Here is a 57671-nt window from a genome sequence, read left to right as displayed (position 1 = left end):
CCTGGAAACAAACTTGATATCTCTGGAGGCAGTGGGACTGGAGCAAAAATAAGCATAGGGCAGACAACACAAAGCGAGGGTAGTACGATCCAGAACGCCGGAACATACAATATTGGTAGATCATATTTTTCCAGCAGTTGGGATGATAATTTTTCTATTAGTACGTTTGATGATAGTCCAAATCCAAATTGGACGATTGGTATTGGTAATGGTGACGGTGGATGGTCGGGCAATAAATATATCTTCATGAATGCTGTGGGCAATATAGGCATTGGGACAAATAATCCCATAGGTAAGCTTGATGTTAACGGCCAGATCGCAATCGAGCAGAAAAATTTTGGTGGTAATGCCGGCCTTCTTATCAAGGGGAACTCACCGACAAACAACTGGCCAAACATGGGTTTTTCTCTTGTGAACTCCGCATCAGCAGATATCATTGCCGCTATAATCGGGGGCCAAATAGTGAGCAACACGCAAGGTTCTGAAGCAATGGATTTGATCTTTTACACTGCTAATAATGGCTCGCCTTTAGAACGGATGAGAATACAAAGTGGCGGTGGAGTGAATGTGCTTGGTACAGTATACTCCAACGGGACTGCGCTTACTTCGGACAGTAAATTCAAAATGAATTTGCAACGAATAAACGATCCAATAGACAAAGTTATCAATTTAAGAGGGATCTCATATGAGTGGAAGAGGGCTGAGTTCAAAGAGAAAAACCTGCCCGAAGGCAGGCATTATGGCGTCATTGCCCAGGAGATAGAAAAGGTTCTCCCAGAAGTCGTAAGCACGGGTCCTGATGGCACTAAGGCTGTTGCTTATTCAGAGATCATTCCGGTGCTGATAGAAGCGATCAAGGAGCATCAGAAGGCAATTGAGAATCAGCAGAAAAGAATTGAGCAATTGGAAAAGAATAGATAGGATAGCACTAACGTCGCCGATAAATTGATGCTTTGCTTGTAAACACATACTACTATAACAAAATAATTATTTTTTTCTGAAAAAGGGGAGGCAAATAAAAAATTAGTCGAGTTTCAGCCAGAAACTTTAGTCAATGAACAAGGGCCGAAAGAAAAAAATTAAAATAAGCATAGGGATAACAAATGAAGAGGTCACTTATATTTTGTATTATTGGGATGCTGTTTATCGGCACGAACCTATGTGCGTTTGTGCCACCGCCAAAAATCCCGTTCGCGACACTGTCCGATCTGTGGAATGGCACCGCCCACTTCGTGTTGGAACAGGATCCGGCCCCGGTGCCAAGCTACAGTCACCGCGAAGCCTTCGCTGTGCCGCGGACCGATCTAACTCCCCAACGACTCTATCTGTATCACCGGTGCTACATTGACTTTCCTGAGATATGTCTTTCGATCGCCGACAACTTAGCTGGTTCGAGTTTCCCTACCCAATACGGAGTTGTGATCACACCCTCTCTGGGGCACTTCTCGGTTGCCCCATCAGTCGCACTGGTGAATGGTATTTGGACAATGGTATACGAAGAGGGCGGCTTTGGTATCTACTGGGCGACTTCGGCTGATGGCATCACGTGGCAGAAGCAAGGACCTCTGCCGGCGGAGACGAATGGCTTAGGCGCGACCCCAAGCCTACTGGTGTCCCCGGAGGGGACCGTTTACGTTTTCTATGCGCGACAGGTGTCGGACTCCCGCCTCGTGATCGCGTACCTGAGCGGCCCAAGCATGACGGAGCTCGTCGCGCAGGGCGACGTTCTCGTCGGTGCCCAAAGTTGGGACGCTGGCTCGGTGAGCATGCCGCGCGTTGTCGCCACGGGCGGCTACTATTGGATGATCTACGAAGGCGGGACGCGGAACTTTGGCTGCGGAGGGTCGGAGCAACAGAATGTGTACGGTTGGGGCGTTGCAAGGTCCGCGGATCTCATACACTGGGACGAGTATCCGCGTAACCCGATTATGCAGAGCACTGATTTGCAGTCGTGCGGCCCTGATATGCCGCAGCCATATCTAAATCCTGCCACTGGATTTTTCTACGTCTACCACACAAGCGAGGACACGGGGACGGTTCAACGTGAGTTATTGGACTATGGTAGCGCGTGCGCAGCGTGGCAGGTTGCCCCAGATTGGCAGGAGAAGAACCACGTGTGCATGCCCTCGTGTGGTGGGATGGGAGGGAGTTTCTGCACCCAAACAAAGGATTGCCCTTTGGACATCAGGGGCATAACGAAACTCGGTCAGAGTAACGACTGCTCAGCATGCTGCTCAGCACCCACTTGTGCTACCCTCGGAGGTACCATCTGCGAGCTGAGCGGCAACGGCGTTTGTCACGGGCAAGGTCCTTCAACCATCGACTGTGACCACTGCTGTGGGGGTTCGTTACTGCCATCATGCGGTGCGGCTGGTGGAAATACTTGTGAACTGAGCGTCAAATTGTGCTCTGGGTGGTCACTCCTGGCGAACTACGACTGCCCGATCTGCTGCCGTCGGACCTCTACTGTGACCCCAATAGCTGGGGTGGGCGGTAGTATTAGTCCAGCAGATCCGCAGACGATAAATTATGGTTCAACCATATCATTTACTATAACACCGAATGCTTGCTATCATATTGTTGATGTGAAAGTTGACGGTGTTTCCAAAGGAGCTATAACCATCTACACCTTCTCCAATGTAACTGCCAACCATACTATTTCGGCAAGTTTTGATATCAATACATTTCTTGTAACCGCCTCTGCAGGCGACGGAGGAACAATAACACCACCATCTGCAACGGTGAATTGCGGCAACAGCCAGACCTTTACTGTGACACCAAATACGGGCTATCACATTACGTCAGTTACCGGATGCGGCGGAACGTGGAATGGTGGAAATACCTACACGACCGATCCCCTCTATGCAAATTGCACAGTCTCGGCAACGTTTTCAAATAAATATTCTGTCAGTGTCGTGAAAAGGTCGCATGCCGGGACAGGAACAGTTTTGAGCAATCCAACAGGCCTGTCATGCGGCGCCACGTGTTCTTATGATTTCATTCAAGACTCTACGACAACCCTGACTGCCACGCCTGATGCAGGATCACTCTTTGCCGGATGGACTGGTGACTGCAGCGGAACAGGAAGTTGTTCACTCGTGATGAATTCAGATAAAAAAGTGACGGCAACAATTACTTTTACCTCCTGTTCAACCCTCCCGGTGAGAATCAACAAGCCCGGTGGTACGTATTACTACTCATCCGTTCAGAAAGCTTACGATGACGCTGTGAGTGGCGATGTTATTCACTGTTTGGCAATGGATTTTGCTGAGGACCTCATAGCTAATCGCGACATTGCGATTACATTAGCAGGCGGCTACGACTGCGGTTTTAATTCGGTTGTAGACTATACTGGTCTGTTGGGCATCACAACGAATGCAGGGGTCTTGACTGTTTCAGACGTTGAGACCGTTTCGGCTATACCCGACGGTATCTCCACGCTCATGTCATCCGCCGGTCCCGGAGGAAGCATTTCACCTGCCGGAACCGTAAATGTTTATCGAGGCACAAGCCAAGTATATACGATAACAGCGAATACGGGATATCAGCTGGCAGATGTAATCGTAGACAATATCTCTAAAGGCATGATTACATCTTATACACTTACGGGCATAAACGCCAACCATACGATTCAGGCGATCTTTGCACAACCTTGCTGGGATGCAGCCACACGCTGCAATGACAACAATGCCTGCACCACCGATACGTGCGATGCGGCAACTGGCGCCTGCGGCCACACAGCCGTTGTCTGCAACGATAACAATAACTGCACAATCGACACATGCAATACGGCGACCGGGTGCGTCTTCACAACAAAGAACTGCGATGACGGGAATATCTGCACAACCGATTTGTGTGTTTCAATTATTCCAGGCGGCTGCGTAAACGCCCCCAACACCTTGTCCTGCGACGACAACAACGCATGCACCACAGGCGATAAGTGTTCGAACAAGGTCTGCGCGGGGACGCAAAAGAACTGCAACGACAACAACGCCTGCACGATCGATTCCTGCGATACGGTCTCGGGCAATTGTGTGCGAACGATATCGCCAACACCAAGCTGTATTTCGTGCGCAGGACAGCCGAATGGGTCCGTCTGTACCGATAACAATGCCTGTACCGCGGGCGACGCGTGTTTGGATGGAGCCTGCGTCGGCACGACCATGACCTGCAACGACAACAACGCCTGCACCGCCGACACCTGCGACCCGTTGAATGGATGCGTGATCACCATCAACAACACGCTGCCGTGCAGTGATAAAAACAGCTGCACCGACGGCGATTATTGTTTGAACGGCGCCTGCAAGTCCGGTGTTGTCAGAAACTGCGACGACGGAAATATCTGCACGGATGATAAGATGGTGCCTATTATTGCCGCTTGCTGCGTGCACGTTTCCAATACCAAGTCCTGCAACGACAACAACGCCTGCACCTCAAGCGATAAGTGTGCAAACTCCGTCTGCGCGGGCACTGCCAAGACCTGCGAAGACTATGACTCGTGCACCACCAATTCCTGTGATCCTGCCTCGGGCAGTTGTGTGTATACCCCGGTGCCGGATTGTATCTGCACAGGAAAGCCGGATGGCTCCCCCTGTACTGATGGCAATGCCTGTACCGTCGACTCATGTGTCAATCAGGTTTGCGTCAGTACGCCCAGGACCTGCAACGACAACAATGTCTGCACCACCGATACCTGCAACACGTCGACCGGGTGCGTCTTTACGAACAACACGCTGTCGTGCAGTGATAACAACACCTGCACCGTGGGCGATGTGTGTTTGAACGGCGTCTGCAAGCCCGGGGCGACCACGAACTGCGATGACGGGAATATCTGCACGACCGATACGAGTGTCCCGGTTCTTCCCGGTTGTTGCGTGCATGCGGCCAATACCTTGTCTTGTTCCGACAACAACGCCTGCACTACTGGCGATGTGTGTAATAACAAGGTTTGCACGGGAACGCCCGTCACCTGCACACCACCGTTAACCTGTGATCCGGCAACCGGCACCTGTCAGTAATACTTTTTTGGTGAGATAAATTGGCAATATGAATAAGTTAGAATACTACAAATAACAGGATTAACATAAGGAGGAGAGCAAAATGAAACGGATAATAATGGTATGTACTGTCGGGTTGTTGTTTATCGCTTCTAACCTCTATGCGGCAAGCGGGGATTTAATTGTAAACGGCAACGTGGGTATCGGGACGACGAGTCCTGTAGAGAAGCTTGATGTTGCATATGGCCACATCAAAATAACGGAAGGTTACCTAAAATTAAAAACGACTGGTGGTAGCAGAGAATGGTGGATCGCAGATGCAGTAAATGTAAATGATGGAAAGTTTGCAATTTACGATAATACGGCTACGCCCCCTACTCATCGTTTAGTGATTGATACGAACGGCAACGTCGGCATCGGTACGACTACGCCAAACGCAAAATTGCAAGTAAAGGGTAGTATTGGCATTGGAAGTCACCTGCCCCAGGCCAACAAAGTTTTGTGCTGGACGAGTACAGGTTTAATAGGTTTCTGCGCAAGTGCAATGGATGCCAGTGGAGCATGTAGCTGCTATCAAATAGAGTAAGTGAAGTCTAACGTTCTACGCTAATAGTGCCGCGCATGAGTGGAGGACGGTTGACTATTGAGAAAAAATAGTCCGGGGGTAGGCCGAGGGAAGGAACCTTCAACAGATAGAAGATCCGTTAAACAAGGTGCTAAGCTTGAATGGTCTTTCCTATGAATGGAAGACGGAAGAATATATGGACAGGGGCTTCCAAGAGGGGAGGCACTATGGTGTGATAGCACAGGAGATAGAAAAGGTTCTTCCTGAAATTGTGAACACCGCGCCTGATGGCACGAAGAGTGTCGCTTACACAGAGATCATCCCGGTGCTGATAGAGGCGATCAAGGAACAGCAGAAAGAAATTGAGCAATTAAAAAAGATCATATCGGCAAAATAATAAGTCATTGTTTGGCTTGAGCCCTCTCCCGTGCTGGCGAGGGCCTCTTTTTCTCTGGAAGTTTCCCCGTCAATCTGCTACTCTTTTCCCCATGACAAAACAATCCAGTACCCGCAACCCCTGGTCCTTCCTGCCCACACTCTACTTTGCCGAAGGCCTGCCCTACGTGCTGATCAATACGGTGTCGGTCATCCTGTACAAGCGCATGGGCATTGACAACGCCCACATTGCCTTCTGGACAAGCTGGCTCTATCTGCCCTGGGTCCTCAAAATGTTTTGGGGACCGGCGGTTGACGTGTATTCGACCAAGCGGAAGTGGATCCTCAGTACCCAGGCGGCAATGAGCCTCTGCATGTTCGTCATCGCCTTTTCGCTCAGGTCCGGGTCGTTCTTTTTCCTGTCCCTGGCGGCGTTCTGCGCGGGGGCGTTCATTTCCGCGACCTATGACATTGCCACGGACGGATTCTATATGCTCGCGCTCACGGAAAAAGAGCAGGCACTGTTCGTGGGACTGCGCGCGGGATTTTACCGGCTGGCAATGATCTTCGGCTCCGGATTCCTCGTGTACGTCGCGGGTATGCTCGAAACATCGAGCAATAATGATATCGCGTGGAGCTGGTCAACGGTCATGGCCGCATCCGGGTTGATCTTCGCGGGGGCGGCGATATATCACAAATTCATGCTCCCGTTTCCCGCGTCCGACAGCGGCGATCCGGGAAAAGGAAAGAAAGAGGACGCGTCATTTGTTGAGGTCTTCAGCGCTTACTTCCGGCAGGAAAATATCGGGGTGACGCTGGCGTTCATCCTGTTCTATCGCCTGGGTGAGGCCATGCTCCTGAAACTGGTCTCCCCCTTTCTTCTCGACGCGGCAGGTGTTGGCGGGCTGGGGCTCACTACCAAAGAGGTCGGCCTCGTTTACGGGACCGTGGGTGTTCTGTGCCTGGTTTCCGGAGGGATCCTTGGAGGATGGCTCATCGCGCGGTATGGGTTCAGGCGCTGCGTCTGGCCCATGGTGATCGCCATGCATCTGCCAGACCTCTTTTTTGTGTACATGGCCTATCATCAACCGTCGATCGGGATGGTCTACCCCCTGGTGGCGCTCGAGCAGTTCGGCTACGGCCTGGGTTTCACGATATTCACCGTCTATCTCATGTACTCGGCGCAGGGTAGATTCAAGACATCGCACTACGCCATCTCGACCGGCATCATGGCCCTCGGCATGATGCTGCCGGGATTCGTGAGCGGCTGGCTGCAGCAGGCGGTAGGGTACAAGATGTTCTTCGTTATCGTGTGTGTAATGACGATCCCCGGCATGCTGACGATATTCTTCCTTCCGAAGGAGAGGATGGAGAGGTCGGAGTAACAGTATCCAACGCTGACGCTCTGACGGGACGATGAGGAGGCGCGGGAAGAACAAGAGACGCGGCGACGGGGAGACCTGGAGAGAGGGAAACTCCGCGTCGCCGCTTTGTCTAGTCTTTCCACGACCCGCCCAGGGTAAAACCTATTATGACACCGATAAGCGGGCCGATGGTATCTCTGCTGATGATGTTCAGCACACCGAGTGCGAGCATCAGGGGCAGGACGAAGACAATCGAAATGAACTGAATGGTCTTGGACCCGATCACCGCGTTCTGTTTAATGATGAGATAGTAAATGCCTCCCAGTCCTCCTGCCATGATGAGCGATGCAATTACCGCGATCCATATCTGATACATTTTTTAACCTCCGTGCAATGAATTATATGCTCCGGGACCATGGGCCCCCTTCACAATTCTGGTATTATAGGCCAAGAGAAGAGTGTTTGTCAAAGACATCCGGACGGTTCAGGAAGGCCAAAGCAGAAACATTTGCTGGTATCTTTATTTAAAAGCAGGTAAAATATTCCTGTCGTTTCCGGCGATCTCCGCGGACACGGTAAAGACTTGCTATAATGAACACTAAGGAGCCGGTATCGACAAGGTCCTGTACTCATTCGGGCTGATCATCGCGGCGGGTTACGCATGGAGGTACTTCAACCCGAGCGGCCTTGACCGCAACCGGGTGCGTCACGCGCTGAGCGTTGCGGTGTTCAATTTTTTTATTCCCCCGCTGGCTTTCGGCTTGATGGTGAGCGCCCCTGTTGACCGGAGCCTCATTTCCATCCCGCTGACCGGGGCTGTCGTTGTCTTTGCATCCCTCGCGGCCGGTTTTGCGGCCTATCGGCTGGTGCCGTGGTTCAGGGACCTGCCGCGTCCCGCTGTCGGGGCCATGATCATATCCAGCGCTTTCGGCAACGTGATGTATCTGGGCCTCCCGGTCATCACCGAGATGCTCGGCGCCCGGTATGGATACGTGGCGGTCCTGTACGACCTGCTCGCGTCGACCCCGATCCTGCTGACGATCGGGGTGTTCATCGCCGCCCGGTATGGGAGCGGAAAGGCCGTGTCAGTCGGTGCATCGCTCAAGCGCGTGTTCCTGCTTCCGCCGCTCTGGGGAGTGGCTGCCGGCATTGTTGTTCGTCTCGCCGGGGTCACGGTACCATTGCCTGTGCTGGATGCCGTTGGGCTCATGGGCAAGGCGGTGGTCCCGATCATGATCTTCACCGTGGGTCTGGCGCTCGATTTTCGCGATGTCAAACGGCTCTCGATCGCGGCGCCGGCGCTCGCGATAAAGCTCATGCTTGCACCGGCCCTGGCCTGGTGGATCGGTTCGCGGCTCGGGATGAATGCCGAGGTACTCAAGGCAACCACCATTGAAGGCGCGATGCCGGTGATGGTGCTTTCGCTCGTGATCGCCGACGAGTTCGACCTGGATGTGCCGCTTGCGGCGGCGTGTATTGCCGTTTCCACGGTTGCATTGTTCTTCACGATGCCGGTGATGATGAAAATACTTTATTAAATTTCAGCGAGAGAGGTCACTATGCAGGCCAAACACGATCATGCTCACCAACACGATGAGCATTACAGTGCCGACCACGGGCACGGCGACCACGAGGAACACGAGCACGGCCTGGTCGACGTGACGATCCAGCTCGAGGATGAACATATTCCGGCGCTGGATGAGACGGCCGCAGAGCTTACGAAAGAGCTGAAACAGCCCTGGGACCGCGGGGCCGTGGTGCGGCTGGCGCTGAGCGAGTTTTTTTCGCGGCGGGGGAAGATCACGTAGAATCAATGCAAAATTATAAAAACAAGTTTTTAGCATTTTGCCTTTTCCATTTTTCATTTTGCATTCTCACTTGAGGTCCTTATGGCCTACGCAGTCGTGAACAAACAATACCTGATCGACATCCATGTGCACGGAGCGGGTGAATACGACACGCGCACGCGGCGGCAGGACGATATTATTCATATGGCCGGCATGCACGGTGACCGGGGAACGTCGGCGATCGTTCCCACCATCTATCCCGGTTCCCTCGAGATCATGCGCGAGAACATGGCCGCGGTGCAGCGCGCCAAGGACACGCAGCGCGAGGGCGCCAGGATCCTCGGCGTACACGTCGAAGGACCTTTCCTTAATGCCGAGCGCGCGGGTGCCCTTGACGGGAAGAGCTTTGTTGATCCCTCGGTGGAAATATTCTCACGGCTCATTGAGGATTTTGAGAACCTCATCAAGATCATTACGATCGCCCCGGAACTGCCGGGCGCCCTCCGGGTGATCGAGCTTTGCCGCGAAAAGGGTTTTCTCGTGCATATGGGCCACAGCGATGCGTCGTTCGAACAGGCCGAGGAGGGCAAGCGAGCCGGCGCCACCGGCATCACCCATGTGTTCAATGCCATGCGCGGCTTTCACCACCGGGAGCCCGGCCTTGCCGGGTTCGGACTCATGGACGAGGACATCTACGTGGAGGTCATCGCGGACATGGCGCACCTGCACCCGCAGAGCCTTAAAATGCTTTTCGATATGAAATCGCCAGACAAAATAATCCTTATCTCGGATTCGATCAAAGGGCCGAATTGGGGAAGCGGCCCTATCCGGGGCGTGGGCGGCGTTCTCATGGGAAGCGGCATTGCGCTGGCGGATGCGGTGAAGAACCTGGTCGCGCTCGGCGTGCCTCAGGAGCGGGCGCTTCAGTTTGCGGCGGACAACCCGAGAAAGTATCTGGGAATAACATCAATATGATGCAAGCACTCCCATCGAATATCGACAGCTTGCACGCGCAATGCCATCTTAGCGCTCAATTCAAATCATGATATGTTTTGACCATTGGCCCGCAGGATCTTAGATTTGCCGAAGTGTTGCCGTTTCGTATGTAGTGTAGTATGTTCAGCGCGGTGCATTTGAACGGATTATGAACCATTCTATACAGAACATAGAGCCCGAACGCCTTTCCATCCTGCTTAAAGTCGGGCTGCGGTTGGCCGCTGAGCGCAATCTTGACCGCTTGCTCGAGATGATCATCAACGAGACGACGGCGGTCATGGGCGCGGAGCGCAGTTCGCTTTTTTTGATCGACGCGGAAACGAACGAGATGTGGGCCAAGATCGCCCAGGGCGTTCATGTCATGGAGATCCGCTTTCCGGTCGGCGTGGGAGTCGCCGGGATGGTATGGAAGGAGGGCAAGATCATCAATATCCCCGATGCCTACCAGGATGCGCGTTTCAATCCCGAGTTCGACAAGAAGACAGGCTTTCGCACCCGGAGCATCCTATGCGCCCCGTTAAAGAACATCAGAGGAGAGACGATCGGTGCGATACAGGTGCTGAATAAAAAGGCGGGGATGTTCCAGCAGGATGATGAAACGCTGCTTACGGCGCTGTCCGCCCAGGCAGCGGTGGCGATCGACAACGCGGACCTGTATCAAAAACTGAACGAGTTGAACCGTTCCCTTGAACTCAAGGTGCATGAGCGGACCGAGGCGCTTCAGAACGCAAACGAACAGCTCACGGTGCTGAACAAGGAACTGGAGCAGATATCGATCACCGACGCGCTCACGAAGGTATACAATCGACGCTACTTCATGGAGCGGTTGAGGCAGGAGGTGAAGCGCGTATGCCGCTATGGCCCGCCGGTCTCACTCCTCATGATCGATATCGACTATTTCAAGAAGGTAAACGACACCTACGGCCACCAGGCGGGCGACACGGTCCTTGCCGGCGTGGCCGGGCTTATCAACGGCAAACTCAGGGAGACTGACCTGATAGCGCGGTACGGAGGGGAGGAGTTCTGCCTGCTCGCCACGGGCACGGAGCAGCCTGGAGCGCAGATCCTTGCCGATCGCGTGCGCAAGCTCATCGAGGATGCGGAATTCGAACACGGCGCCGTTCATATCAAGGTGACCATCAGCATCGGTATCGGCACGTGGGATGCGTCGCTCAAAGAGGACTTCGAGGAGCTCATTCACCGTGCCGATACGGCGCTTTACCGGGCGAAGGCAGAGGGAAGGAACCGGGTCTGTGCCTGAAACGGCACCTGCATCCGGGGAAGGCCGCCGCGCTTTTGGCGTAGTGGACATCGTATCCTGTGCGTCATGGCTAAGACTTGGAGATATTGTTTCTCCAACGCAATTGACTATTTTCTCCTGGTTGGTTAATATACGAACTACGTGATTGTAAAGTGAAGATTGGAATCCCCGATCAGGTCGAGGACAAGATTGGAAATTTTAAAGTGAAGGTGTTTTTGACTTTATTTTGATATTTGCAATCTACAACTTCCAATTTTCAATTAAGGAGTTTTTCCATGTCTCATCCCCAAACAGAGAAAGCGCCCCATGGCCACGGTCATCCCGGCGGAGAAAAAAAGTATCTTCCCCGGCTGATCGCCTGGGAGGTGACCCGCAGCTGCGTGCTGAACTGTGTCCACTGCCGCGCTGCGGCGCGGTACGGCCCGTACCCGGGCGAGCTGAACACGGAGGAGTGTTTCCGGTTCCTGGACGACGTCAAGTCCTTCAGCGACCCGATCATCATCCTGACCGGCGGCGAGCCGATGATGCGGGCCGACATCTATGACATCGCGAAACACGGAACGAAGCTCGGTCTGCGCATGGTCATGGCGCCTTGCGGCTTGCTTGTGACCGAGGAACTGGCGCAGAAGATGAAGGATTCGGGCATCATGCGCGTGTCGCTCTCGATCGACGGCCTAGACGCAAAGAGCCATAATGCCTTCCGGCGCGTTGAAGGCGCCTTCGAAGGCGTGATGAAGGCCATTGAGAACTTCAAAAAGGTCGGCATGGAGTTCCAGGTGAATACGACGATCACGAAGCATAATGTGAAGGACCTGCCGAAGCTCCTTGAGATGGTGATCGGATTGGGCGCGGTTGCCTATCACCCGTTCCTGCTCGTCCCGACGGGCCGCGGCAAGGATCTCATTGACCAGGAGATCCCTCCCGCGGAATACGAGAGCACGCTTAAATGGTTCTATGAGATGCGGGACAAGGTGCCGATCCAGTTCAAGCCGACCTGCGCACCTCACTATTACCGCATCTTCCGGCAGGGTGAGAAGGAAAAGGGCAAGATCGTGACGCCCGAGTCCCATGGTTTCGATGCCATGACCAAGGGCTGCATGGGCGGCCAGAGCTTTGCCTTCGTGTCGCACATGGGCAAGGTCCAGATCTGCGGGTTTCTCGAAGAGGAGGCCGGAGACATCAGAAAAGAGCCGTTCTCAAAAATATGGAACAACTCGCAGCTCTTTCAAGAGATGCGCGATCTCGACCACTACCACGGCAAGTGCGGCATCTGCGAGTACCGCAAGGTCTGCGGCGGCTGCCGGGCCCGCGCTTTTGCCATCTCCGGCGACTACCTCGCATCCGAGCCGTTCTGCACCTATGAGCCGGTGAAGATGAAGGCAAAGTAAGATCCAAGGCATCAACAGCGGGGATGAGGATCAATCATCCCCTTTTTGTTTTGCTCTTTCATCTTTCACATGAAAATCCCTTTTACCCCGAACATATCGCCGGAACTATCGCACGATGAGCTGCGCTCCCTTGCAGCGGATGTGGCAAGGCTTTCAACGCTGTTGACCAGTGAGCGTGAAGACCTTCCCGCGGCCTATCTCAAGGACGAGAGACTCCGGAACGCATACCGGGCCTATTTTCTTCCGTCAAACCTCTCCAAGATCCACAAGCCGCTTCAGGAATTGTCCCTGCATCCCCGGGGCCTGTTTTCAAAACCAAAGCTCCGGCTCCTTGATATCGGCGCCGGTCCCGGTACCGCCTCACTTGGCGCGCTCACGTTTTTTTCGCGGCAGGAATGGAAGTATCCGCATCTGGAGTTCACGGCCGTTGATCAGGTGGCGGGCAATCTGAAGATAGCCGAGGAACTTTTTTCATCCTTCGGAACAACGCCTGAACGCGAGGCATCATTGAAAACAGTCAGAACGGACATCGAGGGACTGGGAAATATTTTGCACGGACATTTTGACGTGATCATTTTGTCGAATGTCATGAACGAGCTGTTTGCCCGTGATGAAGGAAGGACCGGGAAGCGGATAGGTATCTTGAATGCCATCCTGAAAAGATTTCTTGCTGACGACGGCAGCTGTATCATCATCGAGCCGGCCCTGCGGGAGACCTCCCGCGAGATGCTCGAGGTCAGGGACGGCCTGCTGGAGCAGGGCCTTCACGTTTATTCCCCCTGTCTCTTCAACCAAAAGTGTCCCGCGCTGGTGAACCCCAAGGACTGGTGCCATGAGGACATCCCCTGGGACCCGCCCGCGCTCGTGAAAGAGATCGATAAACTCACGGGGCTCCGCAAGGACTCCCTCAAGTTCTCCTATCTGGTCCTTAGAAAGGACGGTCTCTCGCTGAAGGATGGTCCTCGTGAAAATTCGTTCCGCGTGGTGAGCGAGCCGCTGGCCTCGAAGGGGAAGCTTGAGTACTATCTATGCGGCGCCGGGGAACGAAAGCTCGTCATGCGGCAGGATAAGGACGAAACTCCGGGGAACGAACCCTTTGGGTCCCTGCAGCGGGGAAATCTCGTCGATTTTGAAGGGTGGATCGATGAAGGGACACGGTTCAAGGTTGTCAAAGCGACAGCAGTGACGTATGCAGGGTAGTTGGTTCTTGCTTCTCGTCTACTTTTAACGTATCATTCCGTTCCTATGAGCAGATACCGACCTCCACAGATACCGGGCTCCAAATATATTACGCCTGAAGGCAGGAAGCGCCTGAGCGACGAGTTCGAGTTCCTTTGGCGGGAAAAGCGTCCGGAAGTGACCGCGGCGCTTGCCGCGGCCGCGGCCGAGGGCGACCGGTCCGAGAACGCGGAGTATATCTATCGCAAGAAGCAGCTGCGCGAGATCGATGCCCGCATCCACCATCTCAAGGACCGGCTGGAGCATATTGTCGTGGTGGACAGCGCGCCGACCGATCCGTTACGGGTATTCTTCGGCGCCTGGGTGCGGCTCGAGGACGACGAGGGAAATATCGCCGAGTACCGCATCGTGGGTCCCGACGAGTTCGACCCCGCAAAGAACCTGATCAGCATGGATGCGCCCATGGCAAAGGCGCTGATGAAGAAGACCGAGGGCGATGAAGTGATGGTCAAGCGGCCCAAGGGCGATATGGTATTCACGATAATGAGGGTGCAGTATGAGCCGTTCACCTGATTTATAATTCTACGCGGTCCTCCCATGAACCTTATCCTTCTTTTTCCAGACGATTTCACGGACAATACCAATATCGTCCGGCTTCAGGACCGACGACTGAAGCATGTCCTCGAAGTGCACCGCGCTTCAGTCGGCGATGAGCTCTGTGTCGGCGTTCTCAACGGGCAGATCGGCTTCGGTAAAGTCACCCTCCTGACCCAATCGGTCCTGGAGATGGAAGTCTGGCTCGAACGCGCGCCGCCTGCCGCGCTTCCGTTGACGCTCATCCTCGCGCTGCCGCGGCCCAAGGTTCTCCGGCGGGTGCTGCGGTCCGTCAGTTCTCTCGGGGTGAAGCGGATCATTCTGCTTAACTGCTTCAGGGTGGAGAAGAGCTTCTGGCAGAGTCCCTTCCTGAACGAATCAAGTGTGAAAGAACAGCTGGTCCTCGGTCTCGAACAGGCGCGCGACACGGTCCTTCCCGAGGTCCTGCTGCGGCCGCTGTTCAAGCCCTTTGTGGAGGATGAGCTGCCGGAAAAGATCAAAGGGACGCTCCCTCTTGTCGCGCATCCGCATGCCACTGCACCCTGTCCGCGTGATGTCAAACGCGCCGTGACCCTCGCCATCGGACCGGAAGGCGGTTTTATCCCCTATGAAATAGAAAAGCTCGTTGCTTGCGGGTTCACGCCCGTTCAGATGGGAGAACGCATCCTGAGCGTCGAGACCGCGGTGCCGGCTCTGATAGCGCGATTGTTGTGATCTGGGTAGGGGAGGCTCTTGTGCAGCGGAAAAATAACAACCGTTGATGAACGAGAGAGAACTTATTGTTATAGGCACTTGTCGGCTAATACCGCAAATTGAGTAATTATCATCGTCTCGTCCCCTCACCCAACCCTCTCCCCGCAGGGGAGAGGACGAAGATCACTCCCACCGGAAGATAACGATCCTATCGAGAGAAAGACAGCAGTCATGTGCGCGAGGATAGCGAGGTGAGGTGCGATGTCCATGAGACCGGCGTCGCGCTGTCAAGCGAGACGGCATACGATTCCGGCTTGAGTCGGCAGGGCGAATAGTGTAAAGTACGATCATGATCATCGTAACCCGCACCATATCGCTTGACGAGAAAGAGATCCAGCTCCACTTTGTCCGTGCCTCAGGCCCGGGCGGCCAAAACGTGAACAAGGTGTCCACGGCCGTCCAGCTCCGGTTCGATGTGGGGAACTCACCGTCCCTTCCCGGCGATGTGCGCACGCGGCTTATCCGCCTGGCAGGCAGGCGCGTTACCCAGGACGGCATCCTGCTCATCGAAGCACGCCAGCACCGAACGCAGGAGCGGAACCGCGAGGACGCGATCGCGCGGCTGGTGGAGCTCATTCGAAAGGCGACTGAGAAGCCGAAGCCAAGGAAGAAGACAAGACCGACACTGGCGGCGAAAGAGCGGCGGATCGAGAGCAAAAAGCAGCGGGGTAAGACCAAGCAGATGAGGAAAGCGGCTTGTCCTTCGGAGTAGCGAAGAGAACGACTGAAAATAGAATCGCCCCTCACCCTGGCCCTCTCCCCGGAGGGGCGAGGGATTTTTTGTTATTTTTAAGCCTGCCCTGAGAAAAGCCGAAGGGGTGAAGGCGAACTGCTAAGAGGAATTTTCATGGCGCAGCCGTGGCAGACAATAGACAAGGTCGATACCGCGGACGGGTTACTCGAACTGCGCAAGCGGGGCGAACGGGATTTTTTGATCCTCATCAATAACCGCGTGCTCATGAACAGCAGCGCGAACCGGTCCGAGATCGTGCTCGGAGAGCTGGCGTGTACATTGGTTGCGGGACGCAGGGTCCCGCGGGTGCTGATCGGCGGTCTGGGCATGGGGCTCACCCTGCAAGCAGCTCTCGACGCGCTGCCTGTTGCAGCGCAGGTCATAGTCGCAGAACTGAATCCGGTCGTGGTCAACTGGTGCCGCGGTCCTCTCGCCATGCTTACGAACCGCGCCGTGGATGACCCTCGTGTCACCATGGTGATCGATGACGTGTCATCCGTGATTGCAAGGGCCGCACTACCAGGCGTTGAACAGTTCGATGCCGTTATCCTTGACCTCTACGAAGGCCCTGGGGCATCAAGCGATGCTTTGCTCGATCCTTTCTACGGGAACCGCGCTCTGAAGACGACAGCTGCTGCCCTGTCCACGGGCGGGATTTTCGCTGTCTGGGGAGAGAAGCCTGATGCGTTATTCGAGAAGCGCCTGGTTGCCGCGGGATTTAGTGTGGATCGAAAGCGGCCGGGAAGGGGAGGGTTGCGGCACGTGGTATATGTGGCCCGGAAGTCTGCAGCGAAGGTCCAGTAAATTTTTCAATAGAGCATTGCAGGCGGGATGACGGCTTTGCAGCAGCAGGAACCGCTTAATTTCCTGCCGCGGATTCCTTGGTGATGATCGGGGCGCAACGCGCGTGGATCTCACGAGCCTTGCCCTCGTCGATGAAGAGGGACACTAATTTCTGGACCTTCTCGCACGTTTGGGCAACGGTTAGTTTACCCGCAGAGCATTCGTCAAGGATCGTGTCGACCCGGCGGAGAAACAGCTCGCTCGCGCTCTGGCCGATAACCGCGCGGATCTCGCTCTTCAGGTGATCTGCTATTTCTTTTGACACGGGACTCATAGACCGATGTCCTCAATTATTTTAAAGAACAACTTGATCACGATAAGGACAAAGATCGCGCCAAAAAGAAAAATCACGCCCACGAGCACGTCTTTGAATTCCGGAGGGAGCAGGCGAAAGAAGGGTGTGGAAAGATACCCGGCCGTGAACATCACGATAAGACCCGACAAGATATTCCACGTCGACCTGACCTTGCCGCCCGGTACTCTATGTCTGAGGATGAACGCCTTATACAGGGCATAGAGCATAACCCCGATCGATGAAATGCTGAGAGCCAAAAAGAGTGTCTCCATAGTATGGCAACCTCCCTCAGGAAAGAATAAATATAACGATTTAACGCATTATAATCAATTCTATATGAAAATATTGTTTTGTCAATAAATATTTGGAATGTGCATGGTCAAGCGCGGAAAGACAGCGGCTGGACGCGAGATGATTCAAATTTCGCCATGATTTCGGTTGCAATTCAACAATTCACGGAGTACATTGTGCGGGCGCAACACGGTGATAAAGAACGGGGTATGGAATGGCATTGGTAAGTTTACAGGACGTCAAGGTCAGTTTCGGCGGTCCATTGCTGCTCGAAGGCGTCGATCTCTCGATCGACTGCGGGGAGCGGGTCTGTCTGGTCGGACGGAACGGTACGGGCAAGTCCACGGTCATGAAGCTTATTACGGGCGAGATCCAACCCGACGGCGGCAAGATCGTTTTTCAGCAAGGGGTGAAGATCACGCTCTTGACGCAGGAGGTTCCGCAGGCGCTCTTCGGCAGCGTGTTCGATGTTGTCTCGAGCGCGTTCGGCGAGCAGGGGAAGCTGCTTGCGGCATATCATCATGTGAGCGCCAGACTGGCCCACGACCACAGCGAGAAGCTGATGGCGGAGCTCGAGGATGTGCAGCACAAGTTCGAGTCAGCCGGCGGCTGGCAGATGCAGCAGCGCGTTGATGAGATCCTGACCCGGCTCAAGCTGCCCGAAGACGCTGAGTTCTCGGAACTCTCGGGCGGGCTCAAACGGCGTGTTCTGCTGGCCAGGGCGCTGGCAGGCGCGCCGGACCTGCTGCTGCTGGACGAGCCCACGAACCACCTGGACATCGATGCCATTGCCTGGCTCGAAGAATTTCTGCTGACCTTCGGCGGGACCCTGCTTTTCGTGACCCACGACCGCATGCTGCTCCAGAAGCTTGCAACGCGCATCGTTGATCTTGACCGCGGCAGGCTCACGAGCTGGCCAGGCAATTACCAGGCCTATCTTGAACTGAAACAGGCAGCGCTCGATTCCGAGGTTGTGGAGAACGCGAAGTTCGATAAAAAGCTTGCGGCTGAAGAGGTATGGATCCGCCAGGGCGTCAAGGCGCGCAGGACAAGGAACGAAGGCCGCGTGCGTGCGCTCAAGGAGCTGCGCAGGACCAGGAGCGAGCGGCGTGAGGTGATCGGCGCGGCGCGCATGCAGATGCAGGATGCGGAGCGCACGGGCAAGCTGGTGATCGAGGCGACAGGGGTCACCCACAGCTACAACGGCACTGTTGTCATCCGCGACCTGTCCACGACCATCATCCGTGGGGACAAGATCGGCATTATCGGGCCGAACGGCTCGGGCAAAACCACGCTGCTCAAGATCCTGCTGGGGGAACTGACCCCCCGCGCAGGCAGGGTGAAACACGGCACGAATATTGAAGTGGCATACCTCGACCAGCACCGCGAACAACTCGATGATGAGAAGACCGTTCAGGACAACGTCGCGAACGGCAGCGACCACGTGACCATCAACGGCAACCGGCGGCATGTCATCGGCTATTTGCAGGATTTTCTGTTCGCGCCCGCCCGCGCGCGCAGCCCGGTGAAGGTACTGTCCGGCGGCGAGCGCAACCGTCTCCTGCTCGCGAAGCTCTTTACCCGGCCCTCGAACGTCCTGGTGCTCGATGAGCCCACGAACGATCTCGACATTGAGACCCTCGACCTGCTTGAAGAGCTGCTCATGGACTATCCCGGCACGGTGCTGCTCGTGAGCCACGACCGCGCGTTCATCAACGATGTTGTCACCAGCACACTCGTGTTCGAGGGCGACGGCAGGGTGAATGAATACGTCGGCGGATATGACGACTGGCTCCGTCAGAGGCAGTGGAAACGTGAAGTGCCCGCGGCACCGGTCAGGACAGGGGAAAAAAATGTTGTGCCCGATATTAAAAAAGCGAAGCCGCGCAAGCTGAGCTTTAAAGAACAAAAAGAGCTTGAGACATTACCGCAGCGTATTGAAAAGCTCGATGCCGAACAGCAGCAGATCATCACGACCATGGCTGCCCCGGCCTTTTATCGCGGGAGCGGCAACAAGGTGGCTGACACAAAGGCACGGCTTGAAGCGGTTGAAAAAGAACTGGCTGAAGTATACAAGCGCTGGAATGAGCTGGAGGCGCTGAAGGGGTAGCGCACGAAAACATCCGCATCGCTTTCCCGGGACCCTGTTTTGCCGCACTTCCATTCTTGAGCCTATTCTTGTTGCGCGTTGTTACCCGGGGCGAGCTCGAATTGACGTAAGACCGCGTCATCAACGCCTGCGGATATTGAGTTTGTGTACTAAGGCCTTCCGCATTAAAATCATGATTTTAGAAGACATTATAATCGTAGTGTTAAACACTATTCGAACTGTTGATTGACCTTTCTTCTCGCATTTGATAAACTGTAAAACATACCGGACAGTAAGATCATATCCCAAACCGATATTCACCAGTTGGCAGTCACCATTGCATCTGACACGATATTCAATTGTCCTCATCATCATCGCGACTCTGAAGAACTAGGAGGAATGACCCATGAAAAAAGCGGTTCTGATAATCCTGTGTATCATAGTGTGTTCCGGAATTACCCTGGCGCAGACAGGAACGAAGAAAAAGCGAACCCCGGCCAATATTTACGGCATGGTGTTGCTGAATAATCACTCCGAGAAAGCAGGCCTGGCCCCCGTGGTGTTTAACCACTGGCTTCATCGGGCAAAGTTCACCTGCAGGCTTTGTCATGTGGACATTGGATTTGCCATGAAAGCGGGCGGTACCGATATCAAGGCTGCCGACAACATGAGCGGTTATTACTGCGGGGCATGCCATAACGGAAAGCGGTCTTTCCCCGGGATCGCAAAGATGTTTGAGGCGTGTTCGAAAAAGCCGGTTGCTGAAAACGAGAAACGATGCGATCGGTGCCATTCGTTGGGGACGAATGTGAAACGGGAATACGAGTTCGCTGAATTCACCGGCAAGCTGCCGAAAGAACGGTTCGGGAACGGCATAAACTGGGAACTGGCCGAAGAAATGGGGCTCGTCAAGCCCCTGGATTTCCTCGAAGGCGTGTCCATCAAGCGACAGGCCTTTGCCATGAAAAAAGACAAGCCCATCAAGGATATGCCCATCGAGGCGAAGATAGAAGGGATGCCCACCATCATTTTTTCCCACAAAAAACACGCGGTTTGGAACGGATGCGAACTGTGCCATCCCGAGATATTCATCAGCGTGAAAAAGGGGGACATGAAATACTCCATGATGGAGATATTTGAGGGGAAATACTGCGGCGTGTGCCACGGCAAAGTGGCGTTTCCAACGCTTGACTGCCAGCGATGCCATACCAAGCAGGTTGAAGGATAAAAAGACTCGACATGCTTGCGCGGCATCTCTATCGGGGAGGGCAGGCTCCGAACACGAAAATCTATTTTTTTCTGTCAGCGTGAAAGCGTGCAAGCCTGCGAGCCGATTTATCAACAAAACCGGGGAGATCGTATGAAGAACAAACAAGGCAGTCTTGTGATCACGCTGGTCATCGCACTATCGGTGCTCTCCGGCATAGCGGTCTTTTCCGATTTCCTGCTTGCCTCTCCGGCGGCCGCCGTTGCACAGGATGACTGGAAGAAGGAGTTCGAGGAAATCTGTTCTCAGACCCAGGACGCCATGTTAGGTACGCCCGAGGAATTGAAGGATCTTGTCAGCCGGTGCGATGCGTTGAGGCCGCGCATCGAAAAACTTGATGAAACGCAGAAAAAGATCTATTTAAAAAGGCTCCACATGTGCCGGGACCTCTTCAACTATGCCCTCGAATCGAAAGCGGGCAAGTGAACCATGGGTCAGGCCCCTGCAATCTGCGAATAACGATCATGGTTTTACCCCGTTAGAGAATGCCGCCGACTCCTGTCATCGCTAGAGAACGGAGCTCTCTAACGGGGTTTACTTCTTCTTGTTCTTCAGTAACGCTTCGAGGGCAGCGAAGGGTTTGTGCGTGGCGGACGCCTCTTTATTGCCGCCCGGCTTCGTCTCGCCGAACGATTCTTCATCCAGATACTCCTGGTGCTCAATATCGTGGCAGTAAAGACAGAGCAGCTCCCAGTTGCTGCCGTCAGGCGGATTGTTGTCGTGATCATGGTCCTTATGATGGACCGTGAGTTCGCGGAGTTTTTTCCCCGCGAATTCACGTCCGCACCGCGCGCAGATCGAAGGGTACAGCTTGAGCGCCTGGTCCCGATAGGTCTTCTCCCGGAGTTCACGATTGTGCCGCACTTCGGCGATGATCCGCTCCTGTTCGTCGTTCTCTGGTCGTGAGTCCTTCACTGACATAAGTACACCCTTCGGATCGTCTTGATTAGACGAAGTTGTTTTTACGAACAAGATGCCTGGTGAACTGCCGTGACGCCCTGCTGCAGGCATTCGAAGTATTCCCCGATCTCCCGCCTTACCTCCTGAACGGTCGCCAGATGATTGATCGTTGTTCTGAACTCCGCGGCGCCATGCAGGCCTTTCGTGTACCAGCAGAGATGTTTGCGCATTTCGCGCACGCCGACATTTTCGCCGAGCAGTTTGACCATATCGTTCAGATGGCGGAGCATGGTCGCGTGACGCTCTTCAAGGGAAGGGCAGGCAGGCGCGAGGCCGGTTTCGAGATACTGCCGTGCTTCGCGGAAGATCCACGGATATCCCTGGATCGCCCGTGCGATCATGACCCCATCGCATCCTGTCTCGTCCATCATCCTCTTCGCGTCCTGCCCGGAGCGCACATCGCCGTTCCCGATGACCGGTATGCCGACGGACTTCTTTACGACTTTGATCATGTCCCAGTCAGCATGGCCCGAGAAGCCCTGCGCTTTGGTCCTCGCATGCACGGTCACGGCGGCGACGCCCGCTGATTCGGCGGCCTGCGCCACGTCCACTGCCACGATGTTCTTTGCATCCCAGCCGAGCCGCATCTTGACCAGGACCGGAACTTTTGACGCTCCCACGACGGCCGCCATGATCTCTTTGGCAAGTCCGAGATCGCGCAAAAGCGCTGCGCCGGCGCCGGACTTCAGGATCTTCGGCACCGGGCAACCCATGTTGATGTCGATAAAATCGACCTCCCCCTGCGATACGATGTGCGCTGCCTCAGCCATGGACGCGGGTTTGGATCCGAAGATCTGGAACACGACAGGGCGCTCGGCCGGATCGGTGCGGAGCATGCCGTGGGTGCGCTTGTGCTCCCGGATCAGCGCTTCGACGCTCACCATCTCTGAGAAAACGAGTCCCGCGCCGAGCTCCTTGCAGATCCTGCGGAACGGAAAGTCCGAAATGCCGGCCATGGGCGCGAGCACAAGGGGGTTGATCTTGAGCATCTCTCGTATCTGCATGGGGGATATTATAACCGAACGGGCGGGAAATGCGAGGGGTTTTTAGAGAGAGAATTAAACAAACGAAAATAGAATATTACCACGAAGGCACAAAGACACTAAGAACTTCCTGAAACTATGCGAGTGCAACAAACACCAAAACCGCTCAAGCCTTTCTTCGTGACTTCGTGTCTTTGTGGTAAATCAAGGTTCCAGATTGTCCCAATTTTCCCTTTCACTTTTTCAGCAGTTCTCCCACGGTCACGAGCGTAAATCCCTGCTTTCGTAATCCATCAATAATGTCCGGCAGGACCTCCGCGGTGTGAACTCCTTTCCGGTTCATATGGAACACGATGATGCTCCCGCCTTTGGCGTCACGCAGGATGCCGCGGACGATTCTCTGCGGCGAGAGACCCGCATCCGGGTCTCCAGATGCGATATCATACTGGATGGTCGTGAGTCCGGCTGTCTTTGCGATAGTGGCGATCCGCCCATCAACCTCGCCGTACGGCGGCCGAAAATAGCGCGGTGACCTGCCGGTCGTCTTATTGATGATCGCCTGCGTCCGCTTCAGTTCCCGCAATATCCGCGCATCGTCCTTTTCAAGCAAATGGGGATGATAGTAACCGTGGGATGCGAGCTCGAACTGCGACTGGGCCGCGAGGTACTTTGCCTTTTCCGGGTTCTTCTCCACCCACCGTCCGCTCAGAAAGAGTGTAGCAGGAACCTGTTTCCCAAGAAGGACCTCGATGACCTTTTCGTCATACTCATCATGCAAGGTCGTGGGGCAGGCATCGAAGGTAATGGCAATCTCACGGGAGTCCCTGCGGCCGTGCTCGATAATGAGGCTGTCAGCGACGCAGGTGAAGCAGACACATAAAAGGATGAGAAGGCTTCCGAGGACGAGCATCAGAAATTTTGCGTGAAACCGCAACTGAACCATAGTACGGTCATTCTATACCAACGGGGGAGGAGGGGTCAATTGATAAAAACCATGAATAGGACGCACTTCCAACTCTCGATCCTGATCAGGTTTGTATGCCATGGTCCAAGAAGTCCGTGTTGAGTCTCGGATGGCGCGAAAGTCGCGTGTTGCTCACTGAGTTCTTTCCGCAGCTTTTGTGTACAATGAATGGTTTGCATTAAAATAACTTGCGGATTGTTTTAATGTTGCGAAGAGTCTTCCTCATCCGCTTTCAACAACGCGTCCTCAATGTGGGACGCAATAGTTTCTGTGTCCTGTACATCATCGCCGCAAATCTCAATGCCGGAGATCACCTTCTCGGCGTGGCGCAGGCACTGCCCAAGGAAGATGCGTTTTTCGGCTAAGATTCTCCGGTCACGGCTTTCCCAATAGTCCCCTTCGTCGTTCACAATGAGGCCGGGAATATAGCTCTGTTTAAGACCGTCCAGAAGTTCGATGACGCGGATATGGGACTTGATGCCCGCGAACTGCGTCTTACACATAGTAAAGCGCTCGCCTTGCCCATTGTTGTGAATCCAGGAGACCTGCTGTAGCATGTCCGTCAACACCCCGGAACGATCAAAGAGAATCGCCAGCGGCTCCGCTCCCAGGCCAACATTCATAACGATACCCTTCAGACCTAACGACCCCTCGATGACCGCGGCCGAATCGTCTCCGCTGCGTGGAGTCAATACGGCGTTCGGATACGTATCAAAGTCATCGTCTATGACGTGATATCCCCAATTATGTTCCCCAGCGACTCGTTTCAAGTCGGCGATCAAACGCGGGATGTCACCAATACATGCAATTTTCCCAGATGCGAATATCGTGATACTCATCGTTTCAGCCTCGTATTGCGTAGCGCAACGGGTGCAACAACGTCACCTTCCTTGCATATCAGCATCTAATGCTCATAATTCGCATGTCGATATTCACATAATAGTTCGTTCCAAATGTTCATACTCGAACTGGATTGGAATTATGCTTCCGGTAACCACTTCATGACTAGATAGATCAACCCTGCCATACTGTCTTTTATTGGATCCCTCCTCCGTTTCAAGTGGATTTGGAAATCGAGGCATTTTGAGCTTGATAGTTTGCCCTGAGATTCCGTCTTTATCCGAGGGAACGATTAACTGAAAAACAAAATTACCGAAACCGATAACCAAGATACAATAAGGGACATTTGCATTATTATGCTTTCGACGGAGCACAATTAATGCGGGCTTTGTATAACGACCTGGAGCAAAAGTAATAATAACGACCTGAGGGGAAATGATTTTTGCGTGATTTTCACTTCTAACCCAGCTAATGGCTTTTCGGAAAAAGAACAACTCTTCGTTCGGCATGACAGATAAAGCAATCTTGGCTAAACATTTATACACAGCGGATGGAATGTAAGGTTCCAATTTAAACGTAATAACGAGCCGCCGACTGTCTTCGTCGATAGACATTATATGCTTATTACTGCCTGTCTTTTCTATTATGCTTATCCCGTGCTGTGCATTGACGGCGAGTTTCGATTTATTATCATTTGTTTTATAACCCGGCACTTTCTTTTTCCCTTTGATCAAGCCTATAGTGCGAATTGGCCTGGTGAATTTATCGAGATTATCTTCTATCCCTTCGGAAAAATATCCGTTACATGCATCACATTCTTCCAATAGAAGTACCCGCTTATTTCCCAGAAACTCGGGTATTGCGTGAGCATTATTTCTAAATGTGACCTCTGGTTTTTGGCCACCACAAAAACGGCAAGTTCTGTTATTTTTGTTACCTATAAATATTTTTTTGTCATGATTATTTAAATTGCTAAAAATCAACTTATAATTTTCAGCAAAAAAAGTGACTGTTTCCGCATTCGTCATGGCATTTTTATCATCATGCGGACCCTATCCGTCGTCATATCAGCACCATCTGTTTCTCAACAACGCCCTTTATCCACTGCGGCAACTGGCTAAACGCCAGATTCTTCAGCTCCCCCGGCTCAACCTTATGCAGCCCCCCGCCATACGCACGGCCGACGCGCATGAATTCCTGCAACGGTATAGCGTTCATCAAATCGAGAAGTTCTTTCATTCGTTCCGGCTGATCATTGAGCAGGTTCATCAGCGCCAGCTTCGGATAGAGATGTAAGAAAACATTCGTGGCGATTGCCTGGGAGTAATTCAGGTAAAATCGGATTGGAGCCTGCCCGTTGCCGTTTGATCGGCCCATGTACGTTGCCATATAGAGTGACGGGGCACGTTTTTCCTGGAAATACCAGACCTCTTTGCTTGCGCAGAGATACCGCTCATGCAACCCTTGTTTCTTGCCTGTTTGAAAGTACTGCCAGAGACCGGGATGCCGCTCTTTTACGACATCAGGCGGAAGATTGCAGTCAAGGAGGTATTTCAAGTTTTCAATCTTCGGCGTGCCGTCGGGATTCGCTTCGATTGCGTCCCGAGTCAAATAACGCGGACTGGGAAGAATCGGTTTCAGAAATTTGCGCGGTATCGAATATTCCTTTATGACTTCAGTGCCGATGATGAAAAATTCATTCGCACCAGTTGCTACGCCTCGCCGTATGTCGAAGAAATCGGCCAGAACATCCCTTTCCCCATGCAATACCTCTTCCTGATCAAAATGAAGCAAACTCCACTTTTGCGCACTGTCCCGGTTGAAAAGATCTACAGTCCTCGTTTCTGAGGGGTGGACAATGCTGCCGCCGAAGGTGAAGGTAAACGATGCTTTTTCAGTCGGACGAGTCTTCTTATACGTAACGACGCAGGACGAGACGAGCGCGTCGTCGAACTGGACTGTAGCTGGATCGAATTGATGGATGCTTAAAAGAGTTACCTGCTTGCTCAGGTAGTCCCGTAGCGGCTGGCCATAATTTACATAGAGGAATTCGGAAGGAATGAGCCAGGACGCAACGCCGCCAGGCGCGAGAAGAGCATCAGCCAGCAATACGAAATACATGTATAACCCCGAGAGGCCGCTGATCTTCAAGCCGAGGCTATCGCGCACAAGAATTTGCAACTCCTGTTTCAGTGATGATTCGATGTGATGATGCCTGACATAGGGCGGGTTTGTGCAGAGCAGATTGAAGCGGGAGTGGTTCTCAGCCGCGCGCGCGAATGCGAAGAAGTCCTGAACGAGGACTTTGAAATCTTTGTCTCTGAAAAGCTTCGACGCTATTTTTGCATATGCCTCATCCTGCTCCACGCCCACGGCTTCCAGAATAGCATGGTCCCCGGCCTCCTGCATCAAGGCGGAATAGAACACTCCTGATCCTAGAGCAGGTTCAAGAAACAAAATGGGTGTTGATGGGGGCAATTCCGCGATCGATCGAGCTACTATTTGACGAGCAAGGACATAAGGTGTTGAAAACTGGCCGTGAATATTTCTTTCTTCCTGGGATTTCGTTCCGTCAACGTTTAATTGAAGTTTGAACCGTTCCTGTTCTGTTACGCTCGGCTTCGCTGGGTCATACGCCTCTGCTGTTTCTTCGATCCCGTGGGCTTTTTTTTTACCCTTGATCAGAAGCGCCCTCAAATCATCCAGCCGGTGCTCCCAAACCCAGTCAATCCCCTCTGACGCCTCGTATCCGAGATAGCCGGGTTCGAAGTAACCGCACAAGAGCAGAATAAACTCGACGTTCTTTCCATAGCGCTCTTTGAGCTGCGTGAACTTCTGAGCTTCTTCTTTTCGCCTCTTGTTGGTATTCGTCGCGTCTCCCGCTGACTTCGCCTCGATCAAAACGGGAAGATCCCGCTCGCCGGCGTGGAGAGGCTTTACAACACAATCGATGGGTATATTGACAGAGGTCTTTTTCTTTCCGACGGGCAGGTTGAGACGAAAGGTAAACGTGCCGGGGGGCATCTTATCGAGGTTCCGGGCATCCTCGGTTTCAATTTGTTCATAGCCATTGCGTTCAAGCCATCGCTTGAGCGCGGCAAGCTGCCGTTTTTCCTGGGCGTTCCTGATGATGGGGTCCGTTGTTGCGCCGCAGAGACGGTCCGCTATGACGGTGGCCGCTCTGTCCTTGACAGTCTCCGACGGGTCTTCTCCCGTAACGATCCAGGGAAGCAGGTCGCGGTCGGCAAGCTCCGCCACGATCTCACAAATGCGCAGCAAACCCTCTGCGAGTGCGGCTTTTTCCATGCGAACAGGCAGTCGCGGCGGCTTGTCTTCGCTTCCTTCCATCGCACCGATCATTGCCTTATTGAGGTGAGCGAGTCCGATGAGCCGGTCCCGGGCCAGCGGCGGCGCAGTTACCATGCGGAGGATGGGCAGGATTCCAGGACTTTCTCTCAGGACCTCAGGCGTGATTTGTAGCAGGTTGCCGGTCTTTTCAAATGCGGTGAGAACTTCTTTTGTGCGGATTACGCGCTGCTTGCGGTAGGTGCCGGGTGCGAAGCGGAGGAACCAGTCATTATAAAAATCGATTGACTCGGCGACGTCGGCTTTCCATAAATGCGGCTTTTCCGAATTTATCGGCATCGTGCATCCTCATTTACCTTCAGGTGGCCTTCACTATGGGGGAAAGAATACTATATCAATAAGTAAATGGCAAGATAATTGAGCGCTTTGTTTTACCACGAGGACAGGTCGGACATCTGATTGCAGGCATGTTGAGGACAGCGTGCTACTTCGAGCGAACATAAAAAAACCGGGACCCCTGCGCGGGGTCCCGGTCGTACGCTCACCTGGTTATGGGTGCGTTGCTTAAATGTCGTAGTACAGGAAGAACTCATACGGATGGGGCCGCAGGCGGAGGGCGTCCACTTCCTTGGTCCTCTTGTAGTGGATATGCATCTCGATGGCGTCCTTGGTGAACACGTCACCTTTCAGCAGGAAGTCGTGGTCTGCCTCGAGGTTGTCCAGCGCCTCTTCGAGCGATCCGGGCATGGACGGCACACTTGCCAGTTCTTCGGGCGCCATATCGTAGATGTCCTTGTCCAGCGGCTGGCCCGGATCGATCTTGTTCTCAATACCGTCGAGGCCCGCCATCAACATGGCGGCGAAGGCCATGTAGGGGTTGCAGGACGGGTCGGGGAAGCGGACCTCAATCCTCTTTGTCTTGGGATTCGCACTGTACATCGGGATGCGGACCGAGGCCGAGCGATTCCGGCTCGAGTAGGCCAGGTTCACCGGCGCCTCGAAGCCCGGCGTCAGACGCTTGTAGGAATTCATTGTCGGATTGGTGAATGCCGCGATCACCTTGGCGTGCTTCAGGATGCCGCCGATGTAGTGGAGCGCCATCTGGGACATGCCGGCATATTTGTCGCCATGGAACAGGGGCTTGCCGCCTTTCCAGATGGATTGGTGCGTGTGCATGCCCGATCCATTATCGCCGAACAGCGGCTTCGGCATGAAGGTCACGGTCTTGCCGTTCCGCTTGGCCACGTTCTTGATGATGTACTTGAACATCATCACCTGGTCGGCGCACTTGACAAGGTTGCTGAACCGGATGTCGATTTCGGCCTGTCCCGCGGTCGCCACTTCATGGTGCTGACGCTCGACATAGATGCCGACCTTCTGCATCTCCGCCACCATTTCGGAGCGGATGTCCTCCTGGCTGTCGATCGGCGGCACCGGGAAGTAGCCTTCCTTGTGGCGCGGTTTGTAGCCGAGGTTCGGGCTTTCCACGCGGCCGCTGTTCCAGATGCCTTCCACGCTGTCGATGTGGTAATAGCCTTCGTGGGAGTTCTGGTCAAAGCGGACATCGTCGAAAATAAAGAATTCCGGCTCAGGACCCATGAAGCAGGTGTCGCCGATGCCCGTGGACTTGAGGTAGGCTTCCGCTTTCTGCGCGATGTAGCGCGGGTCGCGGGAGTAGCGCTCTTTGGTGATCGGGTCAACGATGTTGCAGATAAGGGAGAGCGTCGCATATTTGGTGAAGGGATCCATCACCGCGGTCTCCGGATCAGGAACGACCAGCATATCGCTCGTATGAATGGACTGCCAGCCGCGGATGCTTGACCCGTCGAACCCGAGGCCTTCGTCGAAGATGCCCTCGGTCAGTTCGTCCACGGGCACGGAAAAGTGCTGCCACAACCCCGGGAAGTCCATGAATTTGAAGTCGACCATCATTGCTTTGTTCTCTTTTGCCATCATCACTACATCTTTGGGTTTCATTGGTTCCTCCTTGGTATTTTAATCCGATGGACGACGGACGATTGCTTCGCTTGGACGACGGACGAATTCGATATCGTTTTTTTACCTCGTCCTTCGTCCATCATCCCTCGTCATTCAGATTTATTATATGGCCTGTTCCCCGCGCTCACCGGTGCGGATGCGGATAATTTCCTCCACGGGTGTGACAAAGATCTTGCCGTCGCCGATCCGGCCTGTCTTTGCCGAGGTTTCTATGGTCTCGATGATCTTTGGAACAAGACCATCGGCAGCGATGATCTCGATCTTCACCTTGGGCAGGAAGTCGACGACGTACTCTGCTCCGCGATAGAGTTCAGTATGGCCTTTTTGCCTGCCGAATCCCTTGACCTCGGTCACGGTGATGCCCTGAACACCGATCGCATTGAGCGCATCTTTGACCTCGTCAAGTTTGAACGGTTTGATTACGGCCTCAATTTTTTTCATGAGAAATGACCCCCCCCCGAATGTCTATTTAATAAGCAATTTTGATGCTAAAGCGTAACATATTATATTTCAAGTTGTTATGTTTGGGTAATCGTGGAGGGGATGCACATTAAACGATCAGCAGCTTAAAATATGGGCATTCTATTTTCCTACGCGCTCATTTTTCTTTGTCTTTTCTTCACGTTCGATCCGCTCACCTTCTTCGAGGAATTTTGAGGATATTTCCTTCTCGATATCATCCCTGAGCTGTTCGAGCGATATATAGTCTCCCTTTTGGAGCTCTTTCAGTTTCGCGGTAGTATCACGGTACCCCGGATCCTGATCGACGACCTTTTGGAACTCATCTGCGGCGCTGCTGATATTCCCTGCGCACTGATAGGCAAGACCGAGATCGTAGTGCATCTTGATACTGTCATCGGCATCGAACCCCAGTGACGTCGCGTAATCCAAAGCGTTCAGCATCTCGTCAATGGCGTTCTGATACTCTCCCTTTTCCATATAACACAGACCGAGCATATACCGGCTCTGGACGAGTTTGGGCTCATCCTCAGACGTCATCATGAACTCCCCGATGGCATCATCAAGGAGGCCCATTTCTTTATAGGCCACACCGAGATTATAATGAGTATCCGCGTCCTCTTTTACCGATTGCTCCTCAACTCCCCGCTTGAATTCTTCAAAGATATCGTCGAGGCTTTGTTCCTCTGCGGGTACGGCAGGTTGCGCGGGGACCGGAACGTCGCCCAGTTCGTCCCTGAGTTCCGAGGCAAGATCAAAGAACTCCTCGGCGGCCGCTTTCCCTTGCTGAGCGGAGGCTGATTCCCGCTGGAGCTCCGCGCCCAGATCAAAGAAGTCTTCCTCAGCGGCCTTTTGTTCAGGCTCGAGAGGTCTGTCGTCTGCGCTGGCCGAAATCTCCGGAGGCGGGGCAACGATTTTTTCCCCTTTCAACGGCGGGGGCGCCGGCTGCTGCTTGAGCTCCTGGATCTCCTGCATCAGAGAACGGACAGCCTCATCATCAGAGGCGCTTGCTGCAAGCACTCCCTCGGTTGCCTCCGGCGGGAGATAGCCTTCCAGCCCTTCTACCGCATCGGTGAGCTTGGAAAATTCCCGCGTTTCATTCTCTTCACGAGAGATTTCGGCAAGCCGGTCGATCGCCCGCGGGTTGCCCGGGGTCAAGGCGATGATCTGCGTGTAGTGCTTCTTTGCCTCGTCGAACAAGCCCTGCTGAAAGTAGAATTCGGCCTCTGCCCATAGCTCGCCGATATCAATCTCAGCGGGTTGTTCGTGAACGACCGCTTTTTCCGCAGGTTCAAATACAGGCTGTTCCTTCTCGCCTGCAAACTCTTCTTCAGCGGGCAGACGTTCCTCTGTTGTCGGTTCTTCAAAAGAAGGTACTTCACCAAAAGGAGGCTCTTCATCGACAGGCTGCCGTTCACGTTCAGCCGGTTCGCTGACCGGGGCAGTTTCAAAGGGAGTTGCCTCTTCCAGAGGAGGCATTTCGGAATCAAGCCCCTCAAACTCGATTTCACCAGTCTGGATCGGTTCCTGGGGAGGCATGGTCTCCCAAGAGATTTCTTCAGGTGGAGGCGGAGATATCTCGAGTTCAGTGAGAGGAGCTTCAAGATGCTCCGGCATGATCTCCGACGGAAGGACCTCTTCGGGCGCCTTGCCCATGGGCTCTTCCGGCTGCGGTAAAACGGGGGCTTTTTCGAGTTCCTCAAACGTGAGTTCACGTGCCGGGGCCGGTTCCTGGAGAATAATGGCCTCCGCGGGGATTTCTTCAGGAGCGGGAGGAGATATTTCGGTCTCAGCAAGAGGCGTTTCGATATGGTCCGGTATGATCTCCGGCGGATGGACTTCTTCCGGTGCAACGGGAACCCTTCCGAGCGCGGAGAGGACCGCCGGATGATCGGGCGCCATCTCGAAAGTCTTCTGCAGCTCTGCTGCTGCCTGATCGTCCCTGCCGTATTTTGTATAGAGCGCTGCGGCAAGGAGAGCATGCCGCACGGCTTTATCAATGTTCCCCTGCTCCTGGTAGAGGTCTCGGAGCTTGATACGTATCCGCGGATTTTCAGGGAAGTTAACGCAGAGTGCCTCGAGCTGTTCAACCGCCTTGTCGGCAAGACCGTATTTGATGAGCACATCGCATTCAGTGAACGCTTCGGTGATCGCTGGATCTTCTTCCACCAAAACAGGCGCTTCTGCGATCGGAGAGGCAGGGGTGGGGGGCGGGGGCGGCATCTCAATGACTGGAGACGGTTCGAGTTCGTGGACAATAGGGGAGGGAGCGGCTGTTACCGGTTCTTCTGCAGTCGTGAACGCCGGTTCCGGAGGAGGTGCAGCCGTGATGTCAGTCGGAAGCCGTTTCAGTCGCTCTCCAACCTCGGACAGGTCAGGAGCGATCGTGATCGCCTGGGTAAGAACGGCTCTGGCGCTCTGAAGGTCTCCTTCCGCTTCGAACAACTCGGCGGCCTGCATGAGTTCCGCCGCCGCATCCAGCGGCCTGTTGACGGAAATATAGAACTCAGCAAGTTTTTGCCGGATGGGGGGGAAGTACGGACTGCCGGCCACAAAGGTCTTGTAGATCTCCTCAGCTTCTCCGGCATTCCCGCTCTCGATCTTTTCGTCGGCAAGCGTCGCGGCCTCGACAATGGCTTTTTCAAAGTCTTTCTTCGCAAGATACAGGTTGTACAGTTTTTCCCGAAGATCGGCATTGTCCGGGTTTTCGGCGAGGAGCTTTCGGAGGACCTGTTCAGCCTCGACATCCTTGCCCGCCTTGTCCAGGGCCTCGAGATAAATCTCGATAAGCTCCTTATTGGATGGATCGCTCTCAAAGGCGGGTTTTAAAGCCTTGCAGGCTTCAACGAATTTTTCTTCTTTGAAGTAAACGATGCCGGCCTTGTGATAAACCTCTTTGTTGTTCGGATCCAGCGCGAGGACCTTCTCGAACAGGTGCCGGGCATCTTTAAACTCATTCTTGGACAGGTGCACGTCAGCGGCAGCGAGGTATGCCCTGGCAGCTTCCTGTTTCATCCCCTCTTTCGCGTACATATCTCCGAGCTTGACCCGGAACGCGACATTGGAGTCGTTCAGGTCCGCCATTTTCTGGTAGATGGTGAGGGCCTTGGCTGTTTCTTTATTGCGGGTATAGTGGTCGGCGACGAACTTGTAATTCTCGAGGGCATTGCCGGTGAGACCCTTCTCGACGTTCATGTCGCCGAGAGCGAGGTGCACTTCGATCTGATTGATATCGATATTGAGTATTTTTTTATAGAGGGCGATGGCCTTGGAGGTGAACCCGTCAGCGGCCAGAAGATCGGCTGCCTTGTGATATGCTTCTACCGCGCTGGCCTTGGAGTCCTTCTTAAGGCACAGGTCGCCGATGGTATTGTAAATATTTGGATCGTTCGGCGTTTCCTTGAGAAGCTTTTTCCATTCGGCAATCGCCTTGTCAAACTGGTTCCTGGCAACGTACTTCTGGGCCTCTCGTATGATCGTATTTTTGTCGATTGCCATGTGCTAAAAATACCACAAAGCTTGGCAGGGTGTCAACACTTCGTCTCTCCCGTATCGGATCAGTGTCACGGTCGCTCGCGCTGTTCCCGAGGCGGCAGTTGCAGGGGCACGAAGATGAATTCTTCCGGTATTGAGAAGAGCGAAACGTGTTGCAAAAGGGTTGTGTTCACAGGAGGACGGAATTCGTTGTGCGGCGGGAAAATGCATACGGGCTATGCTGATCGATGACCTGATAATCATATGAAAGCACCTCAGCATACCCTGTTCTCTTGCCGGAATGCGACCTGTCTTGCATAAACTGCATCTCAACGCTGCGGCGCGTCCGTGCTGATGGCGGAAGATTGAATGCTCCTCACCGGTGTTGTGTTTTCGCGCCAAAGGCAGAAATCTCTTGACTTGACTATATGACTTTGCTATATTTCAAATAATTTATGATAAGTACTGTCATATTTCCATATCATCGTTGCCCCCTGTTTTCGGATGCGCGGGATATTTATCGTTCCAGCGGAAGACAGACGGGACTCTTCAGCCTAAAGTACCATTACATTCGCAACATTCATATCAAATCAGATCACTTTGCAGAAATGAATCATCACCGCGGTTGTCAAATCCATCTTTCTAATTCATGACGAAGGGAGGGATTGATCACTAAAAATTATTATTGCATCAAATCGTCGTATGCTGCTTGGAGAGATTCTAAGAGGTTACTATAAACTGTTCCGGTGCAGACCGGAGCAAAATCAATTTTTCTGGGAGGATAAATGATGAAGAAAATAGTCACAATGTTGGCAGTCGTTGCAATGGTTTGCGTGAGTTCAATGGCTTTCGCCGTGGATGTGAACGTTGGCGGGGACGGTAGTGGTCTTGAGCCGCGGGTCGGCGCGCGTTCCATTTCGCACGCTGTGGACGTGACCGTCGGCGGCAGCGTGGACATTCGGAGCCGTAATTTCCGCGATCTGGATTTGAACAAAAATGCGGGTGATGGCCAGGTGGACACCCAGGAGCGTGTCAGACTTGATGTGAATGTCAAGGCCGGCGATGTAAAAGGTAAGATCACCATTGAAAACGACTGGGATACCCTGGGAAGGTTTGAGACCGTGCAGGGAACAACCACCGTCGCAACCGGCGCCACGAACACGACAACAGGCGCCGTGTCCACAGGGAAGGCAAGCCGCCTTGGCGTCCGTGAGGCATGGATGCTCTTCCGGGTCCCGAATATGCCGTTCGCCATCAAGGGCGGTCATATGTTCCTGCAGCTGGGCAATGGGTGGTGGTTCCGGTCCAATAAGTACGGTTCAGACGCATGGGTCGCCATATCAGAGCTCGATAAGCTGCATCTCGCATTGTTTGACGTGAAGGTTTCAGAAGGCGTAACTTCAAGATCAGATGATATTGACGCCTATGGTATCGTTGCCACGTTGCAGGCCACCGAGACCATGAAGTTTGGCGTAGATCTCACGATGGCAAATGACAGAAAGAACGGCCTGGGATTCGGCGGCGCGTCCACAAAGGAAACGCAGGCCCAAAACCTCGGCCTGAATTTCAACGGCAAAGCAGGCCCTGTTGACCTGAAGGCCGAGATTGACGTGCAGATGGGAAAAGCAAAGGGAAATGACGCGAAGTTCAAAGGCAATCAGATCGTGGTCCAGGGCGGTGTGCAGTTGGAACCGGTTACGATCAACTTCACCGTGGCCCGCGGTTCCGGTGCAAAAACAACCGATACTGATTACAAGGAGATGATAACCTTCCTTGATGCTGATCCGCATTACACCTTATTGTATGAATATAAAATCGGCAATCCGTCATGCGCAAGCCCGTCAAACCCCACTGGTTTGAACACCGGATTCTGCAACACCACGGCACTCAGCGGCGGCGCGATGTTCGCCGCAACCAAAAACCTGAGTATTGGCGGTGATCTGTGGATCCTGCAGGCAACCGAGAAGGTCGCTGATGTGACGTCGACGACGGGTGGCACGACCAATGAGCTCGGAATGGAAGTCGATGTCAAGATCAATTGGAAGCTTTATGACAATCTTACCTGGAACTGGACCCTTGGATACCTCGATCCAGGCAAAGGACTCGGCAAGGATCCCGCAACAGGCGCACAGGGCGTGCTGAGCATGAAGTTCTAACGGAGAAGCACGATCATCTGCTGATACGGAAACACACAGAAAGCCCCGGAGGAGCAGTCCTCCGGGGCTTTCTATTTGAGAATGGCGACGACGTATGCAGAAAAGCGAAATGCCCCCGAAGCGTATTGGGGCCGTTTCGCTGTGCCGATTTTCACGTCAACAGCCTACGGATTCTGCAGCTTCGCCGCTTTTACCACGTGTTTAAGCAGCACACGCGTGGTCACGGTCCCGACACCACCGGGGACGGGTGTGATCGCTCCGGCAACTTCCTTTGCCGGTTCCGTGTCCACATCGCCGACGAACTTGTCTCCCTCAGGATTGATGCCCACATCCATGACCGTGGCGCCCGGCTTGATATAATCCTTGGTGATCATCTTCGCTTTGCCGATCGCCGCGACCAGAATGTCGGCGCGCCGGCACACGCCGGGGAGGTCCTGCGTCTTTGAATGGCAGACCGTGACCGTCGCGTTCTCTCCCAGGAGCAGCATGGACATGGGCTTGCCGACCACCATGGAACGGCCGATTACCACCGCTTCCTTGCCGCTCATCGGGACCTGATAGAAGCGGAGGATCTCCATCACGGCCTGTGGCGTGGCGGGCGGAAAACCGGTCAGGTCTCCGGCCATGATCTTGCCGGCGTTCACGGGATTGAAGCAGTCCACATCCTTTTCCGGAGACAGGATGTACTTAACGACGTCTTCCCTGATCTGCTTCGGGAACGGACGCATCACGATGATGCCGTGAATGGCCTTGTCCGCGTTCCTCTGCTTCAGGATGTTCACGAACTCGTCCTGGCTCATCGTGCCTGCCAATTGCTCGATCTCGCAGGCAATGCCGTTCTTCTCCGCCATTTTTTTCGCGCTGTTGGCGTAAAAGACCGAATCCTCAGCCTCGCCCACGATCATGATCCGGAGCGCGGGGTTCACGCTCCTTGCCTTGAGCTCCTGAACGTCCTTCTGGATGTCCAAGTCCATCTTCTGAGCGACTTCTTTCCCTGTTAACAGTTTTGCCGGCATGTTTTCTCCTTTTAAAAGGGTCAAGGGTCACGTTAAAACCGCAGGGTCTTTGAACGCCTCACCCCTGAACCTTGAACTCTGAACTTTGAACCCTGTCAGTTCATCCCATCTTCTTATACGTTGTTTCCATCACGGTCTTTTCAAGCGCCGCCACCTGCTTGAGCACGTCCTGCATGCGTGTCCAGGTCTCTTTGTTGTACGCTTCGTCCTTGATGCTGTTGACGTTGATCTTGACGTTCAGCGCAGCGCTCTGCGCGCAGGCCTGGGCGAGAAGCACGGCAACACCGGCATCGCTCACCGCGCCGACGTTCCCGATATCAGCCGCCTGCTGTGCGAGCTTGGCGACCTCAAGGGACGTGAGCCCGATCTCGAAGGGGACCTGACAGGCCTTCTTGAGCGCAACCTGCATCGATGCGGTGCGGGCGGCCTTTTCCTCATCGGTGTTCTTAGGCATCTTGTAAACTCCCGAGAGAGCGCCGTAGGCTTCGGTGTCTTTCTGGATCAGGTCCTGCAGGTCCGTCCGGAGTTGTTCCGATTCCTTGAGCAGCAGTTCGATCTGGGGTTGAACGTCCTTGTATTTTTCCTTCCCAAGGGTGAGATTTGCAACCATGCTTACGAGCGCTGCTCCGAGAGCACCGACAAGGGCTGCCACGCTGCCTCCACCCGGCTCGGGAGATTTGCTCGCCAGCTTGTCCATGAAGTGGCGAAGCGGTTGATCAATATACATGGGGAATGTCCTCCTGCATTATTCACTCGATGTGGGGTTTAAAGAATGGAATGATAGTGAAATTAAGGTTTATTGTCAATAGAAAAAACTGTTATCAATTTTGAAGACAGACCCAGACGTGATCCATGGAGAAAACAACGGTCTCTCGCAGTCATCCGCTGCGGTACCCGAAAAAAATGCCCCTTTTGCCCGAAAGAACAAGAAATTTAATAAATGATATTTATAGGCTTATTAGTTAATTTAAGTAAATTCAAGTTTTAAATTTCCCCTATTTTTGCTAAAATAGCCTCGTTTTGTGTACTACAGTATTTTATTCATAAGACCAGTGTAATTTAAAACGTACTTGTTACGAAAGACATTAAATATAAGGGGGACACTATGAAAAAAAGGGTAGTTGTAAAAGCAGTTCTGGTTCTCGCAACCTTGGTTTTGCTTGCATCATCAGCCTATGCAGAGATCACGAACACCAGCGGTCTCTACTTCCGGCTGCGGCAGGAGACCTGGGACAATATGTTCGACATGAACAAGTCTGATGTACCCAATGCTGATCCGTATGCACGTCAAGACGAGAACCTTTGGCGTCTCAAGTCATCGGTCTGGGACAAAGTGGATATTGACAAGCAATACGGCCTCTTCGTCAAGATCACGAATGAGGCGAGGTATTTCCCGACCTCAAATACCGCCGCTCAGGTCGGCTTGGTCGGCGATGAGTTCCTGTTTGACAACCTCTATTTTTACGCAAAAAAACCTGCCGGAATACCCGTCGATTTCACGGTTGGCCGCCAGGATTTCCTCGGCACCTTTGGCGAAGGATTTCTGATCATGGACGGAACGCCGCTCGACGGCTCGCGAACCTTCTACTTCAACGCTGCGAGAGCGCTCGTAACGATCAATGACCAGTACAATGTCGATTTTGTCTATATGTTCTCGCAGGAGAACGACGGTGCCCTTCCGACCTACAGTATGTATAAGAAGGCCACGTTCGGTTTTGAGAAGAGGGCTGTCAATTCGTACGATGAAAAGGCCGTTGTGGTGTATGGCCGCGGCAAGATCACGGACAACGTGACTCTTGAGCCTTACTATATGTGGAAGGAAGAAGCGACTCCTACAACGAAGACCGCGGCGACGAACCCTGCACTGCGGTTGGGCACCTATGGTCTCCGTGCGGTGGTCGGGTTTGGCGAAGGATGGAAGGCCCGCGCCGAGTATGCGCTGCAGTCGGGCGAATACAACGACACGGACAAAACGAAACGCGAAGGCAGCGGCGGGTATGCCTATGTCGGCCGCGCCTATGACAACATTACCATGAAACCCAGCTGGGACCTCGGTTATATCACCATGTCCGGTGACAATCAGTCGACTACGAACAAGAATGAGGCATGGGACCCTCTTTTCTCGCGCTATCCCCAGATCAGCGAATTATATTCGCTCACCCTGCTGACGGAAACCGGCATCCCTGCGTACTGGACGAACATTCAAATTTACCGCGCCGTGGTCAAGGTATACCCGACCGAGGAAACACGGCTTGAACTATCCTATAACATGCTGAAGGCGGACAGGATGTTCGCTTCCACAAGTACCATGTTCTCGGGGACCAGCAAAGACCGCGGCGAGCTTATCACTGCGAAGCTGTACCGCAAGTTCTCGCCGACCCTTGATGGTTATGTTACGGTCGAACAATTCCTGCCCGACAAATTCTATGCCACGACAAACCGGTTCGATGCCCAGTTTGTGCGGTGGGAACTGCAGTGGAAGATCTGAGGTAACGAGCAGCACAGACCATGTATAAAACGACCGCTCTGTACCGCTGATGGTACGGGGCGGTTTTTTATTTAATCTCAGCGGGTAAATTCCCCGCAGCTTGCTGCGCTTCCTTTTTGCTGTTAGCTGTTGATACCCCGTCAGCTTGCTGCGGGGTAGTTCATTAGTGCCTTGTGGCTCGCAGACGCAGTCTGCCCCGATAAAGAGATGTTCAATATGTTCGTAGTACGAATGCCCTTCCCAACGTTCATGGACAACGGAACAGAGAAACTGGAATTTCAGGTAGCTGTTGTGCGATGAGGCGACAGGTATTGCTGCTTATAATTATAAGAACAAATCAACTGGAAAACAGCAAAAGTTTTGCTTGATATGTGTGTCGGGCTTTGGTAATATAAATCCCACCTTAAAAGGAGAACGCTCTTCATGGATCTTTCACATGGATTAACACTGTATGTTCTGCTGTACTCGCTCGCTATGGGTCTCATCTCATTTGCGTCGCCCTGTATCCTTCCGCTCGTGCCCTCCTATGTTTCGTATATCACCGGCATCAGCTATGACGAACTGATGAGCCCCGATTCGCGCAGAAAGAACATGAACATCACCCTGCTTCATTCTTTTGCTTTTGTTGCGGGGTTCTCCATTATCTTTGTTCTCCTTGGGGCGTCGGCAAGCCTGGCAGGCAGTCTCCTGGCACAGCACCTGAAAACCATCCGGATCGTCGGCGGGGTGCTCATCATCATCATGGGTGTTTTTGTCATGGATGTGGTGAACATTCCCTTTCTTCAGAGGGAGGCGAAACTTCATCTCAAGACGCGGCCTGCCGGCTACATCGGCACGATCGTCGTCGGCATGATCTTCGGCGCGGGCTGGACCCCCTGCACCGGACCCTTTCTGGGATCAGTACTGACGTTGGCCATGACGAGTGATACCCTGAGCAGCGGCATGATACTGCTCATGTTCTATTCGCTCGGTCTCGGGATCCCCTTTATCCTTTCGGCAGTTGCCATCAGCGCATTCCTGTCGTCGTTCAGCAGGCTGAAAAAACATTTCAAGGTAATCAAGATAACAAGCGGCGTCATCCTGATCATCATGGGCGTGCTGCTGCTCATGGACAAGATGACGATCCTTATTCCACGGTAGAACCCTGGGGGAAAATGAAAACATATGGCCGGCGATAAACTGGATATACTCAAAGACAAGGACGCACCGCTCTACACCATGGGCGTGGCGGCAAAACTGGTCGGGACCACGGCGCAGACGCTGCGTCTTTACGAGAAACATGGCCTGATCCTGCCGGCGCGGGAGCGGAGAAACCGGCTCTATACGGAAAATGACATCAAGTGGCTGCGCTGTATCCGCGAGCTGATCCACTCAAAAAAGATCAGCATCGAGGGGATCAAGAAGCTCCTTGATTATGCGCCCTGCTGGGAGATCAGGGACTGTCCCGACGAACGACGCCTGGTTTGCACGGCGTTTACGAACAAGGGAAAACCGTGCTGGGAAACCACCCGGTGCCGCAAGGATGAGGACTGTTCGACCTGCGTGGTTTACCTGCGGGACGGGAAAAAAGAAGCGAAAAAATAGACGAGGGACGATGGACGAGGGACGAGGGACGCAAAATCGTCCGTCATCCCAGCGAACGAAGTGAGCGGTCGTCCTTCGTCCATCGGCATTCCCTACGGATGTTCCTCCACCCACACGTCCCCTTCGGGTGTTGTTTCCTTTTTCCAGATCGGCGTGATCCTCTTTAATTCATCGATGCAGAAACGGCAGGCCTTGAACGCCTCGTCGCGGTGCCCTGCGGCCACTGCGATCAGCACGATGTTCTCTCCGATCGGCAACACGCCGGTACGGTGAATGATCGTCACCTCGATCACTCCGTATTCTCTTATCGCCCGCGCTCTGATCTCACCGAGTTTCTTCTCCGCCATGCCGGGATAGTGTTCGAACTCGAGCGTGGCCACCTGCTTCCCCCCCGAGATATCGCGCGTTGTCCCGAGGAAGGTAACGATCGCGCCGATGGATGGCGAGGCCTGCTTCAGCTGCTCGATCTCTTTATCCAGAGAGAAGGGTCCTTTTTGGATGCAGATACGACCCTGCGCCCCGCTTCCACCGGAGAACGGCGGCATAAGCGCCACTTCATCCCCGTCCCTGACCGGAGCTTCACCCTTGACAAATTCCTGGTTCACCGAGGTCAGGATCCTGCCGCGGGAGATGAGCCCGGACAAGGCCGGATATTCATCCGATACTTCTTTGAGCAGTTCCGTTACCGTGCATGCACGCGAGTTGATATGCAGTTCATCACGTCCTGCCTTGTCCTTCAGTAGGGCGAACAGCTTGATGGTGATCATAGCACAGCCTCCGGTCGCTATTCATGTAAACTGCAAAATTGTAACTGCTCAGAACCTTACAACCCTTCAGGAGAAATGGAGAAAAGGATGTTCCTGTGTTTATGTTATTTATCACCCTTGATTTTGACTTTTGCATTTTGCATTCTGCATTTTGACTTTATTAAACATGATCAGAGCTCTTGATGTCGGGCACGATCCGGTTCTCGATCAGGCACTGCAGCATCTCAAGCTCGTCCTGATCAAACCACGTGATGCCGCAGAAACTGCAACGGTCGACCTCGATCAGGTGAGCCTGGCTGTAAAATCTCCGGGACATCGGATTGCCGCACTTGGGACAGGCAAGCAGCGGGATCGCGGACCTGCAGCCGTCACCGGATCTCCGATAGGGCTGCCGGAGCTGGTTCCCGGTCGCAACCGTTTTCGCGAGCGAGTTGATCCGCTCAGAACAGGAACGCTCCCTTCCGGTCCGCGCAATGATCCGCGGGATATTGACCGTATCCACCAGGACGCCGGCACAGAAGCGGCACTGATAGAGACGGGTGCCTTCGTATGGCTCCGTTACCAGCGGTTGACGGCAGGTCGGGCACGAGTAGTTCGAAAGGGGGCTCTCCTGCCCGGAAAGCCGCGACAGGAAGATATCGCTGATACCGGGCTCCTTTGAAGCCCGCTCGACGGGCTGATCTTTGCCGTTCGTGATCCAGGTGAGGGGTGAAAGCCACGGGAGTGCGGCAAGTTCAATCAACGTGAACGGTCCTTGCCACTGCTGCCGGGGGCTCATTGCATAATACAGCGGGGCAGAGGGTGCTTGCGCATTCGTCGTGACGGCCTTCGCGGTCTTCGCATCCAGCTCGGCGATGCTCACCCGCGCCATGGTGAGCAGGATATCCATCCTTTTTCTGAGCGGTGGATGGGTCGAGAAGAGGTCTGCCCAGAAACCTTCTGCCTCGTCCAGCGCAGTCGCTTGTGGGTTCACGATGCAGAGCATCTCGAAACCGCTGCCGATGAATCCGGCCCCGCGCCAGCTTCTTGACAGGAAGTGAAGCGTTTCAGCAAGCGCGATAGGGTTTCTGGTCATGCGCACGGACGCGGCATCTGCGCGGTATTCCCGCTCACGGGATATGAACATATTCAGCAGGTAGCTCAACTGGAGCAGAATCCAGGCAAGAAGGAAAGCGGGAGATGCGAACGTCCGGCCTCTGGATGTATCGGTTAATTTCTCCATGGCCGAGGAGTAGGATCCGAAGAGACTCGCCGCAACGGTGGTTTCGAGGCAATCGCCCGAGAGGATGTGATGGGCCTCGTGGGCGATCACGGCCTCGAGCTGCGGCCGGGTGAGGCGCGAGAGCAGCCCTTCGGTGATCCCGATGACGGCCTCGCCCTTGAGGTCGGCCACTGCCAGAGCGTTCATGGAGAGGGAAGGGATGACCACGCACTGCATCGGCCGCTTGTTTCCCGTCACGACGCGGATCTCTTGCATGACGTTCATGAGCATCTTATGGATATCGTCCTGAGGGTCCGGCGGCTGAGCGTCAAGACTGCGGACCACGGTACCGGCCGTGTCGTAGGCCGAGAACCAGAAATGTATCCCTGCCACGAGCAGGGCAGTTACTCCGGCGAATACCCAAAAGCGCGGCGCGGCATGCCAGGTGACATGGAGGAACGTTGCCGCAAAAAGGGCGCTCAGGACAAGATAGAGGAGCATGAGGACCAGAAAGAACAGCCAGATGCGCCAGCTCTTTTGTTTCTCTATGTCGATGAAGGTAAGGGGCATGGTACATTAAAAACAGCAGGACGAGTGACGACAGACGACGGACGATGGACGAGAGATGAAGGACGTAAGCCGTTTCGTCCATCGTCCAAGCGAAGTGGTTCGACTTTGCTCACCACCATGAGCCAGTCGAATGGCGGGCGTCCATCGTCCCTCAGCCCCTCTTATTTTCCTCTCAGGCTCAGGTTCACTCCCGGCACCGCGCGGTCTGTCTCTTCAGCCCCGAAATATTCCTCTGACTGGAAATTGAACATCGAGGATACGAAATTGTTAGGAAATACCTGGATCTTCGTGCGATAGTTCGCAACCAGATCGTTGTAAAGCTGACGGGCAAAGGAGATCCGGTTCTCTGTTGACGTGAGCTCTTCCTGGAGCTGCATGACGTTCTGGTTGCTCTTGAGCGCAGGATAGTTTTCCATCACGGCGAAGAGTTTGCCCAGTGCCTCGGTGAGCATGTTCTCGGACGCGGCTTTGGAGGCAGGGGTGCCGGCGGACACGGCCTTTGTCCTGGCCGAGATCACCTTCTCGAGGGTGTCCTGCTCGAACTCCATTACCCCCTTCACGGTAGAGACGAGGTTCGGGATCAGATCATGCCGGCGTTTGAGCTGCACATCGATCTGTTTCCATGCGTTCTGTACGTCGTTCCGGACCGATACGAGACCGTTGTAGATCAAAACAAGCCAGATCAGAACCAATCCGAGCACTGCGAGAACAATCCATGCGAACATAGGGCCTCCTGAAAGGAAAATTAAAAGGAATGGTATAGGTCAGTCGTAGCGTAGTGGTGATTATACCATAAGAGTTTTCCGGTGAACAGTGAGGAAATTATTCTTCAGCCAGTATTGGCTTGTCGGATCGGGGAAATATCCCGCTTGCCTCCGCCTCGTCAAAGAGCCTGCGCACCGCGGCAAGACCTTCCTGTCCCAGGTCGAGCGAGAAGTCGTTCACATACAGATCAATATGGCTCTTCATCACCGTCTCGTCCATCTCCTGGCTGTACTGTTTGCAATAGTGGAGGACCTCGTCCGGGTGCGCATTGGCGTAGCGCAGACTCCCGCAGATACCGGTCTCAACGGAAAGCAGGACGTCGCGGCCGAGCGATCTCTTGCCGAGTATGCCGCCGAGCGGGATGGGGAGACCGGAGTGTTGTTCCCACCACTCACCGAGGTCAAGCAGTTTCTCGAGCTTGTACCGCGGATAGGTGAAGCGGCTTTCGTGGATGATGAGCCCTGCTGTCACATCACCGTTCGAGACCGCATCCATGATACGGTCAAAGGGCATGACGATGATCTTCGTGATCGAAGGATCGTAGAGCCGGAGGAGAAGAGAGGCAGTGGTCAGTTTGCCGGGGATGGCGATCGTACCCTGGTTAATATCCTCGATCCTGGTTCCCGGTTTCGCCACGAGGAGCGGACCGCAGCCGCGGCCGAGCGCGCTGCCGGAACGGAGCAGGGCGTACTGTTCACGCAGATGCCCGAGGGCGTGGAACGATATCTTGGTGATGTCGAGACTGCTCGCAAGCGCCATCCTGTTCAGCGTTTCGACATCCGCGAGCTGTTCGCGGAATTCAATGCCCGGGACATGGACCTTGCCGTGAACGAGCGCGTAGAAAATGAAGGTATCGTTCGGGCACGGCGAATAACCAATGGTGAGTTGCTTTTTCATAATACTTCCTGAAAAAGAGCGTGGTCTTCATCGGGGCGGTGTTTCGACTTTTCAATCCGCAATCCGCATTCCGCAATCCGAATTCGCTTCATCCTCCCCAGCCCTCCACGATACATTGAACCGCCTGCTGTACTGCCCCGGCCGCCTTCGGGATGTCCCACTTCTTCAGATCGCGGTCCTCCACGATGTTCGAGATGCCGCGGACCTCGAGCCAGGGGACGCCATGCAGTTCCGCCACGTGCGCGACCGCGGCCCCCTCCATGTTCTCGCAGAGCCCGTGGTATCGTTCTTCCAGCTCCCGCGCGCGCGTCGTGGTGCCGGTGCAGGTTGACAGGGTGATGAAGCTCCCGACGTGTATCTTGCCCTGGCTGGAGTTCCGATGAACACCGAGCGACTGCAAAGAGCGATGCACCAGCGGCTCTGATGCGGGGTAGGTCGAAAAAAACCGTGACGTGGCTGTCTTGAGAAGGGGGATGCCGATGTATGCGGTGTCCTTGAAGCCGTCCCGGGTCAGGACGCCTTCGTCGCCGGCGATCTCTTCCTTTGCGATCGCGAGATCGCCGATCCGGGCGCCCGACGAGGGGTAGGCGCCGCCGATGCCGAAGACGACGAGGGCCTCGGGATCGAACCGTGCGAGCATAAGCGTTGCCGTATGGGCGGCATTGACCTTGCCCATGCCGCTGATGCACAGGATGATCCGCTCTGCGCCGATGGTTCCCTCGATCAGCTGTTTGGAGCCGAGCGTCGTTCTCTTTATCACGATCGTTGATGCGATGAGGATATCGGCTTCAGCCTGGACGGAACAGAGCAGGGCGATCATAGGGCTCCTTTAATAAGGCATATTACCGTTGAACGACCTATGTTGAATTTCACCGTCAGCTCCTATAACATTTTGTTTTGGATACAAAAGTCTCATACCGCGGAGGTTTTTCCCCTCAAAAACAGTGTAATACCTGTAAAATACACCAAATAGTACCATACTTTTAATTGCACTTCTACTTCAAATTTGCTATGATGAGCGCGATTTTAGGGTATTTTCTTCTTTAAAATCGCTCGCAAGATCATGGGCAGGAGCTCTTTTACAAGGGGAGGAATAGAGAATGTTACGATTTTTAACTGCTGGTGAGTCGCACGGTGAGCTTCTCATGGGGGTCATCGAGGGTATGCCCTCGGGGCTTTTGATCCGGGTGACGGATATAGACCGCGACCTTGCCAGGAGGCAGGCCGGGTATGGACGCGGCGGCCGCATGAAGATCGAGAAGGACACGGTCAAGATCTATACGGGCGTCCGCTGGGGCAGGACGATCGGCAGTCCGATCGGGCTCATCGTTCGCAACAAGGACTGGGAAAACTGGCGTGACAAGATGTCTCCGGACCCCATGTTCCTGAACTCGGCGGAACCGGTCACGCGTCCCCGTCCCGGCCACGCGGACCTGGCAGGCGCATTGAAGTACGGAAGCATGGACATCCGGTGCATCCTTGAGCGCTCGAGCGCACGTGAGACGGCCATGCGTGTTGCGGTCGGCGCCGTGGCAAAGCGGCTGCTTGAAGAGTTCGACATCGAGGTAGTGAGTCATGTGCTCTCCATCGGGAATGTATACGCCAAGGTACCGAAGTCATCGGTTCATGAGATAAAAAAGAAGGCCGAGGCCTCGGAACTGCGCTGTGTCGATCATGAAGCGGAGAAGCGGATGATGCGCAAGATCGACGAAGCGCGAGCGGCGGGGGATTCTCTCGGCGGCGTGTTCGAAGTGGTCATCGCCGGTGTTCCGATAGGGCTTGGCAGCCACGTGCACTGGGACCGGAAGCTCGATGGCAAGCTTGCCGCCGCGCTCATGAGCATCCAGGCCATCAAGGGGGTGGAGGTTGGCGCGGGATTCGGCGCCGCGAACATGCCCGGTTCCCAGGTGCATGACGAGATCTCCTGGAGCAAAAAGGAAGGTTTCTATCGCAAGACGAATATGGCAGGCGGCATTGAGGGCGGGATCAGCAATGGCGAGACCATTACGCTTCGTGCCGCCATGAAGCCCATCCCCACGCTGCATAAACCGCTCCGCTCCGTGGACATGGTGAGCAAGAAGCCCTACAAGGCGAGCGTCGAGCGGTCCGACACGTGCGCGGTGCCGGCGGCAGGCGTGGTGGCAGAGGCCGTGGTGGCGTTCGAGATCGCATCCGCTCTGATCGAAAAGTTCGGCGGCGACAACATCGACGAGATGAAGCGCAACTTCCTCGGGTATGGCAGGCATTTGAAGGCGCGGATGGAAATGGAAGAAGAGCAGGGGAAGAAGTAAAGGTCAGACGAGAGACGTGGGACGACGGACGAGGGACGAGAGAAGACAGAAGATCATCTGACAATGCGTAGCTTTTCTTCGTGCCTTCGCGTCTTTGTGGTAAGGCATTCATCATGTTCAAAAACATCATTCTTACAGGATTCATGGGCGTGGGCAAGACGAGCGTGGGCGCGCAGCTCGCAAAGGACCTGGGTTACACCTTTGTGGACATTGACAAGCTCATCGAAACAGACCAGAACCTGAGTGTCACCTCCCTTTTTTCAAAATTCGGCGAACCTTACTTCCGCGAGGTCGAGGCGGCGGTCATTCAGCAGGTCATGATGGGCGAAGGCCAGGTGATCTCCACCGGCGGCGGCGCGGTGATCCAGGATGCGAACCGTGAGGCCTTCAAAAAGGGAGGGTGCGTGGTCTGCCTCACCGCAAGCCCTGAAGTGATCTACGAGCGCATCAAGCACGAGACCCACCGGCCTCTGCTCCAGACCCCGGAACCAAAGGCGAAGATCAAAGAACTGCTCGACAGCCGCGCAAAGTTCTATGCCCAGGCCGATGTGTGCATCGACACATCGGATAAGTCCGTGGACGACGTCATTAAAGCGATCAAAGAGAGAATCAGATATGCATACTGTTAACGTCGGACTTGGCGACCGGAGCTACGACATCGAGATCGGCGCGAACCTGGAGAAGACCGGCGAGCGTCTGACGGGCCTCGGTTTCGGCCGGAAGATGGCCCTCATTACGAACCCGACGGTCAAAAAACTGTATGGCCAACGCGTGGTGGACAGTCTCAAGGGAGCGGGGTTCATGGTCATGTCCATCGAGGTCCCCGATGGAGAGCAGTTCAAGAACCTTGACTGGGCCAATGCGGTCTATACCGCGCTTCTGACCAACTTTTTCGACCGCACGTGCGCGCTCGTGGCGCTGGGCGGAGGAGTGATCGGAGACCTCACGGGTTTCGCCGCCGCCACGTTCATGCGCGGCATACCTTTTGCCCAGGTGCCGACCACGCTGCTCGCGATGGTGGACAGCAGCGTCGGCGGCAAGACCGGCGTGAACCATCCCCTGGGCAAGAACATGATCGGCGCGTTCCATCAGCCGAAGAAGGTCTTGATGGACCTGAGCGTACTCGCGTCCCTGCCGAAAGAAGAGTTCCTCTCGGGCATGGCGGAGGTGATCAAGTACGGAGTGATCAGTGACGCGGCGTTCTTCGAATACCTCGACAAGAACCGGGAAAAGATCCTCGCGCTCGATCCCGATGCGCTTGAGCACGTCATTCGGCGCTCCTGCGAGATAAAGGCCGAGGTGGTGAGCAGGGACGAGCGGGAGGGCGGTCTCCGCGCGATCCTGAATTACGGCCATACGGTCGGCCACGCCGTCGAGACCGCTGAAAACTACACCATGCGTCATGGTTATGCTGTTGCCATCGGCATGGTCATTGCCTCGCGTCTCGCGAACCGGACCGGTTTGTGCGACGCCTCGGTGCCCGGGAGGGTGGAGATGCTTATCAAAGCCTACGGTCTGCCGACGGACTTCTCAACCCTGGGTCGCAAGCCGGCAGCGCGTGAGCTTATGGGTATCATGCAGGGCGATAAGAAGGCGGAAGGCGGGAAGGTAAAACTCGTTCTGCCGAAGAAGATCGGCGAGGTCGTCATCACGAAGGAGTGGGATGAAAGCGTGCTGCAGGGACTGCTTGAGGAATGATGGCAATCAAGGTAGTATGAAACGCCGCCTGAACAAGGCGGGGTGTGGTTCAATCTTTATGATCTCGTAAAAATCATTTTTCACACGAAGGCATCCCCGATCAAAGCAATCGAGGACAGGCTCCATCACGAAGAAAATCCCATTAACAACGAAAGGCTTTTCTCTTTGTGACTTCGTGGCTTTGTGTGAGACAGGCCTTTTTACGACGTTATTATATCCGATTCAGGGAGGGAAACGTGAGCGAATATCTCTGGTACTGCCCAAACTGCAACAAGGAACTGACCGTGAGCGACGAAGACCGGCGGGTGTCCTTTGCCGATCTCACCCTGCCGAACGCGGATGGTTTGCGCCGGCTGGTGAGCAAGTTCGTGGTCTGCCCCAATCCCGAGTGCAGGAAGTTTTCCGTGATCGCTTCGCTGCACCATCTGGAGGTCAGCGGAAAGCGCACCTATACGGGAAAGCACATCAAGTCATGGGCACTTGTCCCTCCCTCCCGCGCCCGCTCGTTCCCGATTGCCATTCCCCAGCATATTCTCCAGGACTACCAGGAAGCCTGTCTCACTCTTGAGCTCAGCCCAAAGGTCGCCGCGGCCCTGTCACGACGCTGTCTCTCATCGATGATACGGGACTATTGGCAGGTGCAACCCGCCAGTCTGGGCGATGAGTTCCGCCAGATCAAAGGCACGGCGGACCCCCTGACCTGGGAGACCATCGAGTCCATTAAGAGGCGCGGGATGATCGGCGCCCACATGGAGAGCGAAGGCGCGGAGATCCTCGACGTCGATCCCGGCGAGGCGGAGCTGTTGATCGATCTGATCGAGACGCTCATCGAGGACTGGTACGTCACTCGGGAGGATCGGAAAAAACGGTTGACGGAGATCAGGAAGAGTACGGGCAAGGGCGTTGCGGAGAAGGAGATGGATGAGAAGCGGTCGGAGCAGTGAGCAGCTATAATCCTAACCCGGGCAAGCCGGAAAACTGTTTAGCCACACCCTGCACTCGCGATTCCACTCGTAAGCGCTGGGCGCAGGCAAAAGTCACATAAGGCACAGAGGAAAGCGAAAACCAGAACAGATTTCCAGAAGCTTTCTTATCTACTCAGGTCAAAATCTATTAGCCGCGAATGGCCTAAAAAATGAACCGGCCACTTAGAGAAACACTCAAGGAACGCAGAGAGATTTAAAAACTGAACTACATGATGTCAGCTTTTCTTTGAGATCTTTGCGTTCTTTTGCGGCCAACCTGAATATTTAGATTTTAAAACTACTTTCAAGCTCTTCTCTGTTTGAATAAAATTTAATTTGCATAATTATCATCAGCCATGAATTCTCCTTTCGGGACATATCTTTCCGCACTTCCCTCCCTGACTCCGCACACCATCTACCTCGTCGGCGGATCAGTTCGTGACCTGCTGATCGGCAGGCAGGACATCAGGGACATTGACCTCCTGATGGCCTCCGGCTCGGAGGACGTGGCACGCACGTTCGCCGCCGCCATAGGCGGAAGTTTTTTCTTTCTCGATGAAGAGCGTAAGATCACCCGTATCGTAAAACAAACTGATGCTGATATCATTCAGTTTGATTTTACGAACTTCGAAGGACCGGATCTCACCGCCGATCTTGAACGCCGGGACTTTACCATGAACGCGATGGCGCTTGACCTGAAGGCTTTCATCGCCGATACGTCTCTCGATGGATTGATCGACCCGTTGCAGGGCCGGGAAGACATCAGGAACAGGCTCATCCGGGTAACGAGGCCGGGTGTGCTGGATGAAGACCCGCTCCGGCTTCTCCGCGCAATAAGATTTTCGGCCACGCTTGGATTTACGATCGAAGAAGGGACTGTTGATCAGATCCGGCAGTATGCAAAGCTCATTGCCAGGCCCTCGCCCGAGCGCGTGCGGGACGAGCTATTCCTGATCCTCTCCGAGCGAAATGCCGAGAAGCACCTCATGCTTATGGATTCGCTCGGCCTTCTGTCGCCGCTTTTCCCCGAGCTTGAACCTCTCCGCGCGTTCACGCCGGGGAGGTATCACGTCCACGATGTCCTGACCCATTCGATCAAGACGGCCGGATATATAGACAACGTGCTTGACGATCTGCCGACGCTATCGCCGGATCACGGCAATACGATACTCGCGCATCTTGAGGAGCGCCTTGAGCATCTCGTGCCGAGAAAGGCGGCGCTCCGATTTGCCTGCCTGATCCACGACAACGCGAAGCCCGAAACGTTCAGCAACGTCGATGGACATGTTCGTTTCCATGGACATGACAATCTCGGCGCTGAAAAGGCAGTGTCCATTTGCCGGCGGTTCAAACTTTCGAACAATACGGAGAAAGCGGTCACCCGCGTCATCCGGCAGCACATGCGGCTGTTCAATCTTTCCACGCCCGGCGGGCCGAGCAAGAACGCCATGTACCGCTATTGTCGCGACATCGGTGACGCCCTTCCGGAAAGCCTGATCCTTGCGCAGGCGGACGCGCGCGCGACCCGCGAGATCATGCCGAAGGAACAGTTCACGGACACCATAAAACCCATGGCAACGGTGCTGGAATATTATTATACGAAGTTCCTGAAGGTCGAGGCGAAGCCGCTCGTGACCGGGCAGGACCTCATCGATCGAGGTCTAACGCCGGGGCCGAAATTCCGTGTTATACTTGAAGAGATCAAAGAGCGCCAGGCTGAGGGTGCGATTAAGGACCGGCGGGAGGCGCTGGAGTATCTTGAAAGTGTAACAGATCGTTGAAAAGGTCTGTGATGACGGATTAATTCGTCATGCCCGTGAAAACGGGCATCCCGTAGCAATCTGAAAATTCTGGATTCCCGCTTACGCGGGAATGACGGTGTATGGGTCTAAAATAGTTTTTCAAAAGCCTGTGAACGTAAATTCGCGCATCCACCGCGATGCCGCCAGGGAGTGAAGGTCTCGGCTGTTAACGTTGTGTCGTCCTCTCTTTGTGGGAAACGAGGTTGAAAACAATGGGTAAACAATTGGAAGACATGTCAATCGATGAACTCAAGGCGGAGCTTAAACGGCTGAAGGAAAGTCTCTGCGACATTGAGGACCTGCATTCCTTCACCTTCGTCAAGACCTCGGTGCATATCGGCGCTGAAAAGGCCCAGAACATGGCGGCTGAATACGAAGAGGACTGCAAACTGCATAACGAGCAGATCGCGGCGGTCGAAAAGGCATTGAAGGCAAAAGGCGCGTTGTAAGATTCCGGGCTGTTGTCTAATCTTTTTTTGTCACCCTGAGCGAAGCGAAGGGTCTCTCATTAGAGTGGGAAGGTAGGATTCTTTGCAGAGTTTATCCGGAGATGTTCAAAAACGAGATTCTTCGCTGTGCTCAGAATGACCATATGATCGAAATACTCTGTGGACAACAGACCGTTTATCTAAAACAGATTGTTCACCAGCCTGTAGAGTTCCGGATAGTCGTTTTTCGTTGCTTCGCTCTCTTCCTTCAGCAGTCTGAGCGCCTCGGGGATGTGCTTGAGGAAATATTTTTTCCCTTTCACGACGGACAGAAAACCGTATGCGCCGAGCGCCTGCATGTGGCGCTGAAGACGACAGGGGATGATGCTCTCTCTGAACAACGCCTCATGAAAGCCCGCTGAATTCCGTTTCATCTCGCCCGCGTAATGATCGACCAATCGTTCACGAACACCATCATCGAGCCGGTGGTAGGGGTCCCAGAGGATCGAGGCGACATCGTACGCGGCAGGGGCCATTCTCGCGCCTTGAAAATCGATGACCCGCGGAATATTGCCGGGCGTGATCATGATGTTCTGGCACTGGAAGTCGCGGTGGATCACGACCCTGGGACCGGCATCCACCTTCTGTGCAAGGCGATGGAAGTCCTCCGCTAAAGCAGGCTTATCGTTCAACGCCGTTTTGCGGAGTCCCCTGACGAATTGATCGAGAAAGTAGTTTGTTTCCCATCGCAGATATTCATAGTCAAAGATCCGGTCCCGGAGCTGCGGGCATTCATGGACATGCGCGGTAGCCCGGCTGTGGAGCGCGACCAGGATATCGAGCACACTGCGATAGATATCCTCGATATGCGCGTCGTCATGCGGGAGTTTCAGATAGGAGTAGAGACTGGTGTCGCCGAGGTCCTCGAAGAGGGCGCACTTGTCGGTATCATCTTCTGCAATGAGGCTTGGCACGGGGACTGAGTGGGCCTCGAAGAAACGGGTATAAATGAGGTGGCGTTCGTAATCCGGGTCGTCGGGTTTGCACTCCATGAGCACCGCTGTCTTCCCGTTATTCCGCACGCGGAAGTAGCGTCTGTCCGATCCGCCGAGGCCGATCAGGATCGCGTCCGACAGGGAGTTCGGAGTTTCCCCGATAAAGGCTTTCGGGGACAGGCTTTGTCCGGGGTGAGGAGCAGAGGTCGCATTGTTAAGAATGGGTTGTATCCCAAAATACCGGGCAAACAGCGGATCGTTAAGCGCGACCGTCTTCTGCTCCCGCGCGTGGATCGATGGCTGCATCTCGGTTTCCGTAAGATCGACGGCATAATCCGGACCGATGATGCAATTCTCGTGTTTTCCGGTGACCCGCGCGCCGGGCATGACCACGCAGTTCCTGAGCCGCGCTCCATCACGGACCTCGCTTCCCGATTCCAGCACGATATAGCCGTCAATGCCGATCCTCCCGCATTTAGCGGTCGGGGACACAGAGACGTTCTCGCCGTTGTCCCGCAAGGCGTCGAACACGCTCGCCACATACGAGGCTGGAGTGCCGATGTCGTTCCAATAAGCGCCCGTGACGTCGTGCGTCTGAACACGACGTCCGGCCTTCGCCGCCGCGATCCAGGCCACGGTCATGTGGGAGATGCCCGGCGGCAGGAATGTTAATATTTTCGGAGAATAGACGGCGATGCCGGTGTAGGCGACTTTTTTCGCGATGGTGTCCGGGTCCGGCCGGGAGTCCCCGGGATTTTCCACGTTGACCAGAAGATTATTTTCATCAACCACCACGTTACTATATTTCGGATGGTTATGCGTCACGAGCGTGGCGATATTTCCTGAAGCGAGGTGGGTGTCGATCAGTCGTTCAAAGTCGATATCCAGAAGAATGTCCGCGTTGTGCACCAGGAAGTGGCCGGTTGACAGGAACGCTTCGGCGTTCTTGAGCGCGCCTCCGGTGCCGAGGATCGGGTCTTCAGGAAAGAACCGGATGCGGTCGGCATAGCGGGACGCCCGTGCCCAGTCGCGCAGCAGCCCGGGCTTGTAATGGAGGTTGATGCCGATCCCCTTGTCGCACACAGCGGCGATCCGTTCGAGGATGATCTCGATCAACGGTTTCCCGAGGACCGGCAGCAGCGGTTTGGGCAGGTGGTTCGTGATCGGCCTGAGCCGCTCGCCGAGTCCGGCCGCGGGGAGAAAGATGTTGACGGGGAATTTGGGCATATATAAGAACTACTCGGGTTATCAGGTTCACGGTTCAAAGTTCACGGTTTTAAAACGCTGCTTAACCGAGTGCCGAGTTAATTTGTCTCGCGGACCTGTGCTTGTTATGTGAGAGGTCTAATCTGATTCACGGTACACAAACCTTGAACCGTGAACCTGGAACTTTGAACCAGATCAGTTTTTATAGATCAAGTACTTCTTTCTTGTCTTCTCAAACGCCCTTGTTTCTTCTTTCCACCACTTCTCCATCTCATCAAGGTCTTTCCCCGACTCGATGTCCTTTCGCATACGGTCGGACCCGGCAAGGATATCGATCGGAAGGTTGACCTCCTCGTACTCGTAAGGCGGCTGGTTCCACGTAAAGTCGCGCGGGTAGGTGGTGTGGATTGCCTTCAGGATTGCCACGCCGGTCTTGAACGGCTTGAACCGCTCGCGGTCAGTAACATGTATCTGTGCGCCGTTGCAGAGCAGGCCCGCGTGTTTCTGGAACGTGGGCTGGAACGAGAGCGGCCGGAACAGCACGCCGGGCAGTTTAAATTTTTTGAGCACACTCACGATGGTTTCCGGATGGATAAACGGCGCGCCGAAGAGCTCGAACGGCCGTGTGGTTCCGCGGCCCTCCGAGATGTTCGTGGCCTCGAGCAGGCACATGCCCGGATAGACGAGCGCGGTATCCAGTGTCGGCATATTGGGAGAAGGCATGACCCAGGGCAGGCGCGTCTGATCGAACCACAGCTTCCGTTTCCATCCCTGCATCGGGACGATGTGATGATCGAGCCCGGGATGGAAGGTCTCATGAAGGTATGCGCTGATCTCGCCGATGGTCATACCATGCCGCACCGGCAAGGGCCTCAGCCCCACGAACGAGGCGTACCCGGGGTCGAGCGCCGGCCCTTCGGTGAGATGGCCGGCAAGTGGGTTCGGGCGGTCGAGCACGACGATCGTTTTGCCCGCCTCGCGGCAGGCCTGCATGCAGAGTTCCAGCGTCCAGATGAAGGTGTAGTAGCGGCTGCCCACGTCCTGCAGGTCGATCACAAGCGCGTCGATGGCGGCGAGCATCTCGGGCCGGGGTTTGCGGGCTTTCCCATAAAGGCTGTAGACCGGCAAACCCGTTGCAGGGTCGCGGGTCCCTTCCCACTCGACCATGTTGTCCTGCGTCTGGCCGAGGATGCCGTGCTGTGGTCCGAAGAGGGCGGCGAGCTTGAACTTTTTTGAGCTCATGCAGACGGCGATGGCGTGTTCCAGCCTGCTGTTTACCGAGGCGGGATGCACCACGAGGCCCACGCGGGCGCCCTTGAGTTCCCCGGGCCAGCGCTTGTCGATGAGATCGAGGCCGGTAAGCGTACCTTTTTTCCGCTTCAGCATGGGCAGATTATATTGACTCTGCGGATGAATAGCAACAGGAAATTTATTCGCTTTCGTGACTACTCAGGTCAGTTACTTCGCTTCGTCGCAAGGAGCGCCGGGATGATAGTTATTCCCTGCATATATAGCTTTCGCGGCGCTTCCGCTTCGCCCGCGCCGCCTGAATTTTCCGGAGGCCCGCAGTCCGCTTGGGCAGGCGCGCTCTTATTGCTCCTACGCTCCGCAACCGACCTGAGTAGTTATTCGCTGTCCTTGATACTTGTTGAAAAACAAATCGGTCTTCTTTATAATGCAGTCATGAATTACAAGGTCGTTGAAACGTGTACGGTGACTGACGAAGAGATCGAACGGATCCTGAACGAGTGGACAACAAAGGGGTATGTCTTCGAGAGTATCCAGTTCGTCGCTTCAGTCTCGTCCAAAAGACCGGCGATGGCGTTTGTGTTTTTTACGAAGGAGCTGGCAGCATAATTTTTTACCATGGAGTGACGAAACAAGTGCATGCTCAGGCGTTCGTGAAAAAAACCTGTCATCCCCGAACAAAATTATCGGGGATATGGTGTTCGGCTTAGCTGTTTAAAACAAAACCGGATTCCCGATTAAACTTTCGGGAATGACGATAGTTGGCCCCGTGTTTTTTCATGGAGAGGATTCTGATGCACGTTCTCATTATAAAAAATGTTTTCACCGAGGGTCCGGGCACGATCGCTGACTATCTCGTTGCCGAAAAGATCCCCTATACCATTTGCGATCTGAGCATCGGAGATACCATGCCTGCTCAAGGCTCCTTTACCCACCTCATCATCATGGGCGGCCCCATGGCGGTGTACGAGATGAACCGGTATTCGTACCTCGTCAATGAAGCGCGGCTGATCAAGGCGGCGATCAAGGCAAAAAAGCACGTGCTCGGCGTATGTCTGGGCGCGCAAATGGTGGCCCATGTGCTGGGAGCAAAGGTCTATCCCGGTCAGAAGAAAGAGATCGGATGGCTTGAAGTGGCGCTGACTCCCGACGGCATGAGCGATCCCCTCATATCCGAGCTTGCGCTTCCCGACAAGAACACGGCCCAGGTGTTCCAGTGGCACGGGGACACCTTTGATCTGCCGCTCAATACCGCGTGGCTGGCGTCGTCCGACCTTTTTCCGAACCAGGCGTTCCGGCATACAGACAGGGTGTATGCGCTCCAGTTCCATATTGAGGTGACACCCGCCATTGTTCTGGACTGGATGGCACAGGAACCGGGGTTCGATTTTGCTTCCATTACCGCGGAATCGGAAAAGATTTTCCATGCCTACCGTGAGCGCGCCATGAAGTTTTACCGGGGATTTTTCAGATAGTAAGAGAAAAGATGGTTCAAAGACGTCGACGAGACTTCGGTGTGAGCTCAGTCGAACGCTCTCAGTCGAGCCGTTCCAGGCTCACAGTTCGTATCTACTCAGGTCAAAATCTGTTGGCCGCGAAAGAACGCAGAGAACACAAAGGAAAGCAAAGAAGGGTACTTCTCAAGATTGGGATCTCTGAAAGCCTAAGGTCTGCCGAATTAATCCAGGGAGCATGAATATGATTGAGATAAGCGAACTGTGCGACGTTGTACGAGAAACGGGCTATGCCATTCATGTTTATCATGGACATGGGCATCTCGAAAAGGTGTATGAAAATGCGCTGGCAAACCGGCTAAGAAAAACCGGACTCGAC

The 57671-nt window shown here is 54.3% G+C and carries 51 protein-coding genes and 1 pseudogene (1 of these 52 running past the window's edge); 30 read left to right on the top strand and 22 right to left on the bottom strand.

Features of this window, described 5'->3' with window-relative positions:
• From M0R70_12490 to M0R70_12470, 5 genes are all read left to right on the top strand, one after another.
• A protein-coding gene (locus M0R70_12490; GenBank protein MCK9420187.1) for a tail fiber domain-containing protein crosses the window boundary here: on the top strand, positions 1–921 show its 3' portion. It extends 114 nt beyond the left edge of the window; 921 of the gene's 1035 nt are visible here — the last part of the coding sequence; the start codon falls outside the window, past its left edge; it ends in the stop codon at positions 919–921.
• Between the two features lie 2027 nt (positions 922–2948).
• Positions 2949–5018: a hypothetical protein gene (locus M0R70_12485; GenBank protein MCK9420186.1), complete on the top strand. Its 2070-nt coding sequence runs from the start codon at positions 2949–2951 to the stop codon at positions 5016–5018.
• A gap of 82 nt (positions 5019–5100) precedes the next feature.
• A complete protein-coding gene (locus M0R70_12480) occupies positions 5101–5583 on the top strand; it encodes a hypothetical protein (GenBank protein MCK9420185.1) in 483 nt (160 codons plus the stop codon).
• A 127-nt stretch (positions 5584–5710) separates the two neighbouring features.
• Positions 5711–5959 (top strand): tail fiber domain-containing protein, encoded by a 249-nt coding sequence (locus M0R70_12475; protein MCK9420184.1) that lies wholly within the window; start codon positions 5711–5713, stop codon positions 5957–5959.
• Positions 5960–6050: 91 nt separating this feature from the next.
• Positions 6051–7322 carry an AmpG family muropeptide MFS transporter gene (locus tag M0R70_12470; protein MCK9420183.1) on the top strand — a complete coding sequence of 424 codons (1272 nt, stop codon included), beginning with the start codon at positions 6051–6053 and terminating at the stop codon, positions 7320–7322.
• A 109-nt stretch (positions 7323–7431) separates the two neighbouring features.
• Here M0R70_12470 and M0R70_12465 read toward each other — a convergent pair whose 3' ends face one another.
• A complete protein-coding gene (locus tag M0R70_12465; GenBank protein MCK9420182.1) occupies positions 7432–7677 on the bottom strand; it encodes a hypothetical protein in 246 nt (81 codons plus the stop codon).
• A 349-nt stretch (positions 7678–8026) separates the two neighbouring features.
• On the opposite strand from M0R70_12465, the gene M0R70_12460 reads away from it, so the two are divergent.
• The 10 genes from M0R70_12460 to M0R70_12415 all read left to right on the top strand — a co-directional run bounded on the left by M0R70_12460 (position 8027) and on the right by M0R70_12415 (position 16796).
• On the top strand, positions 8027–8839 hold the full coding sequence (locus M0R70_12460) for an AEC family transporter (GenBank protein ID MCK9420181.1): 813 nt from the start codon (positions 8027–8029) through the stop codon (positions 8837–8839).
• 21 nt (positions 8840–8860) lie between these two features.
• Complete coding sequence (locus M0R70_12455; GenBank protein MCK9420180.1) at positions 8861–9109, top strand: hypothetical protein; 249 nt, start codon at positions 8861–8863, stop codon at positions 9107–9109.
• Positions 9110–9190: 81 nt separating this feature from the next.
• Positions 9191–10063 carry an amidohydrolase family protein gene (locus M0R70_12450; protein ID MCK9420179.1) on the top strand — a complete coding sequence of 291 codons (873 nt, stop codon included), beginning with the start codon at positions 9191–9193 and terminating at the stop codon, positions 10061–10063.
• 169 nt (positions 10064–10232) lie between these two features.
• Positions 10233–11345, top strand: a complete 1113-nt coding sequence (locus M0R70_12445) for a sensor domain-containing diguanylate cyclase (GenBank protein ID MCK9420178.1) — start codon at positions 10233–10235, stop codon at positions 11343–11345.
• 275 nt (positions 11346–11620) lie between these two features.
• A complete protein-coding gene (ahbD, locus tag M0R70_12440) occupies positions 11621–12733 on the top strand; it encodes a heme b synthase (protein MCK9420177.1) in 1113 nt (370 codons plus the stop codon).
• 69 nt (positions 12734–12802) lie between these two features.
• Positions 12803–13933, top strand: a complete 1131-nt coding sequence (locus M0R70_12435; protein MCK9420176.1) for a small ribosomal subunit Rsm22 family protein — start codon at positions 12803–12805, stop codon at positions 13931–13933.
• A gap of 45 nt (positions 13934–13978) precedes the next feature.
• Positions 13979–14485, top strand: coding sequence for a transcription elongation factor GreB (gene greB, locus M0R70_12430; GenBank protein ID MCK9420175.1), 507 nt, complete (start codon positions 13979–13981; stop codon positions 14483–14485).
• 24 nt (positions 14486–14509) lie between these two features.
• The gene (locus M0R70_12425; GenBank protein MCK9420174.1) at positions 14510–15220 is read left to right on the top strand and encodes a 16S rRNA (uracil(1498)-N(3))-methyltransferase; all 711 of its coding nucleotides are present in this window, start codon (positions 14510–14512) and stop codon (positions 15218–15220) included.
• 328 nt (positions 15221–15548) lie between these two features.
• Complete coding sequence (gene arfB / locus M0R70_12420; GenBank protein MCK9420173.1) at positions 15549–15971, top strand: aminoacyl-tRNA hydrolase; 423 nt, start codon at positions 15549–15551, stop codon at positions 15969–15971.
• A gap of 135 nt (positions 15972–16106) precedes the next feature.
• Positions 16107–16796, top strand: coding sequence for a spermidine synthase (locus M0R70_12415; GenBank protein ID MCK9420172.1), 690 nt, complete (start codon positions 16107–16109; stop codon positions 16794–16796).
• A gap of 55 nt (positions 16797–16851) precedes the next feature.
• Here M0R70_12415 and M0R70_12410 read toward each other — a convergent pair whose 3' ends face one another.
• Together M0R70_12410 and M0R70_12405 are read right to left on the bottom strand one after the other, a co-directional pair.
• Positions 16852–17109: a hypothetical protein gene (locus M0R70_12410; protein MCK9420171.1), complete on the bottom strand. Its 258-nt coding sequence runs from the start codon at positions 17107–17109 to the stop codon at positions 16852–16854.
• Positions 17106–17402, bottom strand: a complete 297-nt coding sequence (locus M0R70_12405) for a hypothetical protein (protein MCK9420170.1) — start codon at positions 17400–17402, stop codon at positions 17106–17108. The genes M0R70_12410 and M0R70_12405 overlap by 4 nt, the downstream gene beginning before the upstream one ends.
• 233 nt (positions 17403–17635) lie before the next feature.
• Here M0R70_12405 and M0R70_12400 point away from each other — a divergent pair, with 233 nt between their 5' ends.
• The 3 genes from M0R70_12400 to M0R70_12390 all read left to right on the top strand — a co-directional run bounded on the left by M0R70_12400 (position 17636) and on the right by M0R70_12390 (position 21203).
• Entirely contained in the window at positions 17636–19531 is a 1896-nt protein-coding gene (locus tag M0R70_12400) for an ATP-binding cassette domain-containing protein (protein ID MCK9420169.1), read from the top strand.
• A 385-nt stretch (positions 19532–19916) separates the two neighbouring features.
• Positions 19917–20738, top strand: a complete 822-nt coding sequence (locus M0R70_12395; protein ID MCK9420168.1) for a hypothetical protein — start codon at positions 19917–19919, stop codon at positions 20736–20738.
• Positions 20739–20870: 132 nt separating this feature from the next.
• Positions 20871–21203, top strand: a complete 333-nt coding sequence (locus tag M0R70_12390) for a hypothetical protein (GenBank protein MCK9420167.1) — start codon at positions 20871–20873, stop codon at positions 21201–21203.
• Positions 21204–21311: 108 nt separating this feature from the next.
• On the opposite strand, the gene M0R70_12385 is transcribed toward M0R70_12390, so the two are convergent.
• The 10 genes and pseudogenes from M0R70_12385 to M0R70_12340 all read right to left on the bottom strand — a co-directional run bounded on the left by M0R70_12385 (position 21312) and on the right by M0R70_12340 (position 33785).
• Positions 21312–21698 (bottom strand): YajD family HNH nuclease, encoded by a 387-nt coding sequence (locus tag M0R70_12385; protein MCK9420166.1) that lies wholly within the window; start codon positions 21696–21698, stop codon positions 21312–21314.
• A 41-nt stretch (positions 21699–21739) separates the two neighbouring features.
• Positions 21740–22741, bottom strand: coding sequence for a tRNA dihydrouridine synthase DusB (gene dusB / locus M0R70_12380; GenBank protein ID MCK9420165.1), 1002 nt, complete (start codon positions 22739–22741; stop codon positions 21740–21742).
• 214 nt (positions 22742–22955) lie between these two features.
• The gene (locus tag M0R70_12375; GenBank protein ID MCK9420164.1) at positions 22956–23663 is read right to left on the bottom strand and encodes a polysaccharide deacetylase family protein; all 708 of its coding nucleotides are present in this window, start codon (positions 23661–23663) and stop codon (positions 22956–22958) included.
• A 221-nt stretch (positions 23664–23884) separates the two neighbouring features.
• A complete protein-coding gene (locus M0R70_12370) occupies positions 23885–24523 on the bottom strand; it encodes a hypothetical protein (GenBank protein MCK9420163.1) in 639 nt (212 codons plus the stop codon).
• A 93-nt stretch (positions 24524–24616) separates the two neighbouring features.
• Entirely contained in the window at positions 24617–25552 is a 936-nt protein-coding gene (locus tag M0R70_12365; GenBank protein ID MCK9420162.1) for a hypothetical protein, read from the bottom strand.
• Between the two features lie 34 nt (positions 25553–25586).
• A complete protein-coding gene (locus tag M0R70_12360) occupies positions 25587–26933 on the bottom strand; it encodes an Eco57I restriction-modification methylase domain-containing protein (GenBank protein MCK9420161.1) in 1347 nt (448 codons plus the stop codon).
• Between the two features lie 285 nt (positions 26934–27218).
• Positions 27219–28169: pseudogene (locus tag M0R70_12355) on the bottom strand (XamI family restriction endonuclease).
• A gap of 225 nt (positions 28170–28394) precedes the next feature.
• Positions 28395–29807: a type I glutamate--ammonia ligase gene (glnA, locus tag M0R70_12350; GenBank protein MCK9420160.1), complete on the bottom strand. Its 1413-nt coding sequence runs from the start codon at positions 29805–29807 to the stop codon at positions 28395–28397.
• 123 nt (positions 29808–29930) lie between these two features.
• Complete coding sequence (locus tag M0R70_12345; protein ID MCK9420159.1) at positions 29931–30269, bottom strand: P-II family nitrogen regulator; 339 nt, start codon at positions 30267–30269, stop codon at positions 29931–29933.
• 141 nt (positions 30270–30410) lie between these two features.
• On the bottom strand, positions 30411–33785 hold the full coding sequence (locus M0R70_12340; GenBank protein MCK9420158.1) for a tetratricopeptide repeat protein: 3375 nt from the start codon (positions 33783–33785) through the stop codon (positions 30411–30413).
• Positions 33786–34546: 761 nt separating this feature from the next.
• Between M0R70_12340 and M0R70_12335 the strand changes: the two genes are divergently transcribed.
• Positions 34547–35917, top strand: a complete 1371-nt coding sequence (locus M0R70_12335; protein MCK9420157.1) for a hypothetical protein — start codon at positions 34547–34549, stop codon at positions 35915–35917.
• A 164-nt stretch (positions 35918–36081) separates the two neighbouring features.
• Here M0R70_12335 and M0R70_12330 read toward each other — a convergent pair whose 3' ends face one another.
• Together M0R70_12330 and M0R70_12325 are read right to left on the bottom strand one after the other, a co-directional pair.
• Positions 36082–36933: a bifunctional 5,10-methylenetetrahydrofolate dehydrogenase/5,10-methenyltetrahydrofolate cyclohydrolase gene (locus tag M0R70_12330; protein MCK9420156.1), complete on the bottom strand. Its 852-nt coding sequence runs from the start codon at positions 36931–36933 to the stop codon at positions 36082–36084.
• Between the two features lie 100 nt (positions 36934–37033).
• Complete coding sequence (locus M0R70_12325) at positions 37034–37660, bottom strand: cyclodeaminase/cyclohydrolase family protein (GenBank protein ID MCK9420155.1); 627 nt, start codon at positions 37658–37660, stop codon at positions 37034–37036.
• A 378-nt stretch (positions 37661–38038) separates the two neighbouring features.
• On the opposite strand from M0R70_12325, the gene M0R70_12320 reads away from it, so the two are divergent.
• The 3 genes from M0R70_12320 (at position 38039) to M0R70_12310 (ending at position 41005) form a co-directional block, all read left to right on the top strand.
• Positions 38039–39421, top strand: coding sequence for an alginate export family protein (locus M0R70_12320; GenBank protein MCK9420154.1), 1383 nt, complete (start codon positions 38039–38041; stop codon positions 39419–39421).
• A 423-nt stretch (positions 39422–39844) separates the two neighbouring features.
• Positions 39845–40561 (top strand): cytochrome c biogenesis protein CcdA, encoded by a 717-nt coding sequence (locus M0R70_12315; protein ID MCK9420153.1) that lies wholly within the window; start codon positions 39845–39847, stop codon positions 40559–40561.
• A 24-nt stretch (positions 40562–40585) separates the two neighbouring features.
• Positions 40586–41005 (top strand): MerR family transcriptional regulator, encoded by a 420-nt coding sequence (locus M0R70_12310; GenBank protein MCK9420152.1) that lies wholly within the window; start codon positions 40586–40588, stop codon positions 41003–41005.
• Positions 41006–41097: 92 nt separating this feature from the next.
• Here the strand turns inward: M0R70_12310 and M0R70_12305 are convergent, their stop codons facing one another.
• The 5 genes from M0R70_12305 to mqnB form a co-directional block, all read right to left on the bottom strand.
• On the bottom strand, positions 41098–41772 hold the full coding sequence (locus tag M0R70_12305; GenBank protein MCK9420151.1) for a molybdenum cofactor biosynthesis protein MoaE: 675 nt from the start codon (positions 41770–41772) through the stop codon (positions 41098–41100).
• 160 nt (positions 41773–41932) lie between these two features.
• Complete coding sequence (locus M0R70_12300) at positions 41933–43543, bottom strand: zinc metalloprotease HtpX (protein ID MCK9420150.1); 1611 nt, start codon at positions 43541–43543, stop codon at positions 41933–41935.
• A 161-nt stretch (positions 43544–43704) separates the two neighbouring features.
• Positions 43705–44268 carry a LemA family protein gene (locus tag M0R70_12295; GenBank protein MCK9420149.1) on the bottom strand — a complete coding sequence of 188 codons (564 nt, stop codon included), beginning with the start codon at positions 44266–44268 and terminating at the stop codon, positions 43705–43707.
• 97 nt (positions 44269–44365) lie between these two features.
• Positions 44366–45205 (bottom strand): 1,4-dihydroxy-6-naphthoate synthase, encoded by an 840-nt coding sequence (locus M0R70_12290; protein ID MCK9420148.1) that lies wholly within the window; start codon positions 45203–45205, stop codon positions 44366–44368.
• Between the two features lie 88 nt (positions 45206–45293).
• Positions 45294–46025 carry a futalosine hydrolase gene (mqnB, locus tag M0R70_12285; GenBank protein ID MCK9420147.1) on the bottom strand — a complete coding sequence of 244 codons (732 nt, stop codon included), beginning with the start codon at positions 46023–46025 and terminating at the stop codon, positions 45294–45296.
• Positions 46026–46305: 280 nt separating this feature from the next.
• Between mqnB and aroC the strand changes: the two genes are divergently transcribed.
• From aroC to M0R70_12255, 6 genes are all read left to right on the top strand, one after another.
• Positions 46306–47496, top strand: coding sequence for a chorismate synthase (aroC, locus tag M0R70_12280; protein MCK9420146.1), 1191 nt, complete (start codon positions 46306–46308; stop codon positions 47494–47496).
• A gap of 113 nt (positions 47497–47609) precedes the next feature.
• Entirely contained in the window at positions 47610–48125 is a 516-nt protein-coding gene (locus tag M0R70_12275; protein ID MCK9420145.1) for a shikimate kinase, read from the top strand.
• Positions 48112–49194: a 3-dehydroquinate synthase gene (gene aroB, locus M0R70_12270; protein ID MCK9420144.1), complete on the top strand. Its 1083-nt coding sequence runs from the start codon at positions 48112–48114 to the stop codon at positions 49192–49194. The genes M0R70_12275 and aroB overlap by 14 nt, the downstream gene beginning before the upstream one ends.
• Before the next feature lie 236 nt (positions 49195–49430).
• Complete coding sequence (locus M0R70_12265; GenBank protein MCK9420143.1) at positions 49431–50138, top strand: DUF4145 domain-containing protein; 708 nt, start codon at positions 49431–49433, stop codon at positions 50136–50138.
• Positions 50139–50515: 377 nt separating this feature from the next.
• Positions 50516–51940: an HD domain-containing protein gene (locus tag M0R70_12260; GenBank protein MCK9420142.1), complete on the top strand. Its 1425-nt coding sequence runs from the start codon at positions 50516–50518 to the stop codon at positions 51938–51940.
• A gap of 233 nt (positions 51941–52173) precedes the next feature.
• Positions 52174–52410, top strand: a complete 237-nt coding sequence (locus tag M0R70_12255; protein ID MCK9420141.1) for a hypothetical protein — start codon at positions 52174–52176, stop codon at positions 52408–52410.
• 179 nt (positions 52411–52589) lie between these two features.
• Here the strand turns inward: M0R70_12255 and M0R70_12250 are convergent, their stop codons facing one another.
• Positions 52590–54611 carry a phosphotransferase gene (locus M0R70_12250; GenBank protein ID MCK9420140.1) on the bottom strand — a complete coding sequence of 674 codons (2022 nt, stop codon included), beginning with the start codon at positions 54609–54611 and terminating at the stop codon, positions 52590–52592.
• 174 nt (positions 54612–54785) lie between these two features.
• A complete protein-coding gene (locus M0R70_12245) occupies positions 54786–55976 on the bottom strand; it encodes a DUF1343 domain-containing protein (protein MCK9420139.1) in 1191 nt (396 codons plus the stop codon).
• Between the two features lie 297 nt (positions 55977–56273).
• Between M0R70_12245 and M0R70_12240 the strand changes: the two genes are divergently transcribed.
• Both M0R70_12240 and M0R70_12235 read left to right on the top strand, forming a co-directional pair.
• Positions 56274–56447, top strand: a complete 174-nt coding sequence (locus M0R70_12240) for a DUF4177 domain-containing protein (GenBank protein MCK9420138.1) — start codon at positions 56274–56276, stop codon at positions 56445–56447.
• Between the two features lie 185 nt (positions 56448–56632).
• The gene (locus M0R70_12235) at positions 56633–57313 is read left to right on the top strand and encodes a type 1 glutamine amidotransferase (protein ID MCK9420137.1); all 681 of its coding nucleotides are present in this window, start codon (positions 56633–56635) and stop codon (positions 57311–57313) included.
• The last annotated feature ends 358 nt before the right edge of the window (positions 57314–57671 follow it).

The organism is Nitrospirota bacterium (assembly GCA_023229435.1).
In the GTDB taxonomy this organism is placed as follows: domain Bacteria; phylum Nitrospirota; class UBA9217; order UBA9217; family UBA9217; genus JALNZF01.
Note: the sequence above shows the minus strand (reverse complement) of the source record. Positions and strands in the feature narration are given on the sequence as shown.

Coding starts and splice junctions, on each gene's coding strand:
- M0R70_12290 (MCK9420148.1), bottom strand. CDS start 45,205: ATGAAAAAGCAACTCACCATTGGTTATTCGCCGTGCCCGAACGATACC.
- M0R70_12255 (MCK9420141.1), top strand. CDS start 52,174: ATGGGTAAACAATTGGAAGACATGTCAATCGATGAACTCAAGGCGGAG.
- aroC (MCK9420146.1), top strand. CDS start 46,306: ATGTTACGATTTTTAACTGCTGGTGAGTCGCACGGTGAGCTTCTCATG.
- M0R70_12345 (MCK9420159.1), bottom strand. CDS start 30,269: ATGAAAAAAATTGAGGCCGTAATCAAACCGTTCAAACTTGACGAGGTC.
- glnA (MCK9420160.1), bottom strand. CDS start 29,807: ATGAAACCCAAAGATGTAGTGATGATGGCAAAAGAGAACAAAGCAATG.
- M0R70_12235 (MCK9420137.1), top strand. CDS start 56,633: ATGCACGTTCTCATTATAAAAAATGTTTTCACCGAGGGTCCGGGCACG.
- M0R70_12435 (MCK9420176.1), top strand. CDS start 12,803: ATGAAAATCCCTTTTACCCCGAACATATCGCCGGAACTATCGCACGAT.
- M0R70_12360 (MCK9420161.1), bottom strand. CDS start 26,933: ATGCAGGAGGCCGGGGACCATGCTATTCTGGAAGCCGTGGGCGTGGAG.
- M0R70_12275 (MCK9420145.1), top strand. CDS start 47,610: ATGTTCAAAAACATCATTCTTACAGGATTCATGGGCGTGGGCAAGACG.
- aroB (MCK9420144.1), top strand. CDS start 48,112: ATGCATACTGTTAACGTCGGACTTGGCGACCGGAGCTACGACATCGAG.
- M0R70_12415 (MCK9420172.1), top strand. CDS start 16,107: ATGGCGCAGCCGTGGCAGACAATAGACAAGGTCGATACCGCGGACGGG.
- M0R70_12300 (MCK9420150.1), bottom strand. CDS start 43,543: ATGCCCCTTACCTTCATCGACATAGAGAAACAAAAGAGCTGGCGCATC.
- M0R70_12400 (MCK9420169.1), top strand. CDS start 17,636: ATGGCATTGGTAAGTTTACAGGACGTCAAGGTCAGTTTCGGCGGTCCA.
- M0R70_12260 (MCK9420142.1), top strand. CDS start 50,516: ATGAATTCTCCTTTCGGGACATATCTTTCCGCACTTCCCTCCCTGACT.
- M0R70_12330 (MCK9420156.1), bottom strand. CDS start 36,933: ATGCCGGCAAAACTGTTAACAGGGAAAGAAGTCGCTCAGAAGATGGAC.
- M0R70_12390 (MCK9420167.1), top strand. CDS start 20,871: ATGAAGAACAAACAAGGCAGTCTTGTGATCACGCTGGTCATCGCACTA.
- M0R70_12480 (MCK9420185.1), top strand. CDS start 5,101: ATGAAACGGATAATAATGGTATGTACTGTCGGGTTGTTGTTTATCGCT.
- M0R70_12470 (MCK9420183.1), top strand. CDS start 6,051: ATGACAAAACAATCCAGTACCCGCAACCCCTGGTCCTTCCTGCCCACA.
- M0R70_12305 (MCK9420151.1), bottom strand. CDS start 41,772: ATGATCACCATCAAGCTGTTCGCCCTACTGAAGGACAAGGCAGGACGT.
- M0R70_12250 (MCK9420140.1), bottom strand. CDS start 54,611: ATGCCCAAATTCCCCGTCAACATCTTTCTCCCCGCGGCCGGACTCGGC.
- M0R70_12365 (MCK9420162.1), bottom strand. CDS start 25,552: ATGACGAATGCGGAAACAGTCACTTTTTTTGCTGAAAATTATAAGTTG.
- arfB (MCK9420173.1), top strand. CDS start 15,549: ATGATCATCGTAACCCGCACCATATCGCTTGACGAGAAAGAGATCCAG.
- M0R70_12450 (MCK9420179.1), top strand. CDS start 9,191: ATGGCCTACGCAGTCGTGAACAAACAATACCTGATCGACATCCATGTG.
- M0R70_12455 (MCK9420180.1), top strand. CDS start 8,861: ATGCAGGCCAAACACGATCATGCTCACCAACACGATGAGCATTACAGT.
- M0R70_12325 (MCK9420155.1), bottom strand. CDS start 37,660: ATGTATATTGATCAACCGCTTCGCCACTTCATGGACAAGCTGGCGAGC.
- M0R70_12370 (MCK9420163.1), bottom strand. CDS start 24,523: ATGAGTATCACGATATTCGCATCTGGGAAAATTGCATGTATTGGTGAC.
- mqnB (MCK9420147.1), bottom strand. CDS start 46,025: ATGATCGCCCTGCTCTGTTCCGTCCAGGCTGAAGCCGATATCCTCATC.
- M0R70_12315 (MCK9420153.1), top strand. CDS start 39,845: ATGGATCTTTCACATGGATTAACACTGTATGTTCTGCTGTACTCGCTC.
- M0R70_12465 (MCK9420182.1), bottom strand. CDS start 7,677: ATGTATCAGATATGGATCGCGGTAATTGCATCGCTCATCATGGCAGGA.
- M0R70_12410 (MCK9420171.1), bottom strand. CDS start 17,109: ATGAGTCCCGTGTCAAAAGAAATAGCAGATCACCTGAAGAGCGAGATC.
- M0R70_12395 (MCK9420168.1), top strand. CDS start 19,917: ATGAAAAAAGCGGTTCTGATAATCCTGTGTATCATAGTGTGTTCCGGA.
- M0R70_12405 (MCK9420170.1), bottom strand. CDS start 17,402: ATGGAGACACTCTTTTTGGCTCTCAGCATTTCATCGATCGGGGTTATG.
- dusB (MCK9420165.1), bottom strand. CDS start 22,741: ATGCAGATACGAGAGATGCTCAAGATCAACCCCCTTGTGCTCGCGCCC.
- M0R70_12425 (MCK9420174.1), top strand. CDS start 14,510: ATGAACCTTATCCTTCTTTTTCCAGACGATTTCACGGACAATACCAAT.
- M0R70_12245 (MCK9420139.1), bottom strand. CDS start 55,976: ATGCTGAAGCGGAAAAAAGGTACGCTTACCGGCCTCGATCTCATCGAC.
- M0R70_12295 (MCK9420149.1), bottom strand. CDS start 44,268: ATGTTCGCATGGATTGTTCTCGCAGTGCTCGGATTGGTTCTGATCTGG.
- M0R70_12335 (MCK9420157.1), top strand. CDS start 34,547: ATGATGAAGAAAATAGTCACAATGTTGGCAGTCGTTGCAATGGTTTGC.
- ahbD (MCK9420177.1), top strand. CDS start 11,621: ATGTCTCATCCCCAAACAGAGAAAGCGCCCCATGGCCACGGTCATCCC.
- M0R70_12240 (MCK9420138.1), top strand. CDS start 56,274: ATGAATTACAAGGTCGTTGAAACGTGTACGGTGACTGACGAAGAGATC.
- M0R70_12385 (MCK9420166.1), bottom strand. CDS start 21,698: ATGTCAGTGAAGGACTCACGACCAGAGAACGACGAACAGGAGCGGATC.
- greB (MCK9420175.1), top strand. CDS start 13,979: ATGAGCAGATACCGACCTCCACAGATACCGGGCTCCAAATATATTACG.
- M0R70_12375 (MCK9420164.1), bottom strand. CDS start 23,663: ATGGTTCAGTTGCGGTTTCACGCAAAATTTCTGATGCTCGTCCTCGGA.
- M0R70_12310 (MCK9420152.1), top strand. CDS start 40,586: ATGGCCGGCGATAAACTGGATATACTCAAAGACAAGGACGCACCGCTC.
- M0R70_12340 (MCK9420158.1), bottom strand. CDS start 33,785: ATGGCAATCGACAAAAATACGATCATACGAGAGGCCCAGAAGTACGTT.
- M0R70_12320 (MCK9420154.1), top strand. CDS start 38,039: ATGAAAAAAAGGGTAGTTGTAAAAGCAGTTCTGGTTCTCGCAACCTTG.
- M0R70_12445 (MCK9420178.1), top strand. CDS start 10,233: ATGAACCATTCTATACAGAACATAGAGCCCGAACGCCTTTCCATCCTG.